Origin of the sequence: Albirhodobacter sp. R86504 (assembly GCF_042466415.1) — a bacterium.
Taxonomy (GTDB): domain Bacteria; phylum Pseudomonadota; class Alphaproteobacteria; order Rhodobacterales; family Rhodobacteraceae; genus Albirhodobacter.
This window is the reverse complement of record NZ_JAXHCH010000002.1, coordinates 2783211-2827969: the sequence shown is the minus strand read 5'-3', so window position 1 is coordinate 2827969 and position 44759 is coordinate 2783211. Positions and strand designations below refer to the sequence as shown.

Sequence of the window (44759 nt, the reverse complement as noted above, 5' to 3'; positions counted from 1 at the left end):
GATGACGCCGCCGATCTGACGCACCGCTATAACGTCGCCGTGACCACTCACGAGTTCGATGTGTTGGACTTTGAGGGTTTCGGCGCGCTGATCGATGCGCTGCCAAGCTTGCCTCAAATCGCGGTGATCGCGGTGGGGCTGATGGGCGAACAAGCCGCCAATGAAGCCGATCCGGTGAAGGCGTCTCTCGTGCTGCGCTCCAATTTTGAGGGTCCGGCGTTGATTTTTGCCGAACTGGCCAACCGGATGGAGGCACGCGGCTCGGGCGTTCTTGTTGGTATCTCGTCGGTGGCGGGTCTGCGCGGACGCGCGACGAACTATGTTTATGGATCTGCAAAGGCAGGCTTCACCGCGTTTCTCTCGGGCCTGCGTAACCGTCTGGCGAAGAAGGGCGTGCATGTTGTCACCGTCCTGCCGGGCTTCGTGAACACCGCCATGACCGCAGGCATGGACCTGCCCGCAAAGCTCACAGCCGAGCCGGAAGAAGTCGGGACGGCCATCGTCAAGGCAACGCAATCGGGGCGCAATGTGATTTATGTCCGGCCCATCTGGCAGGTCGTGATGACGATTATCCGCGCCATCCCCGAGCCAATTTTCAAGAAGCTTAGCCTCTAACCGGCCTCAGGCCCCCTCACCCGTCGCGCTTGGGGCCGGATGCCATCCGGCCCTTGCAAGGCGCGCCGTGACCGCTTCGAGATCCTCGGGCAAGGTCATGGCGGCGCTTGCGCGGATATGGGCCGCACGGGCGACATCCCTCCCTGCACCCTGATAAGCGTCCGGCGCCATTCTCGCGAGCGCGTCCGCCGCCATGATGACATGCAAAACGACCTCGCGGCACGCAGCCCCCTCGCGCGCGATCGGCCCCAACGATTGCCGCAGCATCGCCCCACGATCCAAAGGCGGCACCCAAACGCGGGCAAAGCGCAAATCCGCATCGGCACGCGCGCTCCCACCGGATAAAATCCGCAACAGCCGCCCGATCACATCAATCGCGGTTCCAGGATCATTCACCGCGGGCGACAGCGCGCGCTGCGCAACCTCCGCCAAGGTAATTGCGCCGAACTCCGGATCTTGATCATAGGTACGGCGCTGCGCAACGGTGAAGGCTTCGTGGACCGCCGCCTCGACCTCCCTCAAAGCCTCGCGCGGTAAGTGCGGCGGGCCGTCCAATCCCGCGATCCGCACCAAAGCGGCCGCAGGATGCACAAACTTACCCGGCATCGCGATCAACCAAACCCGTAAATTCGCGGCCACTGCCATGCCGTTCAATCGCGCGATATCGACATGCTGAACGTAGCCCACTTCCAATGCGCAAACCTCTAGCGCCTCGGAAGGCACCTCGCCCGCACGATGCGCGCCGAGGTAGGGATCTTTCATCCGCGTCTCAAGCGCGGCGACGGCCGCGTTTTCCATGCGTTCGACCGTATCGCCAAGCCGCCCGAAGGTTGTGAGATGCGACACCCAGCGCACGAGATTGACGATGATCAGCGTGAGAACCAGAATGGTCGCAATGAAGAGAATAAAATGTCCTTCGTCGCCGTAAACAGTTGTTTGCAGGCCGATAATCCCGACGAGCGCAAAGATGAAAGCACCGATAAAACTGGCGAGGACGCGCTGGGTTGTGCGATCCTTGAGCAAGAGTTCCAAAGCGCGCGGCGTCGCAGTCACCGCCGCCGCACTGTAAGCGGCGACCATAATCGACAGAGAAAACGTCGTTACGGTCAGCATCGATGATGCAACAATTTCGAGGATCGGCTCAACCGCATCTGCGCCGAGCTTGTAGGAGGCCCCGTCTGGCACGAAGCGCCCGGCCAACGGCCCGATCAACGCCACGAAAACGCCAAGCACACCGTAAGCGACCACTGTCACCCAAATCTCGTCAAACAGACGGCGCAGCGCCCAGATAAATTTCGATGGCATATCCTGTTCCCCCGCAGACTGTTGACCGACGCGCACCCGACGCGCACCCTCCGGCGTTGCCGCGTTTTTAGAGGCGCAACAATCTAAAGTTGCCGCTGGATTAAAACCTAGCGCGATCGGGGCGCGATGCAATCTGCATGCTCAGCGCTCGCTCTTAACTGCGCCTAGCTTTCGGCACCGCTGCGCAAGCGCGCCACCGTTTCGCGCACCACACTGAGACGCCGCGCGTTTCCGGGGTGCGTACCAAGGAATGTGTCCCCCGGATCGCCCAGCCGCTCAAAGAACAAGGCGCCACGTTCGGGATCAAAGCCTGCATTCCATGTCAAAATCGTCCCGAGGCGATCCGCCTCCAGCTCGAAATCTTGCGAATACGCCCGCGCGCCCACGGATGCGCCGTATTCCTGCGCGGTGCGGATCGATGTCTCGTCACCGCCCGCCGCCGCGACCAAAGTCCCCAAAATCAATGCGCCCGTCAGGGCCGTGTTCTCGGTGCGCGGGATATGCGCCGCGATGTGATGCGCCGCCTCATGGCCCATGACGAAGGCGAGTTCATCCATATTCTGAGCGGTCGCGATCAACGCAAGATTGAAAGCGACGATCGGATCTCCCTCATCGTTCAATGTCTGGAACGCGTTTGGCGCTTGATCCGGTCGGTCATCCACAACGATCTGATAATCACAGCTCCGCCCCTGCCCCGCCGTGCGCTCCTCGCATTCGGCCTCGATTTGCGGTTCCATCCGTTGCGCAACGGTGATGAAATTGCGGGCGGCCATTTGCGGCGTGAGTTGCGTCGGCAGATCAGATGCCTGCACGACAGGCGCAGACGGGCCATCCGCGCGCGGCAAAGTCGCGCCGGATTGCGGCACATCACACCCCGCAACCCCCATCGCCAAACCCGCAGCCATCAGCCATCTGAACATCCGCATCTTTTGCCGTTTCCCTTGGCCCTTTCGCCGCCGCCCTCGTAAAGAGATCGTGGCGCGTCCCGTATCAGATATCTTTCAATACCTGTTGCTCTCCATCCCTCATACGCACAGCCGCGTGAGCGCGAAAGAGGTCGCGCGCGCGTGATGCGCGGTTTTCTGCGCTTGCAGAAACATCTGCGTGAGATACCATTGCATTATGTTTACCATCGAACACGAATTTGACGCGACCGTCATCACCCTTGTCGACGAGGGGGATAACCCCGCCGATTACCTGCAAGAAGATATCACGATCAATTCTTTCGAGGATTGCGTGACGATCGAACAGCTCAACGATCAGACTGGCGAGGTGGTTCAAGTCACGTTCTCGCATGCGCAGTTGCGCGAGCTTGCCGCCGCGCTCGATCTTCCTGAAGGGGTCTACCGGTTGCGCAGCGTCCCTGCGAATGAGGCGCAAGAATAGGGATGGTCCGTTTCGTTAGCGCTTGGCGCTAGAAATTGACGCGAAACACCTTGTCACGCGATGTTTGCCCGCGGATCAACGTCAGGTTCGATTTCGCAACCCCCAAGGCCTTTGCCAAGAGCTTTTGCACCTCGGCATTCGCCTTCCCCCCCTCGGGCACGCAGGTGACATAGACGCGCAATTGTCCGTCCCGCGCTTCAACCGCATTGCTTGAAGCTTTCGGCGTGACCCGCACTTTGATTTCGGCGGCCTCCATGGCGAGGTGAGCGATATTCATACCCAAGGCTTAGCGCCGCCGCATATCGGCGTAAAGTCGCCCCGGAACTGGCGCCGGCCAGAACCCCGCCGCCCCGCGCATCTAAACCGCGGCCAGCCCTTGCAAAATACGCACCGAGGCCCGACATCTTCCCCGTCACAGACCGGAGGCCGATATGACCATAAATCCCGCCCGTCCCAACCCCGCCGCAATGGAATTCCTTGCGACGCGGCGTTCGCGACCGGCGAAAACCCTGACGGGCCCGGCGCCAGACCGCGCCGCGCTCACATCCCTGCTCACCTCCGCCGTCCGCGCCCCCGACCACGGAAAATTGGAGCCATGGCGCCTCATCGTGCTGGAACGTGCCGCCCTCGACCGGCTAGCAAGGTTGGCTGCGGACAAGGGTGCGGCGCTTGGCATTGCGCCCGACAAACTGCCCAAAGGGGTCGCGCAATTTGCCGATAGCCCGCTGTGCGTTGCGGTGGTCTATGTCCCCCGCAGCACGGAAAAAGTTCCGGAAATCGAACAGATCCTCTCCGCAGGGTCGGTATGTTTGGGGCTGGTAAACGCCGCATTGGCCGCAGGCTGGGGCGCGAGCTGGTTGACGGGTTGGGTCGCGCATGAGCGCGGGTTCGCACAAGACGCCTTTGGCCTTGGTAAGGGCGAATGGGTCGCAGGGCTGATCCATATCGGCACGGAAGGCTCGCCCCCCCCTGAGCGCCCGCGCCCAGACATTGACGCGATTACAACATGGGTCAGCGCATGATCTTCACTTCATTTTTCCGCGCTCTTGGCGATCTATTCACCCCCGGCGCTCTTAAAATCCTGCTTAAAGGGGTCGGCCTCGCGCTCGCGCTGCTGATCGCTTTTTATATTGTCGTGGCAAAGCTGGTGAGCTGGCTCATCCCCGATCAGCTGACGTTGCCGTTTGTCGGTGAGGTCACTTGGGTCGACAGCCTCGCCTCGGGCGGATCGGTGTTGTTGATGATGGGGCTTTCGGTGTTTTTGATGGCGCCTGTAGCCTCCGCTTTCATCGGGCTCTTTTTGGAGGAGGTCGCGGATGACGTCGAGGCCCGCCACTATCCCGGTCTGCCAGATCTCGCGCCCAAGCCGTTTGCCCAAAGCGTCGAGGAAACTTTGCGGTTCTTCGGAACGATAATCGCCGCCAACCTCATAGCTTTGGCGCTATTGCCGTTCTTTTTCTTCATCGCACCGCTCATTTTTTGGGGTATGAACGGCTATTTGCTGAGCCGTGAGTTCTTCCAGATGGTCGCAACGCGGCGGATGCATCCTGATGCTGCGAAGGCGCTTTATACGCAAAATCGGGTGATGATCTGGACGGCAGGCGTCTTGATGGCGATCCCGCTCTCCATCCCGTTCGTCAACCTCGTGATCCCCGTTTTGGGGGCTGCGAGTTTTACGCACCTTTTCCACCAGATGACCGGGCGCAAGTAACGCAGCCCCCGTCACCGCGCAAAACAAAGCCCGCCTATCTCACGATAAGGCGGGCATTTTCATCGGCCAGATCAGCGCGCCATCCGGCCAAACACATCCAGATCTTCCAGCGTGATAAACCCGCCAAGAATGATAAACGCGGCAATCGCCCAAATCGCCGCGGCGATTCCGGTCGTAATTTTTGCCTTCCGCCCAAGATCGTCAACATTCGCGGGGGCCGAGCGATGCGTGCCGGGCACCACTTCGCCCGCGTCCGCCTGGCTGACAAACCGCACCGGCAGAACACAGAAAAACACCATGAACCACGTCACAGCATAAAGAATGATCCCGCCAGTGATACTCATCAGACTTGCTCCAATTCGACCAGACAGCCGTTAAAGTCTTTCGGGTGCAGGAACAACACCGGTTTTCCGTGCGCTCCAATTTTCGGCTCGCCCGTGCCTAAGATGCGCGCGCCCGACGCCACAAGCGTATCGCGCGCGACGGCGATATCTTCCACCTCATAGCAGATATGATGAATGCCTCCGGCAGGGTTCTTGTCGAGGAAGCCTTGGATCGGAGAATTCTCACCTAGCGGGTAAAGCAATTCGATCTTGGTATTGGGCAGGTCGATAAACACAACCGTGACGCCGTGATCAGGCTCGTCCTGCGGCGGATTCACCTTGGCCCCCAACACATTGGCATATTGCGCCGATGCCGCTTCCAAATCAGGCACCGCAATGGCGACGTGATTCAACCGTCCAATCATATCTTTCTCCCTGTATTAACCAAGCGCCACTCCCATAGCGCCCCCGACATCCGCCGCGTTAAGCGGATGAAGCATCCCAGCCGCCTGCGCCAGCTGGCATATTGTCACGCCAAAACGTCACGGCCCGCAGGATGCATGGCAAGCGCCTTGCCGCGTTTACCAAACGTTATCCATTCTTCCGCCTAATATAACAAGCGAGTCGCTCCCGTGTGGCGGCGCGCTGACGATCCCGCGCCGATACGGCCTACCCCAAACGCACTCGCCCAGGAGACTTTTTATGTCAACCGACCTCCAAGCCTATCTCTCGCGCGCACAAGCGACGACCAACCGACCGCTGCTCGGCGTGACTGTTCTTGTCGTTGAAGACAGCCGGTTTGCGTCGGAGGCAATGCGACTGCTCTGCTTGCGATCTGGCGCGCGGATTCGGCGGGCAGATTGCCTGCGCTCGGCGCATCGCCATCTCTCAACTTACCGTCCGGGGGTTGTGATCATCGACATGGGTCTTCCCGACGGTTGCGGCGCAGATCTGATCCGCGAAATCCGGCAGCACGCTGTCGCGATGCCTGTGATTCTGGGCACCTCTGGTGATCCGGAAGGCGAAGCGATGGCGCGCGCGGCCGGGGCGCACGGGTTTCTGGCCAAGCCGATCGAAAGCCTGTCAACGTTCCAAAATGTGGTTCTCGCGGGGCTACCAGCGGACATGCGCCCCCAAGGTCTGCGGCTCCTACCTGACGAGCGGGTCGAACCCGATCCTATTGCCCTGCGCGATGACCTCACACATGCGGCTGAGGTGCTGTCCGATACACCCACCGACGCGGCCCTCGATTATATCTCGCAATTTCTGGGGGGCGTGGCGCGGTCCGCACATGACACCGATCTCGCGCGTGCCGCATTGGCATTGAGCAAGAGAACTGAACGCTCCGAGGCCCGCGAACTCCACTTGTTGTCCGGCCTTGTGCGCGAACGTCTCGCTTCTGGATCTACGTTCTAAGCTGGTCGGCAGAGAAACGACCCTTAGCGCGCCAGTGCCGGATCGGATGACACTCTCACGAGACGTGTCAAATCAGAGAGGCGTTCTATCTGTTGGCCCGCGTCATCGAAATTCTCGGGACGCAGCCATGCCTCATAGGCGACTTGCAACGCGGACCAGTCCTGATCCGTCGCTGCGAACCAGGCCGTGTCGCGGTTGCGCCCCTTGTAATGTGCGGCTTGGCGAAAGACGCCCTCATAGCTCAAGCCCAGCCGCTGCGCCGCACGACGTGACGGCAGGTTGAGCGCGTCACATTTCCACTCGAAACGCCGATAACCGCTCGAGAACGCCCAAGTGATTAAAAGGATCATCGCCTCCGATGCGGTTGTCGTCCCCTGCAAAGAGGGCGCAAGATTGATATGGCCGAGCTCAACGACACCGCCTGCGGTATCGATCCGCAGCAAGCCCATGACACCGCCAACCATATCTGTCGCGATATCACGCACCGCGAGCAGATATGGATCGGTTTGTGTCGCGCGTTCTCCGACCCAGCGGATGTAGCCCGATTCGGACGAAAACGGCCCGTAGGGCAGGTAATCAAATACCTCATCCGCACCGGAATAGGCGCGATACAGCTCATGCGCGTGACGGGTATCAAGCCGCTCGAGCGTCGCAAACCGCCCTTGCAACTCGGTAAACTCCGGCGCTGCAGGGGCATTCCAATCGCCCAACGGGGCTCCAAACTGTTTCATATCAACCCCCAACTGCGTGCAACCGCGAAACCCTCAACCTGAGGACGTAGCCTAGCGCAGCCCTTGAGGCGCAGCAATTGCCTGAACGTATCCAACCCGTAAGCTAATGCATCGAGAAAGCCCTGATATCGGTCCGAACGCGCCCGAGTTTCGCCCCAATCCAGAAGGAGTTTAGACGTCGCTGCAACAGGAGACGGCCATGAAAGATATTTTGCAATCCGCGCTTGCCAACGATGCTCTCGCGCGCGCTACGCATTGGACTGTTTTTGGTATAGGCCTGATTTCGTTGTCGGTTTCGATCGCGGCGACATTGGCCAATGCGCTCGGTCTTTAAACACTCACAGCATAAACTTCGGGTCGTCACCCATATCCAGCCCCGGGAAAATTGAGCGTTCCAGCGTCGAGCGTTCAATTCCAAATTGGGCACGCATCGTCCATGCCGCCCATGAGCGCACGTCAGTCAATGGCATCAGATCCCGACCATCATAAAGATCACCTTCGCCAAGACCTGGCCACCCACCGTAAATTTTCTGACCGCGAATGGCACCGCCCGCCATCAGCATCGCCCCGCCCGTTCCGTGGTCGGTGCCTTGTGTCCCATTCTCGCGAACCGTGCGCCCGAACTCGGTCATTGCCAGCACAGTCGTCTTCGACCAGTTCGCGCCAAGACGCTCTTTCAGGCCAAGAATCGCCTCGGCCAAGCGGTTCAAGGAGCCGCCCAATCCTGCGGGTTGGCCTCGATGCGTATCCCAACCGTTCAGGGAGAACGTCGCGATCCGGGTGTCCCCGTTCAGGCGATCCGCCGCGAAATACGCCATCTCGCGCGTCGGGGATATTTTGCCTTCAGCCTCCGGCGTAGCCGTCGGCCCCGCCATCATGTCACCCGCCTCATCCAGCGCAGCCGCATCCATCGTCGCGGGGTCAGCGCCCGCGCTTGAAATGGCCATCGCCTCCTCCGCCGCATCGCGGAACAGGTCGTCGTCATGGTATATGTGACTGAGCAAAAGCTCCGCTTGCGACGAGATGCGCAATTTGGCCTCAGGCGCCCATGACATCGCTGCCGCAGGCCCCGCGAGAATGCGCATTTCGTCCAATCCGACAGCAAAGGCCGTATCCGCGCGCGCATCCGGCAGCTCTTGCAACAGGCGATTCAACCAACCGACTTTCATCAAGCTGGGGTCGACATCGCCGCCCGTTCCGGCCTCCAAAAGATCCTGCCCGTCGAAATGCGAACGCTTGTCGCGATAGGGTGTGGAGGTCGCATGAACGAACCCTAGCTCGCCCTCCGCCCATAACGGCATGAGCGGCCCCAGCGCCTTATGCGCGGCGAAAAAGCCAGTCAGGTCATGCGCACCCGCCGCCTCGCCCCCCGAAAGTACCTTACGGTGGAGGGCGAGCGCCTTGTCTCCCAAGGGCTGGACCACGTCCAACCCGTCCATCGCGCCGCGTAAAATGATGACAACCAAACGCCCCTCACCGGGCGCCGAGGCGAACGTCATGGAGTTCATGAACGGGTGCGCCGCCGCGGAGCACCCTAAAACGGACGCACTCTTCAAAAATAAACGTCGCGATAAGCCTTTGTTATTCATCATTTATCTCCGGTTAAACTCGGATGACGCAAGTACGAGGCCGATCGCCTCGGCGCGGCTTTCCGCGCGCGGCACGGCAAATTTCAAAGCAGGTGAGGCCCGTTCCCCCAACGCGCTCAGCATGAAGGTTTCCGCATCGCTATCAGGCAGCGTGAACCACTTGGCGAAGTGTTGCGGTGCACGCATCGACCATTCGATCCGCGCGGCAAGCTCTTGCGGCGAAATCCAAGCGTCCGCCTCCTCGGGCCAGCCATCGGGCCCGGCAGGCTGGATCCATTTTTGTCCCATCCATTGCATCGGCGCACGGATGATCGGGCGGAAATCCTTGTAAGGCATCGCAACGAGGTCCTCGCCGCGAACCCCCAACGTCCGCAGGGCAGTCGCGATGAAGTCGAGAGGCTGACGGATTTTCTGGCCAAAGCTTCCAGTCACATCGGGGTGCGTCAAGAGCACCTCGTATACCGGCATCAAGGCGCCGTCATGATCCATATAGGCTTCTCGCAACGCAGCAATCAAAGCCTCGGACGGCGCATCTGAAGTGAAGTGCACCGCCAATTTCCGCGCGATATGGGCGGCTGTGTCAGGGTGAACGGCAAGATCGTCAAGGACAGCATGGATATCGGCCATGCCAGCAGTGCCGCCGCCGTAAAGCTTGCCCAGAACCGTCTCCGCTCCGGGTTCGGCCCACCCCGGACGGAAATCAAAACCGTTGGTGTTGGAATGGGTCATCCCCGTGAACAGTTCCGCCAGCTGACGCACGTCGTCCTGCGAATAGCCCCCCTCGACCCCCAAACTGTGCAGCTCCATCACCTCGCGCGCGAGATTTTCGTTCAGCCCGCGATTTTTTTGCGGGCGTTTTTTGGCAATGGCCGAGTTGGGACCGATCGACAGATGCTGATCAAGATAGGTTAGCATCGCCGAATGGGTTGCCGCGGCTTTCAAAAGATCGCCAAACCGCCCTGTCATATGCGGGCGCACGGCGAATTCCTGATGTTCCAAAGTCATAGGATGATCGCGTAAGGAGCGACCAACGACCGTGAAATGATCCGTCCAGAATTGGTGAAGACGCTCGCGGAGGCCCGTCGGGTCTTCGATCGCACGCGCAATCCGCGCGCGCAGACCCGCGACGATGATATCATTGATCTCGTCACGAAGTGCTTTGAAGTTTTCTTTACCGTTGGGCTGCCCCTCGCGCTCTGCACGTGAAAGCGGGGCATATTGGGCCAACATTCTGGCACCATCGCCTTCGTTAAAAATCGGGAAACGCTCGGCCATCGCATCCCCGCCACGCAGGGCGGTAAGATAGTCGGCCGCATTGGCGGGAGTGGGCATGTAGGGGGACGGACCATATCCGAACCGCGCCGCGGCAATGGTTGAAAACTCCATCAACATCTCCAATCAGACCTGCGCCCCAAAATACTTAGCCATGGGTCATGACAAATGGAAAGGGCGCGCAGGTTTCCCCGCGCGCCCAACGGCAACACTTCGCCGTGAGGCAGGTTTAGTCGCGCGGAATCACGCGCAGGTTCAATTCGCGAAGCTGCTCGTTCATCGGCTCGGACGGCGCGCCCATCATCAAATCTTCGGCGCGTTGGTTCATCGGGAACATGATGACTTCGCGGATATTCGCCTCATCGGCCAGCAACATCACGATCCGGTCGATCCCGGCGGCGCAACCACCGTGCGGCGGGGCGCCGTATTTGAACGCTTTCACCATGCCACCGAAGCGTTTTTCCACTTCCGAGGCTGGATAGCCCGCGATCTCAAACGCTTTAAACATGATTTCCGGTTTGTGGTTCCGGATGCCGCCCGAAATCAATTCATAGCCGTTGCAAGCGAGATCATATTGATAGGCGTAAACCTGAAGCGGATCGCCTTGCAGCGCCTCCATCCCGCCTTGCGGCATCGAGAACGGGTTGTGCGAGAAGTCAATTTTGCCGTCGTCGGTTTTCTCGAACATCGGGAAATCAACGATCCACGCGAATTTGAAGCAATTCTTTTCGGCGATGCCGAGTTCTTCGCCGATCACATTGCGCGCGCGCCCTGCAACCCCTTCAAACGCTTCGGCTTTTCCGCCCAAGAAGAAGGCCGCATCGCCCTCGCCAAGGCCAAGCTGTACGCGGATCGCTTCGGTGCGCTCCGGCCCGATGTTTTTAGCGAGCGGACCAGCCGCCTCGGTCGTGCCATCCTCGGCCTTGCGCCAGAAGATATAGCCCATGCCCGGCAGGCCTTGTTCTTGCGCGAACTTGTTCATCCGATCACAGAATTTGCGCGAACCGCCCGTGGGCGCTGGAATGGCGCGGATTTCCGTACCTTCCTGCTCCAGAAGCTTGGCAAAGATGGCAAAACCGGAACCGGCGAAATGCTCGGACACTTCCTGCATTTTGATCGGGTTACGCAAATCCGGCTTGTCCGAACCATACCACTTCAACGCGTCTTTATATGCGATCAATGGCCAATGCGTGTCGACCGACTTGCCCTCACCGAAAGCTTCAAACACGCCTTGGATCACGGGCTGAACGGTCGCGAAGATGTCTTCTTGCTTCACGAAGCTCATCTCGACATCCAACTGGTAGAAATCGGTCGGCGACCGGTCCGCGCGCGGATCCTCGTCGCGGAAGCAAGGCGCGATCTGGAAGTAACGGTCAAAACCGGCAACTTGGATCAGCTGCTTGAACTGCTGTGGGGCTTGCGGCAGAGCGTAGAATTTGCCCGGATGCAGGCGCGAAGGCACGAGGAAGTCACGCGCGCCTTCCGGCGAGGACGCGGTGATGATCGGCGTTTGGAATTCATTGAACCCCTGATCCCACATCGCATTGCGCAAGTGACGCACGACATTCGAACGCAACATCATGTTGTTATGCAGCTTTTCGCGGCGCAGATCGAGGAATTGGTAGGTCAGACGGGTTTCTTCGGGGTACTCTTGCTCGCCGAAAACGGGCAAAGGCAATTCGCCCTCAACCGCGCCCAGAACTTCCAGATCACGAACGTAAACTTCGATCTCACCGGTCGGGATTTTCGCGTTCACAAGGCTCGCGTCGCGCAGCTTGACCGTGCCATCGATACGGATCACCCATTCCGAGCGCACTTTTTCGAGGGCCTTGAACGCAGGGCTATCCGCGTCACAAAGCACCTGCGTCATGCCGTAATGATCGCGCAGATCGATGAACAAAACGCCACCGTGATCTCGCACGCGGTGCACCCAGCCGGAAAGACGAACAGTGTCACCAGCGTTTTTCGCGGTGAGATCGGCGCAGGTATGGCTGCGGTAGGCGTGCATGAGGCTCCCCTTTCAACGGGCATGTCGGACAGTGCGCCCGATCAACCGTGTCGACGCGGTAAAGTCAAGCGCGTTGGCCCGAATTCGCTTGCGAAGGCGCTCGCGACGGCGGGACGAGGCCCAAATACTGGTTTCCAGAAAAGCGACAATCGCCCCAATTCTGCCAGAAAGCGGCAGTAACCATTCCCAAACGAATTTTGAGGCACAGATGCTGACATCTTATCTTACGCCCCGCGCGGACCGCATGACCACACCGTTCGCTGCCCCGCGCCGCGAAACCCTGATCGCGTTTATTATTGTCTGTGCCTTCGGTATCTTGATCCTCCCGCAATTTTTGGGCCACTGGGCGTCAGATCTCGCGGCGGTCTATATCGCAGGGCATATGATCGCGACCGGTCAGGATGCGCTGGTCTACGCGGCCGATCTCGGCTTTTTCGGCGGAACGCCCGCAAGCTGGGCTACTTTGGTCGCACAGATGAACGACCAAGGTCTTCCCGCGTTTCCGTATATCTACCCACCGCTCTGGGCCGAGCTTCTCTCGCCGCTCACCCAGCGGCTGACCCCACAGCAGTTCTTTGATCTCTTTGGCCTTGTTCACACGGCCGCTTTTTGTGGGTCTGCATGGCTCGCCGCGAAAATTGCGCGGCCCAGTCACATGCGCTTTGATCTGTTCATCTGCATCGTTTGCATGTTGGCCTATTTCACGACACCTCTCCAAGCCGCAGGTCTGTTCAATCAACCGACCATGATCACCACGTTCCTGACCTTGCTCGCGGTTGAGCGGCTTCAAGCAGGTCGCGCGGCAAGCGCGGGCGTTGCCCTCGCGCTCGCGGCGGCGATCAAGCTCACCCCTGCGGCCTTCGCCTTGGTCTTTTTGATCGACCGGAACTGGCGGGCGCTAGCCGCTTTTGCCGTGGCGGGAAGCCTCCTCGCGCTGATCTGTTTTGTGGCGTCACCGGCTCTGAGCCTGCAATTCCTGCAGCAGCTACCCGATGTGTCGCAATATTCGATGGTGGCGAAGGTGAATGTGTCGCTCATTCCGGCGCTGACGTCTCTTTCCTCTATCCTAGGGCTGACCCCAACTCTGGATATGTCGCGAAATGCCGTTCTTTTGGGGCCGGGTCTTTATGAGCTTCCGCGCTGGATCACATACGCGCCGAAGCTTATGCTGTTGGTCTCGTTGATCCTCACATGGCGCATTATGGCCCCCGCCCCGCCCGCATTGCGCCGTGCTGGTGCGACGCTGCTGATCGCTTTGATCCTCCCGCTATTTGGGCCGCTTGGATGGTTGCATTACTACGTCTTGCCGCTCCTCATGTTACCGATGTTAAGCGCCGCGCTAACGCCACAAAGGGCAATCGTCGCGCTGGGGATGTTCGGGTTCGCAAATACGTTGACGGCGATGGAAATGGTCTCATCGCTGGATAAGACGCTCGCGCTCTACAACATGTTTTCGGTTTCCGTCTGGTTGGTGGTGCTGGGGTTGGCGGTATGGTGCCTTCGACGACTTGCGGGGCAAAGCGCGGCCTGATCCGGCCGCGCCGATCAGATATCGCGGCTCGCCCCCCCCTGACGGCGCGTTGAGCCGTTCCGCGCAACCAACTTGCCGAGCGGGATCACAAACCTTGCCTGAAACCCGCTAAATTCCCCGATTCAACTCTTGCACCGCCCGTCCCTCGGGCTATAACCGCCCAAATTTGGACGCCTCCAAGCGGGGTGATCCACCATGCCTGCACGTTGCCATATATAAGGGGCCCCCCATGCCGAAGAGAACCGACATCAAGTCCATCCTCATCATCGGTGCCGGGCCTATTGTGATTGGCCAGGCCTGCGAGTTTGATTACTCGGGCGCCCAAGCTTGCAAAGCCCTCCGTGAAGAAGGCTACCGCGTCATTCTCGTGAACTCGAACCCTGCGACCATCATGACCGATCCGGAAATGGCGGACGCGACTTACATCGAGCCGATCACCCCGGAAGTCGTTGCCAAAATCATCGAGAAAGAGCGCCCCGATGCGCTGTTGCCGACGATGGGCGGGCAGACTGGCCTGAACACCTCGCTGGCGCTGGCCGATATGGGCGTGCTGGAAAAATATGGCGTTGAGATGATCGGTGCGAAACGCGAAGCCATTGAAATGGCCGAAGATCGTAAGCTGTTCCGCGAAGCGATGGACCGGTTGGGGATTGAAAACCCGAAGGCGACGATTGTCGCCGCGCCGAAGTTGCCGAATGGCAAATATGACATCAACGCAGGCGTAGCCGCCGCGATGCGCGACCTTGAAGAAATCGGCCTGCCGGCGATCATCCGCCCCGCCTTCACCCTTGGCGGCACAGGCGGCGGCGTCGCGTATAACCGCGATGATTACGAGCGGATCTGCCGCTCCGGCCTCGATGCCTCGCCGATGGCACAAATCCTCGTCGACGAATCCCTGCTCGGCTGGAAAGAATTCGAGATGGAGGTTGTCCGCGACAAAGCCGACAACGCGATCATCGTTTGCGCGATTGAGAATATCGATCCGATGGGCGTGCACACCGGCAATTCCATCACCGTGGCGCCTGCGCTGACGCTGACGGATAAAGAATACCAAGTGATGCGGAACCAATCGATCGCTGTGCTGCGCGAAATCGGCGTGGAAACCGGCGGATCGAACGTGCAATGGGCAATCAACCCCGTAGATGGCCGGATGGTCGTGATCGAGATGAACCCGCGCGTGTCGCGCTCCTCGGCGCTGGCGTCCAAGGCGACGGGCTTCCCGATTGCAAAAATCGCCGCCAAACTCGCCATCGGTTACACGCTCGACGAGCTGGACAATGACATCACTGGCGTTACGCCCGCGTCCTTTGAGCCAAGCATCGATTACGTCGTCACCAAGATCCCGCGCTTCGCGTTCGAGAAATTCGCAGGATCCAAGCCGGAGCTGACCACCGCGATGAAATCGGTGGGCGAAGTTATGGCGATTGGCCGTACCTTCCACGAATCGGTGCAAAAAGCGCTCGCCTCGATGGAAACCGGACTGAGCGGTTTCGACGAAATCGAGATCGAAGGCGCACCGGAAAAGTCGGCCGTTGTAAAAGCGCTCTCGATGCAAACACCAGACCGTCTGCGCGTGATCGCACAGGCGATGCGCCATGGCCTCACCAATGACGAGATCATCGCCGCGACCTCGTTCGACCCGTGGTTCTTGGCCCGTATCCGCGAGATCATTGAAGCCGAAGCAGAGATCCGCAAAACAGGCCTGCCAGTCACCGAAAGCGGTCTTCGTAGCCTGAAGATGATGGGCTTCACCGATGCGCGTCTGGCGATGTTGACGGGCCGCGACGAGGCGCAAGTCCGCCGTGCGCGCCGCAACCTTGGCGTGGTTGCCGCCTTCAAACGGATTGATACCTGTGCTGCCGAGTTCGAGGCGCAAACCCCTTATATGTATTCCACCTACGAGGCCCCTGCGATGGGCGATGTGGAATGCGAGGCGCGCCCGTCCGACCGTAAGAAGGTCGTGATTCTGGGCGGTGGCCCGAACCGGATCGGCCAAGGGATCGAGTTTGACTATTGCTGCTGCCATGCGTGCTTCTCGCTGACCAAAGCCGGTTACGAGACGATCATGATCAACTGCAACCCCGAAACAGTTTCCACCGATTACGATACATCTGATCGCCTCTACTTCGAGCCGCTCACGATGGAACACGTGATGGAAATCCTGCGGGTGGAGCAAGAAAACGGCACTTTGCACGGCGTTATTGTCCAATTCGGCGGCCAAACCCCGTTGAAACTCGCGAATGCCCTGCAAGATGAAGGCATCCCAATTCTGGGAACCACGCCGGACGCGATCGACCTTGCAGAAGACCGCGAGCGCTTCCAAGACTTGTTGAACCGTCTCGAACTCAAGCAGCCGATCAACGGCATCGCTTCCACCGATGCCCAAGCCATCGCGATCGCCGAGCGCGTGGGCTTCCCGTTGGTGATCCGCCCGTCGTATGTTTTGGGTGGCCGTGCGATGGAAATCGTTCGCGATATGGATCATTTGAAACGCTACATCACCTCCGCCGTGAAGGTGTCCGGCGATAGCCCCGTGCTGCTCGACAGCTACCTGTCGGGCGCGATTGAGGTCGATGTTGATGCGCTCTCGGACGGCAAGACCGTCCATGTCGCGGGCATCATGCAGCATATCGAGGAAGCGGGCGTCCATTCCGGCGATTCCGCCTGCTCGCTGCCGCCCTATTCGCTCTCGAAAGAGATCATCGCGGAGCTGAAAGTTCAGACCGAGAAGATGGCGCTTGCGCTTGGCGTTGTTGGCCTGATGAACGTTCAATTCGCGATCAAAGATGGCGTGATTTACGTTCTCGAAGTAAACCCGCGCGCCTCGCGGACCGTGCCGTTTGTTGCAAAAGCAACCGATAGCGCGATTGCGTCTATCGCTGCGCGTCTGATGGCGGGCGAGCCGATGGCGAACTTCCCGCACCGCGCGCCCTACCCTGCCGATGTGACGCCGGAGACAGATCTGCCCTTCGCAGACCCGATGACTTTGGCCGATCCGAACACGCCTTGGTATTCGGTGAAAGAAGCGGTTCTGCCCTTCGCGCGCTTCCCCGGCGTTGATACGCTGCTTGGGCCGGAAATGCGCTCAACAGGTGAGGTTATGGGCTGGGATCGGAACTTCCCGCGCGCCTTCCTCAAGGCACAACTCGGCGCGGGAACGATCCTGCCCGACGAGGGCAACGTGTTCTTGTCGATCAAAGATAGCGATAAGTCGGCCGAGCTCGCCGAAGCTGCGCGTGACTTGATCGCGATGGGCTTTAAACTCATCGCAACACGCGGAACGGGCGCATGGCTCAAAACGCAAGGCGTTGAGGCTGAGATCGTGAACAAGGTCTATGAGGGCCGCCCGAACATCGTCGATCGACTGAAAAATGGCGATATTCAGCTTGTTTTGAATACGACAGACGGTCAGCAATCGATCTCCGACAGCCGCGATATCCGCGCGGTCGCACTCTATGACAAAATCCCGTATTTCACCACCGCCGCGGCCAGCATCGCGGCCATCGCGGCCATGCGGTCGCGTGGCGAGGGCGAGATGTCTGTCCGCTCGTTGCAAGCGTAAGGCAAAGCAGCTTGAAGAAATGAATGCGAGAGCCGCCCTTCGGGGCGGCTTTTTGCTAATCGACCGCGCTGCGTCACGCGCCCTGCCAGAGAGCGCGTTTCCCCCCGTGACATAGGCGCCATTTTCAGCGACTCTAGGGCGGGATCAAAAGGGAAAAGCGTGCATGGCTTTGTGGAACAAATTTCTGACGATGGGCGTGCTTGTCGCGGCGCTGACAAGCTGCGGAGGCGGCGGAAACCTACCCGTTAAGGGGCAGCTGATGCGGCCAGACGCGATTAACGCCGCGAACTACCGAGCAACTGGCCTGCCTGCGCAATTCGGAGATACCAAGCCACACCCGTGGGAGGGCCGCACGCCCGCGACCTATGCCGTGCACGGTATTGACGCCGCGCGATATCAGGGCGTGATTGATTTTGACGCGGCCAGACGCGCCGGCATCTCTTTTGCGTGGCTGAAAGGAACCGAGGGCGGCGACCGCGTCGACCCCGCATTTGAGGCGAACCTCGCAGGCGCAAGACGCGCAGGGGTGCCAGTCAGTGCCTATCATTTCTATTATTTCTGCCGTTCGGCAGAGGAGCAGGCCCGCTGGTTCATCCGAAATTACCCGCGCAAAGCAGGGGATTTGCCGCCAGTTCTCGACATTGAATGGAACCACACCTCCCCGAGCTGCAAGAAGCGGCCCGATGCGTCCACAGTGCGGCAGGAAATGCACGTCTTTATCGACGCGGTGACGGCCTATTACGGAACGCGGCCGGTGATTTACACGACCGTTGATTTTTGGCGCGAGAACCAGCTCGGGAAGCTTGGGAATTACGATTTCTGGCTGCGTTCCGTTGCCGCGCACCCGCAGGTCACCTATCCCGGCGCACGTTGGGTGTTCTGGCAATATACCGGGTCCGGCGTCGTACCGGGGGTCGGCGGGGAGGTCGATATCAACGCGTTCAATGGCTCGCCCGAGGGCTGGGAAAACTGGTTAAAAGCACGCCAGCAGTAAAATGAAAAAGGGGGCATCATTGCCCCCTTCCCTTATCCGTCGATGCGGATCCGCGCGTTGGTCGGATCGAACGGGCTGTCTTCCACCACCACCGCATCCCATTCTTGCAGCAGCATTTTCACCTTCAACTTGGTGCCGACCTCGGCCAGATCGGGGCGCACATAGCCCATGCCGATCTGCTTGCCAAAGGCCACCGAATAGCCGCCCGAGGTCAGCCGCCCGATCTTTTTGCCGTCCAAAAGCAGCGCCTCTTTGCCCCACGGATCGGTGTCCGTCGGCCCATCAATCAACAGCGTCACACATTTGGACCGGATGCCGGTCTCGATCATCTTCGCCTTGCCAAGGAAGTCTTTCGAGAGGTCCACGAACCGGTCCAACCCCGCCTCCAACGGCGTTGCATCGCGGCCAAGCTCGGTGCCAAACGCACGGTAGGATTTCTCCTGCCGCAGCCAGTTTTGCGCCCGCGCGCCGACCGGTTTCAGCCCGTGCTTCGCCCCCGCTTTCATCAGCAAATCCCAAAGATAGCGGCCAAATTCGATCGGGTAATGCAATTCCCACCCAAGCTCGCCGGTATAGGCCACGCGGATCGCGCGCACGGGGCACATGCCGAGTTCGATCTTGCGCATGGAAAGCCACGGGAACCGCTTGTTCGACAGCACCGTCTCGGGGTTTGCATCCTTGACGATCTCTTGCAAAATCGCGCGGGAATTGGGGCCTGCGAGCGCAAAGACGCCCCATTGCGTGGTCACATCATGGATCTCGATGGCGCCAAATTCGGGGGCCTTATCCTCGGCGCGCTGGCGCAGGTAATCGGCATCATAATCGGTCCAAGCCCCTGCGGAGATGAGATAATATTCATCCTGCGCGATCCGGACGATGGTATATTCGGTCCGCGTGGTGCCCGCGTCCGTCAACGCATAGGTCAGATTGATCCTGCCCAAGTTTGGCAGTTTATTGGTGGTGAACCAATCGAGGAACGCCGTCGCCCCCGCCCCGCGCACGAGGTGTTTGGTGAAGGCCGAGGCATCAATCACGCCCGCGGTCTCTCGGATCGCTGATGCCTCCGCCTTCGCGAACTCCCACCATGCGCCGCGCCGGAAGCTGCGGGAATTGTGATCGAAATCGACAGGCGCGCCCACCGGCCCGTAGTAATTCGGCCGCTCCCACCCGTTCACTTGCCCCATCTGCGCGCCCAGCGCCAATTGCCGATCATAGGCGGGCGCGGTGCGCAGCGGGCGGCAGGCTTCGCGCTCCTCATCTGGGTGGTGCAGGATGAAGACATGCTCGTAGCATTCCTCATTCTTGCGCGCGGCGTACTCAGTGGTCATCCAATTGCCGTAGCGTTTGGGATCGAGCGAGGCCATATCGATCTCCGCCTCGCCCTCAACCATCATCTGCGCGAGGTAATAGCCGGTGCCGCCCGCCGCGGTGATCCCGAAGGAGAAGCCCTCCGCCAGCCACATATTGCGCAGCCCCGGCGCGGGGCCGACGAGCGGATTTCCATCGGGCGTGTAGCAAATCGGGCCGTTGAAATCATCCTTCAGACCCACCTCCTCCGATGACGGAAGGCGGTGGATCATCGCCATATATTCTTCCTCAATCCGTTCCAGATTGAGCGGGAACAGATCGGCGCGGAACGATTCCGGCACATCGTAGAGGAACCGCGCTGGCGCCCCGCGCTCATAAGGGCCCAAAATCCAGCCGCCGCGTTCCTCGCGGACATACCATTTCGCATCCGCATCGCGCAGTACGGGATGTTCGGGATTGCCCGCCGCGCGCCATGCGACCAGTGCCGGATCGGGCTCGGTGACGATGAACTGATGCTCGACCGGAATCGCCGGGATTTTGATGCCCAAAAGCTTCGCCGTGCGCTGCGCGTGGTTGCCGGTGCAGGTCACAACATGCTCGGCGCGGACCTCGATCAACTCGCCAGAGCCGACCAGATTGCCGCCCTTTTCCACCATTTTCTCCAGCGTCACGATCCATTCCGACCCCGTCCACTGATACGCGTTCACCTGCAATTTACGAACGATATCAACGCCGTGTTGCCGCGCGCCCTTGGCCATCGCCTGCGTCACATCGGCGGGGTTGATATAGCCGTCTTGCGGATGGAACAGCGCGCCTTTGAGATCCTCGGTGCGCAGCAAAGGCCAGCGGTCCTTCATCTGCGCAGGCGTCAGGAATTCGTGATACACATCCGCCGTCTCGGCCACGGAGGAATAGAGCATATACTCATCCATCCGCTCCTGCGTTTGCGCCATCCGCAGGTTGCCGCAGACCGAGAAGCCCGCATTGAGGCCCGTCTCCGCCTCCAAAGATTTGTAAAAATCAACGGAGTATTTGTGGATGTGAGTCGTCGCGTAGCCCATGTTGAACAGCGGCAAAAGCCCCGCCGCATGCCAAGTGGAACCGGATGTGAGCTCGTCGCGCTCGACCAGCATCGTCTCCCAACCGGCCTTCGCGAGATGATAGGCAACGCCACAGCCAACAGCACCGCCGCCGACAACAAGAGCTTTGACGTGAGTTTTCATTGAGGGCGACTCCTGTGCCGAAACGTTTCCCCCACTTTTGCCCGAGACATCACAGCGAGAGCAATCACCCCCGACCAATGGCGGCGGAAAACGACATCGCCCGATTTTCCCCGCGCCCGATATCAACAAAGAGAACTTTCAATTTGACCGCGGGCGACAGTGGGTCAGGAGATTCATCTTGAATCAAGAAAACTGCAGAAAATCGGATCGATTCGGGTTAGTTTGAGACGTGCCGCGATGGGCGGCGATCCCTCTAGAAGCGAGGAAGATATGCTTTCGAGACCTATGATCTCGGGCATCCTCAACCTGTTGTCCAACACCAACCAGAGGATGCTATCGGGACAAACGACGACAACGCAAACCGCCGCGGCGGCATCGGCGCAGATGGTGGCGCAGGGCTTTGGCGCGGAGATGAAGCTGACGCAGGTCGTGCCGGCGGTGCCGAAGTCGACGGCGGCGGTCACGACAGGCGAGTCGACACAATCAGGTGGCGGCGCCGCGCGAACACCGTTGCCCGCGACGGCAACACCGGAGGAAGCCGCAGCACTTGCGGTAATAGCCCCCGAGGGAGGGGAAAGCGGCCATCAGGACGCGGGTTCGAGCTTGACGGGTGCATATGACGGGCGATTGCGCACTGTGCTCGCCGCGCAGGCCTTCGGCCAAGGCGCGATGGCAATACTCGCCCCCGCAGGAGCTTCCGCGCTTTCCGCGGCGCCTGAGACGACAGCAGACGAGCCCCGCGAAGCCCTATCGCAACCGCAAATCAGCGCGAGCCTAGGGCGATCGACCTCATCGTTGGCGGTGCAAGAGCGTTTGATCCGTGCCGATCTTGCGGCGGAGCTGACCCAAATCGCGAAGACCCGCGATATTGGCCCCGCCGATGCGTTGCGATTGATGGCGGGGCATGTGCCGCAATTCCCGCTGGAAGATCCTGACGCAGCGACAGGCTAGCCCGCCGTCAAAACATGCCGGGCAAAACAAGATCAGGCGGACGATGTCCATCGGAGAAGGTTTTGATATTTAACAAGACCTTCTCTCCCATCTCAATCCGCCCCTCAAGCGTCGCCGAGCCCATATGCGGCAGCAAGACGACATTTGGCAATTCGCGCAAACGCGGGTTGATTTCATGCCCGTGCTCAAACACATCGAGCCCCGCGCCGCCGATCTCGCCCGCCCGCAACCCACGCGTGAGGGCGTTTTCGTCGATCACCTCCCCGCGTGAGGTGTTGACGATGACCGCTTCAGGTTTCAACAGTTTGAGGCGGCGCGCATTCATCAAATGGAAGGTCGATGGGGTGTGCGGGCAGTTGATTGAAATCACATCCATCCGGCTCACCATCTGGTCGAGGCTCTCCCAATAGGTTGCCTCAAACGCCGCCTCGATTTCGGGGCGCAACCGTTTACGGTTGTGGTAATGCACCTGCATCCCGAAGGCCCGCGCGCGTTTCGCAAGCGCTTGGCCGATGCGTCCCATGCCCAGAATGCCGATCCGCTTGCCGCTGATCCGCCCGCCGAGCAACGTGAGCGGCGACCACCCCTCCCAACGACCATCCTGCATCATGGCCTGCCCTTCGGGAATCCGGCGCAGCACCGCGAGCATCAACGCCATCGCCATATCCGCGGTATCTTCCGTCATCACACCGGGCGTATTGCTCACAAGAACGGCGCGTTTTCGGGCCGTCTCGACATCGATATGATCGATCCCCGCGCCGAAATTAGCAATGAGTTTAAGGCGTTCGCCCGCCGCCGCCAACATAGCCGCGTCAATCTGATCAGTGACGCAGGGCACGAGCACATCCGCCCGCGCCATCGCCGCGATCAACTCCTCTCGCGTCATTTTTGTATCTCTATCGCGCAATTCGACGTCGAAAAGTTCTTTCATTCGCGTCTCGACCGGGGCGGGCAACCGTCGCGTGACAACAACACTCAGCTTTTGAGCAGCCATAAGCAGGCCTCCTCTCTTTGCAGTCGTCTCCATTTCATGCAAAATGACCCCGAAAGCGGGCCACATACAAGGCCCCACACGATGAGGCGCTGACGGAAACGTGCGAAACGGGAAAGCTCGCGGCATATTTGCGTGGCTTGATCGATAATGCGCAGCAGCTTTGATATGGAAACCTTCGGTTTAAACAGGCGGAACGGCAGGATGAAACGGGCGTTACGGGCGATTTGCCTTTTGGCTTCGATTGGCGCGATCCTCGCGGCGGTGATCTCCACCGCATCACCCGAGGGCGAGGGTGTGCAGGAGGTGACGCAACGCGCAACGCAAGACGGCGCGGCACCGGCGCCCAACGATGAGACGACGCAAACCGATGTGACGGGCGGCAACCCAGAACTCATTGGCCTGCGGCCCGCATCCAAACCCAACACTCTCCCCGAGGCCGCGAGCGCGGATGAGCCGACGGATCAGGCAACGCAGACCGCATCGCCCCCCTCGCAAACCGAGGATACCCAAATCCGCGGCCCCGTCACCAACTTGCCCCTTCCTCGATTCGTGTCGTTGAAGGGCACCACGGGCAACGCGCGGCGCGGCCCGTCGCTGTCGCACCGGATTGACTGGGTTTTCCGCCACGCAGGGATGCCATTGCGCGTCACAGCAGAATACGGTCACTGGCGCCGGATTGAAGATCGTGACGGCGCGGGCGGCTGGGTGCATTATGCGCTTTTGTCGGGTGTGCGCACCGCGATCATCGAGGATGATAACACGGCCCTGAAAGCCCGCCCTGATGCGGCTTCCGGCACGGTCGCCTTGGCGTCGATGGGGGCGATTGTCCGGCTTGGGGCCTGCACGATCGACTGGTGTGACGTGGCGGCGGGGTCGGAAGACGGCTGGGTGCCCAAAGAGGCAATCTGGGGCGTCGACGCGAACGAGCTGCGCGAATAGGTTTGGCGCGCTGCGGCATTCAGACCGCGCAAGCCAATCGTCAAATACCTCGTGGAGCCAGCCTCCACGCCCAAACTGCATGAGTTGAGCCAATGTCTAACAAACACTTTTCCCTCAACCTCTCAGCAGGTTTCGCCTCGGTCGCGGTGGCCATGGCTTTGGTGTTAATGAAACTCTGGGCGTTCTCTGAAACGGGCGCGCTCTCAATTGCCGCCTCCTTGGCCGATAGCGCGATGGATATGATGGTCTCGGGCCTCGGCCTCTTTGCCATCTTTTACGCCGCGCGACCCGCCGATGATGATCACGCCTTCGGTCACAGTTCGGTCGAAGATTTGATCTCGCTGGCGCAGGCGCTGTTTATCGCGCTCTCGGCAAGCGCTATCGGGCTGGCCGCGATCAAACGCCTCCTGACGCCCAGCGCCCCTGCCCTACAGGCCCATCAGTCCGGTATCACGGTCATGATTGCGTCGATCCTGTTAACGGGTGCGTTGGTCGCTTGGCAGCGCCATGTCGCCAAACGGACGCGCAACAAGGTGATCGCGGCCGACTCCCTTCATTACGTCGGCGATTTGATGCCTGCGCTCGGGGCGATCCTTGCCTTGGGACTTTCGGCGCGCTTTGACATCACCTGGGTCGACAGCGTCATCGCATTGATCGGCGTTGCGGTCATGCTTGGCGGCGCCATGAAAATCGGCATCGCTTCGTGGCACGCGCTGATGGACCGGCAGGCGGACACCGAAATCATTCGCGGTATCGAGACGATCGCCCTCAATTGGCCCGGTGTTCACGGTTTTCATGATCTGAAAACCCGCACCGCGGGATCGAAGGTGTTTGTGCACCTGCATATTGAGCTCGACGGCGATCAGACATTGCGCGAGGCGCATGAAATCGGCGCGGCACTGAAAGCGGCGATCCGGCTCGCCTATCCGCAGACGGATGTGATCATCCACAAGGATGTGGCCGATCTGTAAACAGGCGGAGATCTTGCGATGCGTCTGCGCAATGGAAAACCCCGCGAGGTTAATCTCGCGGGGTAAAGTCCTTGGGTCGTGTGCGGCTAGTTCGCCTCGATCAAACCACGCCCCTTCAGCAGCGGCTCAACGCCGGGCATACGGCCTCTAAAAGCGGTGTAAAGCTCCTCAGGGGGGCGCGAACCACCGGCGGATAGGATGTATTTTTCCAACCGCGCGGCCGTCGCCGGATCAAACGGATCGCCCGCCTCTTCAAACGCGGCAAAGGCGTCCGCATCCATCACCTCGGACCACATATAGCTGTAGTAGCCCGCCGAATATCCGTCGCCAGAGAAAATATGCGCGAAATGGGGTGTTGAATGGCGCATCCCAACCGCTTTCGGCATCCCGATATCGGTCAGAACCTCGGCCTGTTTGGCCATCGGATCTTGCGGTGCCGCGCCCTCATGGAACGCAAGGTCCACAAGTGCCGATCCGAGGAATTCGACCGTTGCAAAGCCCTGATCATAGGTGCCCGCCGCGAGCAGCCGCTCCAGCATCGCTTTCGGCATTGGCTCGCCAGTTTCGAAATGCTTGGCATGCTTTTCCAGAACTTGCGGCACTTCCAGCCAGTGCTCATAAAGCTGGCTCGGGAGCTCGACGAAGTCACGCGCCACGGACGTACCAGAGATAAAGCCATAGGTCACATTCGACAGCATTTGATGCAGCGCATGGCCGAATTCGTGGAACAATGTGCGTGCATCATCATAGGACAGCAGCGACGGGTCCCCCTTCGCGAAATTGCACACATTGACGACGATTGGCCGAGTGTCGACGCCAAGCTTTTTCTGGCTGCGCATCGCCGAGCACCACGCGCCCGACCGTTTCGAGCCGCGTGCAAAGTAATCGCCCAGGAACACCGCAATATGCTCGCCCTTGCGTGTCACCTCCCACCCGCGCACGTCAGGGTGATAGAAGGGCCCGTCGATCTCGCGGAATTCCAAACCAAACAACCGGCTCGCGCAATCAAACATCGCCCCCAGCATCGCATCAAGCGACAGGTAAGGTTTGAGCGCGGCCTCATCCAGATCATGTTCCGCTTTGCGACGACGTTCGGAGTAGAACCGCCAATCCCAAGGCTCTAAGTCGCCGTTGACGCCATCCGCATGCATCATATCCGCCAAAATCTTGCCGTCAGCCTCAGCCGCGGCTTTGGCAGGGGCCCAAACACGCATCAGCAAGTCGCGCACGCGGGCCGGCGTTTTCGCCATTTCCGGCTCGAGCTTGAAATCTGCAAAGCTTTTGAAGCCCAGCAATTTGGCCCGCTCGTCCCGCAGAGATAAAATTTCCGCCGCCAAACCGCGGTTATCCGTGGCGCCGCCATTGGCGCCCCGCGCCGACCAGGCCGCATAGGCTTGCGCGCGCAAATCGCGGCGCGTCGAGAATTGCAAGAACGGCACGATGATAGAGCGCGACAAGGTAATCACAGGCCCGGCTTCGCCCCGTTCCTGACCCGCAGCAGTTGCCGCTTTCACGACGAAATCAGGCAGCCCCGCCGCATCTTCTAACGGCATCGACCACGCACGTTCGTCGGCAAGAAGGTTTTGCGAGAATTCCGTGCAAATCACCGCCAGCCGCGCCTTGATGGCCTTCATCCGCGTCGCGTCAGCACCTTCCAGCGCCGCACCCGCGCGGATGAACATCTGGCGATACAGCTCCAACACCCGCGTATCTTCGAGATTGAGGCCCTCACGCGCCTCCCATACCGCGTTGACGCGCGCAAATAGCGCCGCATTCATCGTCACTTCTGAGGAGAACGCCGCCATTTTCGGTGCGAGATCCCGCTGCAACGCTTCGCGCGCCGGTGTGCTGTCGGCACCCGCAAGGTTGTAAAATACGCCCGCAACACGATCTAGCTTTCCCTCTGCAAGCTCTAACGCCATGATCGTATTGTCAAACGTCGGCGCCTCATCTGCGTTCGCGATGGCCTCGATATTGGTGCGCGCCTCGGTCAGCGCGGCGTCAAAGGCAGGTGCGAAATCGTCGTCGGAAATCCGCGCGAAGGGAGGAAGCGCGAAGGGGCCGGTCCAGTCGGACAGGAGGGGATTTGTCATGAGAGGTCTCCTTTGCGCCGAAGCTAGGACGGCCGCGCGGGATATGCCAGCCCCGATTGACGGGACGGTTGGCTTGGTGGCGGCGGTGATCGGTTCGGGGCTGGCTTTCGGGTATCTGCCCTTTAAACGCGCCCCGCGCATACCGCGCAATCATCAGCGCGCTTGATCGCGATCGTGCGACTTTCGCCCCAGAGCGCGTCATGAACGTAAAGACGCCCGCTGAGCGATTGCCCCGCGCCGGTAAGGAATTTAATCGCCTCGCTCGCCATCATCGCCCCCAACACCCCCGGCAAGGCGCCCATCACGCCCGCCTGTGCGCAATCCGGCGCGAGACCCTCAGCAGGTGGTGCGGGGAACAAACACGCGTAGCAGGGCCCCGGCGAGTGAAAGAGCGAAATCTGCCCTTCCCATTGCGAGATCGCCGCCGAGATCAACGGTTTGCCCGCGGTTACGCAGGCGGAATTCACCAAATAACGCGTGTCAAAATTGTCGGTGCCATCCAAGACAAGATCGTACTCCGCGATAAGATCTGCCGCGATTTCTGGCGTCAGGCGTTGGGCGTAGGGACGAACCTCGACAAACGGATTGAGCGCCCGTAACGCCGCCGCCGCCGCGTGAACCTTCGGCATGCCGATGTCGGCATCGCGGAACAAAACCTGACGCTGCAAATTGGAATTCGAAACCGCGTCATCGTCAATCACGCCGATCACCCCCACCCCCGCCGCGGCGAGATATAAGAGTGCGGGCGACCCAAGTCCTCCGGCGCCAACGACCAAAACCTTGGCTTGTTTGAGGCGCTTTTGCCCCTGCCCGCCAATTTCACGCAAGATGATGTGGCGCGCGTAGCGATCCAGTTCCGTGGATGAGAACGCCGCGTTCGCCGGCGCCGCGCTCACCGCCCCCTTCTCGGCCTTGCGGCGCAGGCGGCTCAGTAGCGACCGATACCCGTACGCCACCAACCCGACGACCCCGATCGCAAGCCAACTCTCGATCGAGCCCCCGAAGGCACGCGTGAGCGGGCTTTGTTCAGGCAAAAGCAAATGCGCGAGCGTCACCGCCAGCCAAAGGCATCCGATCAGAAATAAGCTCAGGCGCGGCGGCACCCGCATCAAGGCGCCTAACAGCAGAAGTCCGCCCGATAAAACGACAAACAGCATTATCCGCGCCCTGTCGATCCGAAGCCACCCGCCCCGCGAGCGCTCTCGGTCAAAGTCGCCGCCGTCTCGAAACGCGCTTGTACCACGGGCGCGATAACAGCTTGGGCGATGCGGTCACCATGCGCCACAGTGAATGCGATATTTGAAAAGTTGATGAGCAACACGCCCAGTGGCCCACGATAATCGCTATCGATCGTCCCCGGCGTATTAGGCAGGGAAATCCCGTGCTTCAGCGCCAATCCCGATCGCGGTCGGATCTGCATCTCGTATCCCTCCGGTATCTCGACGATCAGCCCCGTCGGGATCACCACCCGCGCCATCGGTGCCAGTTGCAGCCCCGCAGCACGATCCTGCTCGGGTAAATTCGCCCGCAGATCCGCTCCCGCTGCGCCGGGCGTCGCGTAGGCAGGCAAGTCGATCGCGGGATCGGCCCAGTCTTCGCGCAAGATTTTGAGTGTCACCGTCATGCCAAAGCCACCGCAATTTTATCTGCCAAACGTTTCGCAACAGCCTCTTTACCCATCCGCGGCCAGCTTTGAGCCCCCGCATCGGAAATTACGATGACCGCGTTCTCCGCGCCGCCCATGATGCCCGTCTCAGGCGAGACGTCATTGGCCACAATCCAGTCACAGCCCTTGCGCGCGCGTTTCGCCGTCGCATGCTCAATCACCTTCTCGGTTTCCGCCGCAAAACCAATCACAAGCTTGGGCCGCCGCGCGCGATCTTGCGAAACGGTGGCCAGAATGTCGGGATTTTCGGTGAACTCCAGATGTGGCAGCGCGCCCGTCGCATCTTTCTTGATCTTTTGGCCCGTTGCATTTGCCACGCGCCAATCCGCCACTGCGGCGGCAAATATCGCAACATCCGCGGGCAAAGCGGCCTCGACCGCCTGCGCCATTTCACGCGCCGTCTCCACCTTGATCACTCGCACCCCCTCGGGTGGCGGGATTAAGGCAGGGCCGGTGATAAAACTTACTTCCGCCCCCAAATCGCGCAACGCCGCCGCAATCGCCGTGCCTTGGGCCCCAGAGGATCGGTTGGCGATATAACGCACAGGGTCGATGGGCTCATGGGTTGGCCCCGAGGTCACAAGAACATGCCGGCCCGCAAGCGGCCCCGTCGCAAGAGTGCCCTCAATCGCCGCCAGAATTTCGGAAGGCTCGATCATTCGCCCCTCGCCAAATTCGCCACAAGCCATATCCCCCGATGTGGGGCCCGCGAACAAGATACCGTCTTGTTTCAACTGGCGAATATTTCGTTGGGTCGCAGGGTGATCCCACATCCGCACGTTCATTGCGGGCGCGATCAAGACACGCTTGTCGGTGGCAAGGAGGAGCGTAGAGGCAAGATCATTCGCCAGACCCGCCGCCATCTTTGCCATCAGATCGGCCGTCGCGGCCACCACAACAACCAGATCAGCGCTGCGCGACAATTGGATGTGACCGATCTCAGTTTCGGACGTCAGATCAAATAGGTCTTGATGCACGGCCTCTCCGGCGAGCGATGCAAGTGTTAAGGGCGTCACAAACTGTGATCCGGCCGAGGTCAGAACAGGCGTCACGCCCGCGCCGCGCGCCCGCAAAAGGCGGATCAACTCTGGCGCTTTAAACGCAGCGATCCCCCCTCCGATGATCAGGAGGACACGTCGCCCGCCCAGCGTCTTTTGCCCAATCATATCGCCCACCCCTCACTCGCAGTCAGTGGAATTTGTAGGCGTGCGCGGGGCGAGGTGCAAGCGCGATGCCCGCCCCCCGCCAACGCCGTTCTTTAGAGAAGAGCTTGTAGCTCACCCTCGTGGCGCTCCAAGTTTTTGCGCATTTTGCCAAACGCCTGTGCCTCCAACTGGCGCACGCGCTCTTTCGAGAGGTTCAATTCAACGCCCAGGCTCTCCAAAGTGCGCGGCTCGTCAACCAAACGGCGTTGCGCGACAATGTAGCGCTCGCGCTCGGTCAACTGACCCATCGCGGACGACAGCCATGTTCGCATCATCTTACGGTCATGGCGCTCGGTCGCGACAGCCTCGCCCGCTGGCGCATCATCTTCAAGCGCATCTATCCACTCGCGGCCTTCTTCCTCACCCGATTGCATCGCATTGAGGGAGTAATCAGACCCTGCCATCCGGCCGGACATCATCTCGACATCCCCCAAAGGAACGCCGAGCGTCTCCGCAATCGCACGGTCGAGCGCCGCGCCGCGCAATGGATCGCCTTCGGTCATGGAGCTGCGCTCAAGCTCTGCACGAACGCGCGCGAGATTGAAGAACAAGGATTTTTGTGACGAAGTGGAGCCGGTGCGAACCATCGACCAGTTCCGCATGACGAATTCCTGAATTGACGCCTTGATCCACCAAACCGCATAGGTCGAGAACCTAACTCCACGTTCAGGATCGAACTTATCCGCCGCTTTCATCAGGCCGAGGGAAGCCTCTTGAATGAGATCGGGCATCGATGCGCCGTAGCGCCGGAATTTTGACGCCATCGAAACCGCAAGGCGCATGTAAGCCGTCACGAGTCGGTGGAGCGCTTGCTCGTCGCGCTCGTCGCGCCACGCGCGGGCAAGCTCGGCTTCGACTTCTGCGCTGAGAAGTTCCGCCTTCATTGCGGCGCGCGGCAAAGTGTCATCCGTCATGCCGTCCCGTGCTGCCTGCCGGCTCGTCGGCTTGGTCGCGTTACGCGCTTTTGAGGCAACGGCCTCGGCGCGCGAAACGGCCTGTGCTGCGGCGCTTTGTTCGGAAGCGGCGATTTGCGAATTTATCAACATTGTCTCAATCCCTTCCACTTTTTACGATCCGCCATCCCGATCCTCCCGCACAAGATACCGCTGGGGGGTATCAAAATCTGTGATGGGCCTTCGCACGATATTTCTCGCGCTTTTCGGCTGCGGCTCTGGTTATCTTGTTAAGGGAACGAGCCCCGCGCTCGCAAAGTTGCACGATCACCTGAAAATAATTGAAATTTTGAGAAAAGGACTAAGCATGGGCTACGAATTGGCGATTGGCGACCGGAGCTACTCGAGCTGGTCTTTGCGCGGCTGGTTGTTATTTGCCAAGACCGGAATCGATGTGAAGACCTGCAAAGGCAGGATGTATAGCGCTGATTTTGCTAGACTTTTAGAGGAATTCGCTCCGGCAGGGCTTGTGCCTGCGCTGCGTCTTCCCGAGGGGATTGTGATCGCGGAAACCATGGCAATCGCCGAAACGCTCGCCGAGCGGCATCCGGAAATAAATTTATGGCCTGCGGATGCAACAGACCGCGCATTGGCGCGCTGGATGAGCGCGGAGATGCATGCGGGTTTCACTGCTTTGCGCGGTCATTGCGCGATGAATCTCCGCGTGGCTTATGCGGATTGTGCGCCCGATCAGGCGGTTCTGCGCGATCTGGAACGGATCGAGATGCTTTGGTCGCAGGCGTTGGGAAAGCACAGCGATCGCGGACCTTGGCTGTTTGGCGAATGGTCGATTGTGGATGCGTTTTTTGCCCCTGTGGCGGCGCGGATTGCGGGGCATTCTCTACCGGTCGGCGATTTGGCGCAGCGCTACGTCGAGACGCAAATCGCGGATCTGGCGTTCCGGCGCTGGCGTGCCATGGGCGCCGCCGAGGGCGCGGATCAGCCCGCCTATGCGCGCGACTGGCCGCAAAAAGCGTGGCCGGTGCCAACTCCCCTGCCTGCGCGCGCCCTCGATGATGCCGATCCAAGCGCGGCCCTGAACATGACCTGTCCCTATTCCGGTGATCAGGTGACGCATTTCTTGGAACTCAACGGACAGATTTGGGGCTTTTGCAATGCGTTTTGCCGCGACAAAACCATAGTAGATGCCGCCGCATGGCCTGCCTTCACGCAAATGGTTGCCCGCTTGGGTTGAATTCCTGTTGCCCCGCGCCCGTTTTACGCCAAACTTGGCTAAGCCCTGATGCAGGCTGAACAACGGGAAGCGGAATGGTCACGAGAACCTACACGGTTGCATTTGAAGGGATGGAAGGCCGCCTCGTCGAGGTGCAATGCTCGGTCAGCGAGGGCTTACCCGCTTTCTCGGTGGTCGGCTTGCCCGATAAGGCGGTCTCTGAGGCGCGCGACCGTGTGCGCGCGGCATTCGAGTCGATCGGCATCATGCTGCCGGCCAAAAAGGTGACATTGAACCTCTCGCCGGCCGATTTGCCCAAACAGGGCTCGCATTACGACCTCCCCATCGCGCTCGCGCTTTTGGGGGAGTTAGGGGTGCTCGCGCGCGATGATCTGGGGCGATACGTCTCAATGGGCGAGCTTTCTCTCGATGGGCGCTTGATCGCCATTCCGGGCGCGCTGCCCGGTGCGATGGCCGCGGCCGGTGAGGGCATGATGATGATTTGCCCTATGAAAGTGGGGGCGGAGGCGGCATGGGTGGGCGCGGCGGAGATCTTCGCCCTTAAGACCCTGTCACAGGCGGTTGATCACATCAGCGGCCGAAAGATCCATGGCCGCGCCGTTGCGGGCGAGATCACCGAGCCCCTGCGGGGCCGCGACCTCGCTGAAGTAAAGGGCCAAACACGCGCCAAGCGCGCCTTGGAGATCGCCGCCGCAGGCCGCCACCACCTATTGATGACGGGCGCGCCGGGTGCGGGAAAGTCGATGCTCGCGTCCTGTCTTCCGAGTATTTTGCCGGACATGACCGCGGCAGAGGCGCTTGAGACGGCGATGATACGGTCGCTTGCGGGCCTCTTGCCCGAGGGCGGAATTTCGCGGAACCGGCCGTTTCAGGAGCCGCATCACACCGCCTCGATGGCCGCGATCATCGGGGGGGGACGCAACGCGCAGCCTGGCGAGGTCAGCCTCGCGCACAATGGTGTGCTATTCCTTGACGAGCTGCCCGAATTCGCGCGCAACGTGTTGGAAACTCTACGCCAACCCATTGAGACTGGGGAGGTCGTGATCGCGCGCGCCAATGCGCACATGCGCTACCCCTGCCGGTTTCTATTAGTCGCGGCGGCGAACCCTTGCCGCTGCGGATATCTGACCAATCCCACACGAGCCTGTACCAAAGCGCCGCAATGCGGGGCGGATTATTTGGGCCGAATCTCGGGCCCCCTGCTGGACCGCTTCGATCTTCGTATCGAAGTCCCCGAACTGAGTTGGCGCGAGCTGGAGCAGCCCGCACATGGCGAAGGGTCCGCCGTCGTGGCCGAGCGGGTGCTGCGGGCGCGTCGTATTCAAGAAAAGCGGTTCGCGGCGCATCCCTCGGTTCGGGTGAATGCGGATGCGGAAGGCAGGCTGTTAGAAGAGATCGCGCCCCTTGATGCCGATGGTCGTGCCGTTCTCGCGAAAGCTGCCGAACGATTTGGTTTCTCGGCACGCGGCTATCACAGGATTTTACGCGTGGCGCGCACGCTTGCGGATTTGGACGACGCTGACAGGATCGAGAAACGGCACGTATTAGAGGCGGTCGGCTACCGGATTGCGTATCATGCGGGTTGATCCCCACAAGCATGAGGATCAACCCAGTATCATTTTCACAGAAGATTAACTCGTGCGACGCCCTTCAATCGCGAGCCAAATCTTCTCTGCGATATTCGTGCCATCGAAGCGTTCCAACTCCTGAATACCTGTCGGAGATGTCACGTTGATTTCAGTGAGCCAGTCGCCGATGACGTCGATGCCGACGAAGACTTGGCCCTTCTCACGCAAAAGCGGCCCGATCCGCGCGCAAATCTCACGATCACGATCCGTCAGCCCAACCTTCTCGGGTCGGCCACCCACATGCATGTTCGACCGCGTTTCACCCTCGGCCGGCACACGGTTGATCGCCCCGACAGGCTCGCCATCAACAAGGATGATTCGCTTGTCGCCTTTGGACACCGCAGGCAGGAATTTCTGCGCGATGAGCGGCTCACGGTTGATCCCAGAGAACAACTCGTGCAGCGACGCAAGGTTGCGGTCATCCGGTCCAAGCCGGAAGACACCAGCGCCGCCGTTGCCGTAAAGCGGTTTCAAGATGATATCGCCATGTTTCGCTTTAAACGCCCTGATCGTCTCAAGGTCACGCGCGATCAGCGTTGGCGGCGTAAGATCGGGGAAATCCAGCACCAGAAGTTTCTCAGGATAGTTCCGCACCCAGAACGGATCGTTCACGACAAGCGTCTTCGGATGAATCCGGTCAAGGATATGCGTCGTCGTGATATAGCCCATATCGAATGGCGGGTCTTGGCGTAGCCAGACCACGTCAAAGGTCGCGAGATCAACCTCCGCCTCGGCGCCCAGGGTAAAGTGATCGCCCTTCTCGCGCCGAACCGTAAGCGGCCAGCCGCGCGCATAGACATGGCCTTCGCGGTACGAGAGCCGATCTGGGGTGTAGTAGAAAAGCTCATGCCCGCGCTTCTGGGCCTCCTCCGCGATACGGAATGTGCTGTCAGCCTCGATATTGATCGGGCCGATCGGGTCCATCTGAATAGCGACTTTCACGTCAGGTCTCCTGCCAAGATGGCCCTTGATGACGCAGCCCGCGCGCGGATGCAATCGTCACTTACCATCCCGATTGCTCGAGGCCGAAGGCATTCTCGATCACTTTTATACATCCGGATCGATCGACAAGCGCGACATCAAATCTCGCTGAATTCGCGTGGCCCGCCCGCGTTTTCGCCAAAAACTCCTGCGCCGCGGCGTAGAGTCGGCTGCGCTGGCGAGGCGAGACGCGTTGCACGGCAAGATCATGCGTTGACGCGCTTTTGACTTCGACGAAGACAAACCCGCCCATGCCTTGGGCGATAAAGTCGATCTCTCCCGATCGTCCGCGCCATCGGCTTGCTGCGATTTCGTAGCCTTGGCGGCGATAGAGCTCAGCCACCTGATTTTCCGCGCTCACCCCCGAAGCATATGCCATCGCGCCTCGGTGCCTGCGCGCGTTTGAGTGACCTTCGCCCATCTATCCCCTTTCGCAGGTTCAGGAATTTTCATCCTCATCATCTTGATCACCAAGTGTCAGCGCCAATTGGTATACATCGCGCCGCGGCAAACCCATTGCGTCCGAGACTTCCTTTGCGGCGTCTTTCACACGCATTGTCGCAAGTTTCTCGCGCAAGAGTGCCTCGATTTCGTCTTGCCCGAACTGCACCCCCCGCGCTCGATCGATGAGCACGACAAGTTCGCCCTTTACGGATTGTTCCGCAAACCCATCGGCCAAGTCCTTTAACGTGCCGCGCCGAATTTCTTCAAATCGCTTGGTCAACTCACGGCATACCGCTGCCTGCCGATCTTCGCCAAAGACTGTCACGAGGTCGGTTAACATTGCGTTAAGCCGCTTGGGAGATTCGTAAAATACCAATGTCGCAGGCACGCCAGAGAACTCGGTCAGCCATTTCCGCCGCGCACTGGCGGTGTTGGGCGGAAAGCCTGCGAACAAGAACCGGTCGGAGGGCAATCCGGATACCGTCAACGCGGCCAGAACGGCCGAGGGGCCGGGCGCCGCAAACACCGGATAGCCGTTATCAATCGCCAAGCGCCCCAATTGGTACCCGGGATCGGCGACCAAAGGCGTGCCCGCTTCGGATGCGTACACCACCGATTTCCCCGCCGCCAACGCCGCCAGAATCCGGGGCCGTGCCTCCGCGCCGTTGTGATCGTGGTAGGCAATAACGTATCTGCCGTTCAGACGGACACCGTGGATTTCCATAAGATGCCGCAACGTCCGCGTATCCTCCGCCGCGATAACATCCGCCCCCGCCAGCAAATCCAACGCCCGCAATGTGATATCGCGGGCCGCACCAATCGGCGTGGCGATAAAATGTAACCCCGCGACAATTGCGCGGGGGTTTGCCTGCCAGAGTGTCGCATCAGGCGATGTTTCGCCTGCGTCGGTTGCATCTTGCATAGTGATCCCGTCTGGTCCGAACTGGCGGCAAGCGCCGCGTTTACTTTGCACCACGGACCGCATAGGGTCCGAGGCCTAGCCCCCTGTTTCAATCACCAAGAGGCCCCGTTCATGTTTGCTGTTTTACGCAATGCCCGCAAGCCTTTGCTTCGAATCACCGCAGCACTTTCGACAATGGCCCTCGTCGCATGCGCGCCCGGCGCCATGTCGAGTTCCGGCGGATCAGGGCAAAAGACTGACCCTTCGACGCCCGTGCAAGTCGCCCTCCTCGTTCCTGGCGGAACCGCCAATCCGGGCGAAGCGCTGCTGGCGCGTCAGCTCCGCCTTGCCGCGGAACTCGCCGTTGCCGACCAGAAAGGCGTAAACATCGATCTGCGCGTCTATAACACCGGCGGCAGCTCTGCGCAGGCGGCACAAGTCGCCAATCAAGCCGTCGATGAGGGCGCGAAAATCATCCTTGGGCCGCTGCATGGCGAGGCCGCGAATGCGGCAGGCGTGGCGGTTGCGCCGCGCGGCGTGAATGTGCTCGCCTTCTCGAACAACACGGATATCGCGGGCGGAAACGTCTTCGTGCTCGGGCCGACCTTTGCCAATACCGCGACACGTCTCGCGAGCTACGCGGCAAAACAAGGCAAGCGTCGCATTCATGTCGTGAGCGAACAAACACCTGCCGGTGAGGCAGGTGCACGCGCGATCGAGGCGGCCGTATCACGCGCGGGCGCAAGCCTCGCTGGGCGCACATCCTTCCCGCGCTCGCAAGACGGTGTCAGCACCGCCGCGCCGAAAATCGCGACTGCGGCCTCTGCCGGGGCGGATGCGGTGTTCATCACCTCAAACACCGATGACGTGCTCCCGTTCCTTGCGGATGCACTCAATGCGAAGGGAGTCACATCGCCCAATCCGCAGCTGATCGGCCTGACGCGCTGGGATATTCCTGCGGCTGCAATGCAACTCCCTGGCCTTCAGGGCGGTTGGTTCGCAATGCCCGATCGGAACTTGACGCAGGCCTATGAGGCGCGCTTCCAAGCCGCCTACGGCGAAAGCCCGCATGCGCTTTCGGGCCTCGCCTATGACGGTATCTCCGCCATCGCAGCGCTTGCAAAAACCCGCGGAAGTGATGCCTTCACGCAAGGTTCCCTGACCCAGAACGCCGGTTTTGTTGGCGTGAGCGGCGTGTTCCGCTTCCGCTCGGATGGCAGCAACGAGCGCGGGCTGGCGATTGCCGAGATCCGCAACGGCCAAGCCGTGATTGTTGAGGCAGCGCCGCGTTCGTTTGGTGGCGCGGGGTTCTAACACGCCGATTTACACGCTATTGAGAGGGCGGGCCTTGGGCCCGCCCTTTTTCATTGAGGTAGGCGTTCCGTGACTGACACCACTCCCAAAGCCGCAAATATCCCCGCAGCCGCGCGTGAAGGGGACGACCTGAGCGCACAGCTCGCCAGCAGGCAAGGTGACAGCCTCCCTCCCCCGCCGCAGCACCCGGACGCGCATGCGATCTTCGGCCCGAACTTCGCGCAGATCATCCGCGCCGCGATCCCAGATGGCGCCGACGCACGCGAGATCAGGGCGTTGAGCGTGAAGATGCTGGGTGAGGCCCGCGCTGAGGCCATGATCGGGATCGAGGCGCATTTTGCCTCGCATCCGCGCGCCGCCCGCGAGACGGTGCGCGCCTATTCCCAGCTGACAGATGGCACGGTTCTCGCGATTTTGGACATCGCAACGCAAGTGATCCACCCCCTCCCCAACCCAACCGAGACCGAACGGCTCGCGGTGCTGGCGGTTGGCGGATACGGACGCGCAGAGATGGCGCCCTCCTCGGATGTCGATTTGCTATTCCTCATTCCGTGGAAGCTCACACCTTGGGCTGAAAGCGTGATCGAGACGATGCTGTATATGATGTGGGATCTTAAACTGAAGGTCGGGCACAGCTCGCGCACGGTTGCGGAATGTGTTCGCCTCGGCCGCGAGGATTACACCATCCGCACCGCCCTGTTGGAGCATCGTTTCATCGGCGGCTACGCCCCGCTTGCGCAAACGCTGCGCGAGACCTTGTGGACCGAGCTCTTTGCAAACACGGCCCGCGAATTCATCGAGGCGAAGCTTAACGAGCGCGCCGAGCGTCACAAGCGCCAAGGCGGCCAGCGCTACGTTCTGGAACCCAATGTCAAAGAAGGCAAAGGCGGTCTTCGGGATCTGCAAACGCTCTACTGGATCGCGAAATACCTGCACCGCGTCGACCGCGCCGTTGAGCTTGTCGATGTCGGGGTGTTTACCGCGGAAGAACACGCCGCCTTCTATCACGCCGAAGATTTCCTATGGGCCGTGCGCAGCCATCTGCACCTGATCACGGGGCGCGCAACCGATACGTTGACCTTCGATCAACAGCCGGAAGTCGCGCGGCGCATGGGCTATCAGGATCGGGCCGGACGGCGCGATGTCGAGATTTTCATGCAAGATTATTTCCGCGAGGCCACCAAAGTTGGCGAATTGACGCGCATCTTCCTCGCGGGGCTGGAATCGCGGCACGTCAAGCAGGCCCCGCTCTTGCAACGCCTGCTGCGCCGCAAGAAAAAGCTCCGCGCGCCTTATGTCGAGGACATTGGCCGGATCAACGTGACCTCAGAGGCCGATTTTCTTGCGGACCGGATCAACTTCCTCCGTATTTTTGAAGAAGCCCTGCGCACGGGCATGCTGATCCATCCCGATGCGATGCGTATGATGGCCGCCAACCTCGACCGGATCGACGACGAAATGCGCGACGACCGCGAGGCCCAACGCATCTTCCTCGATCTGATGCTCAAACATGGAAACCCCGAGCGCGCCCTTCGACGGATGAACGAACTTGGCGTGCTGGCGGCGTTTATGCCCGAGTTCGAGCCGATTGTGGCGATGATGCAATTCAACGTCTATCACCATTACACGGTCGATGAGCACACGATTCAGGTGGTCTCGACGCTCGCACAGATCGAGCGCGAAGAGCTGGTCGAGGAGCTTCCGCTTTCCTCCGAAATCCTCAAGAACGGAATTAACCGCAAAGTCCTGTATGTCGCGCTGCTCCTGCACGATATCGGCAAGGGGCGGCCCGAAGATCACGCAATTCTGGGCGCGCAAATCGCACGCAAAGTGGCACCGCGACTTGGCCTTTCTGCCGAAGAAAGCGAGACCGTGGAATGGCTGGTGCGGTATCACCTGTTGATGTCGGACGTGGCGCAAAAACGCGATTTGTCTGACCCCCGCACGATCCGCGATTTCGCCAAGCTCGTGAAGACCAAAAAGCGCCTCGATTTGCTGACGGTGTTGACGGTTTGCGATATTCGCGGCGTCGGGCCGGGAACTTGGAACAATTGGAAGGCCGTTTTGCTCCGCCAGCTTTATTCCGAGACGACGATGGTGCTCGAACGCGGTGCGGAGGCCGTCAATCGCGAGTTGCGCACGGATGAGGCGAAAAAGGCGCTGCGCGCTGCGCTTAAGGATTGGGAGCAAAAAGATCGTCGGGCCGAGCTTGCGCGCCACTATCCGACCTACTGGCAGGGGCTTCCCTCCGAGACCCATGTCACCTTTGCCAAACTCGTGCGCGGCTTGAAAGATGACGAGATCCGCATCGATCTTCATCCCGATGTCGACCGCGATGCCACCCGCGCCGCCTTCGCGCTTGTCGACCATCCGGGTATTTTCTCGCGCTTGGCGGGGGCGCTTGCGCTGGTCGGCGCCAATATTGTTGACGCAAGAACCTATACGTCAAAAGACGGCTACGCGACGGCGGTGTTTTGGATTCAAGATGCCGAAGGTCATCCCTACGAGGTCAGCAAACTCACGCGCCTGCGCGGGATGATCGAAAAAACACTGCGCGGCGAGGTTGTCGCACGGGACGCTCTGAAAGATCGCGATAAGGTGAAGAAGCGCGAACGCGAATTCCGCTTCCCCACGCATATCATGATCGATAACGAGGGCTCCGAGATTTATACAATCGTCGAGGTTGATACCCGTGATCGTCCCGGTCTGCTCTATGATCTGACGCGAACGCTTGCGAGCAACAACATCTACATTGCCTCCGCTGTAATCGCGACCTTTGGCGCACAGGTGGTGGATACGTTCTACGTCAAAGACATGTTCGGCCTCAAACTGCACGCGAAAGCGAAACGCGAGATGCTGGAAAAGAAACTGCGCGAGGCGATTGACGCGGGCGCACAAAGAGCAGGACGGTAAATGCAGCCGATACGGTTGGTTAAAGGGTTTCTGACGGTTGGCGGATGGACATTCGCTAGCCGCATCCTCGGATTTGTTCGTGACGTGATGATTGCGTCCTATCTCGGCTCGGGCGCAGTTGCGGAAGCATTTCTCGTCGCTTTTTCTCTGCCAAACATGTTCCGCCGCTTCTTTGCGGAAGGCGCCTTCAACATGGCCTTCGTGCCGATTTTCTCGAAGAAACTGGAGGGTGGCGAAGATCCGCAAGTGTTTGCGCGTGATGCGATGGCGGGCTTGGCGACGATCCTGATCGCGCTGACGCTGATCGCACAGCTCGCGATGCCGTGGCTGGTTTACGCGATGGCGTCAGGCTTCGCGGCCGATGAACGCTTCACACTCGCCGTCGACTTCGGTCGGATTGCTTTCCCCTACATTCTATTCATTTCGATCGCGGCTTTGCTGTCGGGCGTGCTCAACGCGGCGGGTCGTTTTGCCGCCGCCGCGGCTGCGCCACTTTTGCTCAACATTACCTTTGTCGCCGCGATGCTGATCGCAGAGCGAAACGGATGGGCCATTGGCGATGCGCTGGCATGGGCGGTGCCGATCGCGGGCATCGCGCAAATGACGCTGGTTTGGATCGCTGCGCGCCGCGCCGGATTTAACCTCACGCCACGCCTGCCACGGATCACACCCGACATCCGCCGCCTTGCGCGGGTCGCGGGGCCTGCGATGCTGGCGGGGGGCGTGGTACAGGTAAACCTGCTCGTTGGTCGGCAAGTGGCGTCGCATTTCGAGGGCGCAATCGCGTGGATCAACTACGCGGACCGCCTCTATCAATTGCCGCTCGGGGTTGTGGGGATCGCGATTGGCGTTGTTCTTCTACCAGACCTTTCGCGCAAACTTCGCGCGGATGACGTCAGCGGCGGGCAATATTCCTTCTCGCGCGCGGGTGAGTTTGCCTTGGCGCTCACTGTGCCTTCGGCGGTCGCCTTGGTGGCCATTGCATTGCCGCTTTGCTCCGTTCTTTATGAGCGTGGCCGGTTTGACCATGCCGATACCGTTGCAACAGCGGCGGCGGTGGCGATTTACGGCCTCGGCCTGCCAGCGTTCGTGATGCAAAAAGTGTTACAACCGCTGTTCTTCGCCCGTGAGAATACGCGCTCTCCGTTCAACTATGCGCTGGTGGCTCTGGTGGTGAACGCGGTGCTTGCGATCGGGCTCGCCCCCGTGATCGGATATCTCGCGGCGCCTGTGGCGACGACCGTTGCGGCTTGGGCGATGGTCTGGCAGCTACGGCGCGGCTCGCGGCAGATGGGCCCAGCGGCGGCCTTTGATACGCGCTTTGCCAAGCGGCTTTGGCGCATCATCGCGGCCAGCCTTGTAATGGGTGCGGTCAGCTATGCGCTGGCTTGGGGGATGGGCGATTGGCTGAAAATGTCGGGCATCCGATATCTCGCGCTGCTCGGTTTGATTGTCGTGGCCATCGTGACCTATTTCGGCTTCGGTACCAAAATCGGCGCGTTCGCCCTGTCGGATTTCAAAACGGCAATGAAACGGAGCCGCTGATGCGGCGGCTCGCATAAGTTGGATGAGGGGCGCCGCGGCGCCCTTTTTCATGCCTTGATTACAGCGCCAATGCCGCTTTCAACTCGGCAAAGCTCGGGATGACATGATCAGGCCGCGCCGCATTCGGATAAAGCACCTGTCCCTTTCGCGCGACGAACACCGTTCGCAGCCCCACCTTCTTCGCGCCCGCGAGGTCCCAAGCATGGGCGGCAACCATCGCCACCTCCTCGGCCCGCAAATCAAGTGTTTTCAGTGCGTGAAGATAGGGGCGAGGGTCAGGCTTGAAGGCTTTGACCTCCTCGACGCTGATCACGCGCTCGAAATAGGGCGCGATCTGCGCGAACTCAAACTGTGCCGCCAACACATCGGCCGCGCTATTGGCCAAAACGACGAGACGCACGCCGCTTGCGCGCAATTCTTGTAACGCGGGGATCACATCGGGATGCGCAGGCATTTTGGTGAAGGGGTCGCGCACCGCGTCCTCGGCCTGCGCCCGCGTCAACGCCACATCGTATTTCTGCGCGATCATCTGCAAGGTCGCGACCCCCACATCCGCAAAATCGCGGTAGGTTTGGGTTAGCGTGTCGACGAGGGAATATTGAAGCAGCGTCGTGAACCAAAGCGGCAAGAGATCCTCGCGCCCGCCCAGCGCCGCCCCAATCGAGGCTTTGAGCGGCGCAAGATCCAGTGTCGTCTCGTTCACATCAAAGAAGATCGCCTTGATCGCCATCCGTGCCTCCTTGTTCGTGTTTAGGATCGTTGACGCAACCGCTCCAGCGCGCGGGCAAACCCGCCCGGGGCAACAAAGAACGACAGGCCAAACCCCGTGGCGAAACCTGCGAGTTCCGCGATCCAGTCCCATCCGCCGCCGAAGATAACGCCGAAAATCAACTGGATGCCCAAGAGCATACCAATCAACGAAAATGCGCGCATCCGGTTCGCATGCGCCATCCCAAGCCGCGTCCACAACAGCCAAGTGAAGGCGCCGACCAAGCCGTAAACCGCAGGATAGCCGCCGATCAACGGCATGTTCGACGCAGGCACCAAGGTATAAACAATGGCCCCCACAATCGCAGACGCAACGAACACCGCTGCCACCGCCCAGCCGGCAAACACCTCACCGACCATCTTCCCCAACGCGAGAATGAACACGCCGACCATCATAGCATGGGTGAAGCTCGCGTGGACGAAGGGATAGGTCGCGCCCCGCATGATGTAATCGAACGGCCATTGCCCGACCTCCATCATCGCGCGCCCCATATCAGGCGCATAGGCGAACTTCGCCAACATCTCCTGACGAAACGCAATTCCATTACCGCCCCCGACCAGCCCCACGCCCGCGAGCGCCGCGACGACCTCGATCGCGACAATCGGCAAAAGCAAAAGCCACACCACCGGAGGCAGCGGGTTCACTGGCGAAACATCGAAACCTTCACGCATCATTAGCCCTTCAAACCTGTTCCGCGCGCATCTCGGGCGGCGCGGCGATCCGCATTCTATGTCAGTTGACGCGGTCTTCTCCCACAGCGATAAGCGAGCCCGTATGAAAATTCCACCCCACCGGTCCAACGGTGGGTAGATCGGAGCATAAAATGACGGATACCACCCCAACCAGCGCCCTTCCCAACGCCAATTTTACACGGCGGGTTTTTTCGGGAATCCAGCCTTCTGGCAATCTTACGCTGGGAAATTATCTCGGCGCGCTCAAGCGGTTCGCGCAAAAGCAGGACGAGGGGATCGAGACGATCTATTGCCTCGTCGATATGCATGCGATCACCGTTTGGCAAGATCCGGAGAAGCTGCGCCGCGCCACGCGCGAAGCCGCGGCGGCGTTCATCGCATCCGGGGTAGATCCATCGAAATCGATCCTGTTCAACCAAAGTCAGGTCGGCGCCCATGCTGAACTGGGGTGGTTGCTCAATTGCGTCGCGCGACTTGGCTGGATGAACCGCATGACGCAGTTCAAAGACAAGGCCGGCAAGAACGCGGAGAAAGCGAGCCTCGGGCTCTATGCCTATCCCGCACTCATGGCCGCCGATATTTTGCTCTATCACACGACAGAAGTGCCTGTGGGCGATGATCAAAAACAGCATGTCGAATTGACGCGCGATATCGCCGCCAAATTCAACCATGACTACGGCGTCGAATTCTTCCCGGCGCCAGAGCCGGTGATTGAGGGCGCCGCCACCCGCGTGATGAGCTTGCGCGACGGGTCCAAGAAGATGTCCAAATCCGATCCCTCCGATGCGAGCCGGATCAATCTGACGGATGACGCCGATACGATTGCCAAGAAAATCCGCAAAGCGACCACCGATGCAGAGCCCCTGCCCGAGACCATCGACGGCCTTAAAGACCGCGCAGAGGCGAAGAACCTCGTGAACATTTACGCCGCCTTGTCGGATCGCACGGCGGCGGATGTGGTTGCGGAATATGCTGGCCAAGGTTTTGGCACGTTCAAGCCCGCCCTCGCGGATTTGGCTGTGGCGCAACTTGCCCCGATTTCGGGCGAGATGAACCGCTTGATGCAAGATCCTGCCGAGATCGACCGCATCTTGGGGAAGGGCGCTGCGCAAGCTGACGCAATTGCCCGCCCGATTTTGGAAAAGACCTACGAAATCATGGGGATGGTCCGCTCACGGTGAGTGCGGCTTCAATTTTATAGATCTGGGGCGCGGGGGCAATCCCGCGCCTTTTTCATGGCGAGCCTTGCGCTTTGCGCAGCGCGCGCGGGAACAGGGCAAACATCGTAGCCCCGCGAACCGCGTTCAGGACCATAAGCGCCGCCCAGAGCCCGTGATTGCCAAATGGTTCAAGAACGATCACCGCCATCGCATAGACAAGCGCGGAGACGACCATCGCATTGCGCATCTCTCGCGTCAGCGTTGCCCCGATAAACACGCCGTCCAGCATCCAGCTCGTCACCCCGATCAAGGGCGCAACCACAAGCCAGGGTAAAAACTCGCGGGCGGTTTCCCGAACCAAAGGCGCGGTCGTCATCAGATCAATAATCCACGGCCCCGCGATGAAAAACGAGACGCCCAGACCCGCCGCGCCGATCACACCCCACGCTCCCGTGACCTTCACCGCGCGCA

The 44759-nt window shown here is 60.2% G+C and carries 40 protein-coding genes (1 of these 40 only partly in view); 18 read left to right on the top strand and 22 right to left on the bottom strand.

Features of this window, described 5'->3' with window-relative positions; all coding sequences use genetic code 11:
* The coding region (locus SJY32_RS15640; RefSeq protein ID WP_376877513.1) for an SDR family oxidoreductase at positions 1-615 on the top strand (615 nt) is incomplete at its 5' end.
* Positions 616-621: 6 nt separating this feature from the next.
* Here the strand turns inward: SJY32_RS15640 and SJY32_RS15635 are convergent.
* Together SJY32_RS15635 and SJY32_RS15630 are read right to left on the bottom strand one after the other, a co-directional pair.
* Complete coding sequence (locus SJY32_RS15635; protein WP_376877510.1) at positions 622-1920, bottom strand: DUF2254 domain-containing protein; 1299 nt, start codon at positions 1918-1920, stop codon at positions 622-624.
* A gap of 164 nt (positions 1921-2084) precedes the next feature.
* Positions 2085-2840, bottom strand: a complete 756-nt coding sequence (locus SJY32_RS15630; protein ID WP_376877801.1) for a M48 family metalloprotease — start codon at positions 2838-2840, stop codon at positions 2085-2087.
* 202 nt (positions 2841-3042) lie between these two features.
* Between SJY32_RS15630 and SJY32_RS15625 the strand changes: the two genes are divergently transcribed.
* Positions 3043-3306 carry a hypothetical protein gene (locus SJY32_RS15625; RefSeq protein WP_376877508.1) on the top strand — a complete coding sequence of 88 codons (264 nt, stop codon included), beginning with the start codon at positions 3043-3045 and terminating at the stop codon, positions 3304-3306.
* Between the two features lie 28 nt (positions 3307-3334).
* On the opposite strand, the gene SJY32_RS15620 is transcribed toward SJY32_RS15625, so the two are convergent.
* Positions 3335-3583: a DUF167 domain-containing protein gene (locus SJY32_RS15620; RefSeq protein ID WP_376877505.1), complete on the bottom strand. Its 249-nt coding sequence runs from the start codon at positions 3581-3583 to the stop codon at positions 3335-3337.
* Between the two features lie 154 nt (positions 3584-3737).
* Here SJY32_RS15620 and SJY32_RS15615 point away from each other — a divergent pair, with 154 nt between their 5' ends.
* Together SJY32_RS15615 and SJY32_RS15610 are read left to right on the top strand one after the other, a co-directional pair.
* On the top strand, positions 3738-4328 hold the full coding sequence (locus SJY32_RS15615) for a nitroreductase (protein ID WP_376877502.1): 591 nt from the start codon (positions 3738-3740) through the stop codon (positions 4326-4328).
* On the top strand, positions 4325-5017 hold the full coding sequence (locus SJY32_RS15610; protein ID WP_376877499.1) for an EI24 domain-containing protein: 693 nt from the start codon (positions 4325-4327) through the stop codon (positions 5015-5017). Before SJY32_RS15615 ends, SJY32_RS15610 begins: the two co-directional genes overlap by 4 nt.
* 71 nt (positions 5018-5088) lie before the next feature.
* On the opposite strand, the gene SJY32_RS15605 is transcribed toward SJY32_RS15610, so the two are convergent.
* Together SJY32_RS15605 and mce are read right to left on the bottom strand one after the other, a co-directional pair.
* Positions 5089-5361 (bottom strand): DUF1467 family protein, encoded by a 273-nt coding sequence (locus SJY32_RS15605; protein ID WP_376877496.1) that lies wholly within the window; start codon positions 5359-5361, stop codon positions 5089-5091.
* Positions 5361-5765, bottom strand: coding sequence for a methylmalonyl-CoA epimerase (gene mce, locus SJY32_RS15600; protein ID WP_376877493.1), 405 nt, complete (start codon positions 5763-5765; stop codon positions 5361-5363). Before mce ends, SJY32_RS15605 begins: the two co-directional genes overlap by 1 nt.
* A gap of 277 nt (positions 5766-6042) precedes the next feature.
* Here mce and SJY32_RS15595 point away from each other — a divergent pair, with 277 nt between their 5' ends.
* Complete coding sequence (locus SJY32_RS15595) at positions 6043-6756, top strand: response regulator (RefSeq protein ID WP_376877490.1); 714 nt, start codon at positions 6043-6045, stop codon at positions 6754-6756.
* Positions 6757-6779: 23 nt separating this feature from the next.
* Here SJY32_RS15595 and SJY32_RS15590 read toward each other — a convergent pair whose 3' ends face one another.
* Positions 6780-7487: a GNAT family N-acetyltransferase gene (locus SJY32_RS15590; RefSeq protein ID WP_376877487.1), complete on the bottom strand. Its 708-nt coding sequence runs from the start codon at positions 7485-7487 to the stop codon at positions 6780-6782.
* A 199-nt stretch (positions 7488-7686) separates the two neighbouring features.
* Between SJY32_RS15590 and SJY32_RS15585 the strand changes: the two genes are divergently transcribed.
* Positions 7687-7821 (top strand): hypothetical protein, encoded by a 135-nt coding sequence (locus SJY32_RS15585; protein ID WP_376877484.1) that lies wholly within the window; start codon positions 7687-7689, stop codon positions 7819-7821.
* A gap of 4 nt (positions 7822-7825) precedes the next feature.
* Here SJY32_RS15585 and SJY32_RS15580 read toward each other — a convergent pair whose 3' ends face one another.
* The 3 genes from SJY32_RS15580 to aspS all read right to left on the bottom strand — a co-directional run bounded on the left by SJY32_RS15580 (position 7826) and on the right by aspS (position 12356).
* Positions 7826-8995 carry a DUF1501 domain-containing protein gene (locus tag SJY32_RS15580; RefSeq protein WP_376877481.1) on the bottom strand — a complete coding sequence of 390 codons (1170 nt, stop codon included), beginning with the start codon at positions 8993-8995 and terminating at the stop codon, positions 7826-7828.
* 84 nt (positions 8996-9079) lie between these two features.
* Positions 9080-10462, bottom strand: a complete 1383-nt coding sequence (locus SJY32_RS15575; RefSeq protein ID WP_376877478.1) for a DUF1800 family protein — start codon at positions 10460-10462, stop codon at positions 9080-9082.
* A 115-nt stretch (positions 10463-10577) separates the two neighbouring features.
* A complete protein-coding gene (gene aspS / locus SJY32_RS15570; protein WP_376877475.1) occupies positions 10578-12356 on the bottom strand; it encodes an aspartate--tRNA ligase in 1779 nt (592 codons plus the stop codon).
* A 208-nt stretch (positions 12357-12564) separates the two neighbouring features.
* Between aspS and SJY32_RS15565 the strand changes: the two genes are divergently transcribed.
* The 3 genes from SJY32_RS15565 (at position 12565) to SJY32_RS15555 (ending at position 18443) form a co-directional block, all read left to right on the top strand.
* Positions 12565-13887, top strand: a complete 1323-nt coding sequence (locus SJY32_RS15565) for a glycosyltransferase family 87 protein (RefSeq protein ID WP_376877472.1) — start codon at positions 12565-12567, stop codon at positions 13885-13887.
* A gap of 229 nt (positions 13888-14116) precedes the next feature.
* Complete coding sequence (gene carB / locus SJY32_RS15560; RefSeq protein WP_376877469.1) at positions 14117-17449, top strand: carbamoyl-phosphate synthase large subunit; 3333 nt, start codon at positions 14117-14119, stop codon at positions 17447-17449.
* A 163-nt stretch (positions 17450-17612) separates the two neighbouring features.
* A complete protein-coding gene (locus tag SJY32_RS15555) occupies positions 17613-18443 on the top strand; it encodes a GH25 family lysozyme (RefSeq protein ID WP_376877466.1) in 831 nt (276 codons plus the stop codon).
* A gap of 32 nt (positions 18444-18475) precedes the next feature.
* Here SJY32_RS15555 and SJY32_RS15550 read toward each other — a convergent pair whose 3' ends face one another.
* Positions 18476-20974 (bottom strand): FAD-dependent oxidoreductase, encoded by a 2499-nt coding sequence (locus tag SJY32_RS15550; protein WP_376877463.1) that lies wholly within the window; start codon positions 20972-20974, stop codon positions 18476-18478.
* Between the two features lie 270 nt (positions 20975-21244).
* Between SJY32_RS15550 and SJY32_RS15545 the strand changes: the two genes are divergently transcribed.
* Entirely contained in the window at positions 21245-21925 is a 681-nt protein-coding gene (locus SJY32_RS15545; protein ID WP_376877460.1) for a hypothetical protein, read from the top strand.
* Positions 21926-21932: 7 nt separating this feature from the next.
* On the opposite strand, the gene SJY32_RS15540 is transcribed toward SJY32_RS15545, so the two are convergent.
* Positions 21933-22919, bottom strand: a complete 987-nt coding sequence (locus tag SJY32_RS15540) for a 2-hydroxyacid dehydrogenase (protein ID WP_376877457.1) — start codon at positions 22917-22919, stop codon at positions 21933-21935.
* Between the two features lie 201 nt (positions 22920-23120).
* Here SJY32_RS15540 and SJY32_RS15535 point away from each other — a divergent pair, with 201 nt between their 5' ends.
* Both SJY32_RS15535 and SJY32_RS15530 read left to right on the top strand, forming a co-directional pair.
* The gene (locus SJY32_RS15535; protein WP_376877454.1) at positions 23121-23858 is read left to right on the top strand and encodes an SH3 domain-containing protein; all 738 of its coding nucleotides are present in this window, start codon (positions 23121-23123) and stop codon (positions 23856-23858) included.
* A 92-nt stretch (positions 23859-23950) separates the two neighbouring features.
* Positions 23951-24829 (top strand): cation diffusion facilitator family transporter, encoded by an 879-nt coding sequence (locus tag SJY32_RS15530; RefSeq protein ID WP_376877451.1) that lies wholly within the window; start codon positions 23951-23953, stop codon positions 24827-24829.
* 86 nt (positions 24830-24915) lie between these two features.
* Here the strand turns inward: SJY32_RS15530 and SJY32_RS15525 are convergent, their stop codons facing one another.
* The 5 genes from SJY32_RS15525 to SJY32_RS15505 form a co-directional block, all read right to left on the bottom strand.
* Complete coding sequence (locus tag SJY32_RS15525) at positions 24916-26922, bottom strand: M3 family metallopeptidase (RefSeq protein WP_376877448.1); 2007 nt, start codon at positions 26920-26922, stop codon at positions 24916-24918.
* A gap of 122 nt (positions 26923-27044) precedes the next feature.
* Complete coding sequence (locus SJY32_RS15520) at positions 27045-28079, bottom strand: HesA/MoeB/ThiF family protein (RefSeq protein ID WP_376877445.1); 1035 nt, start codon at positions 28077-28079, stop codon at positions 27045-27047.
* Positions 28079-28546 carry a dUTP diphosphatase gene (gene dut / locus SJY32_RS15515; protein WP_376877442.1) on the bottom strand — a complete coding sequence of 156 codons (468 nt, stop codon included), beginning with the start codon at positions 28544-28546 and terminating at the stop codon, positions 28079-28081. Before dut ends, SJY32_RS15520 begins: the two co-directional genes overlap by 1 nt.
* Positions 28543-29754 carry a bifunctional phosphopantothenoylcysteine decarboxylase/phosphopantothenate--cysteine ligase CoaBC gene (gene coaBC, locus SJY32_RS15510; RefSeq protein ID WP_376877439.1) on the bottom strand — a complete coding sequence of 404 codons (1212 nt, stop codon included), beginning with the start codon at positions 29752-29754 and terminating at the stop codon, positions 28543-28545. The genes dut and coaBC overlap by 4 nt, the downstream gene beginning before the upstream one ends.
* A gap of 92 nt (positions 29755-29846) precedes the next feature.
* The gene (locus tag SJY32_RS15505) at positions 29847-30707 is read right to left on the bottom strand and encodes an RNA polymerase factor sigma-32 (protein ID WP_376877798.1); all 861 of its coding nucleotides are present in this window, start codon (positions 30705-30707) and stop codon (positions 29847-29849) included.
* A 346-nt stretch (positions 30708-31053) separates the two neighbouring features.
* Here SJY32_RS15505 and SJY32_RS15500 point away from each other — a divergent pair, with 346 nt between their 5' ends.
* Positions 31054-31941: a glutathione S-transferase gene (locus SJY32_RS15500; RefSeq protein ID WP_376877436.1), complete on the top strand. Its 888-nt coding sequence runs from the start codon at positions 31054-31056 to the stop codon at positions 31939-31941.
* Positions 31942-32015: 74 nt separating this feature from the next.
* The gene (locus SJY32_RS15495) at positions 32016-33527 is read left to right on the top strand and encodes a YifB family Mg chelatase-like AAA ATPase (RefSeq protein ID WP_376877433.1); all 1512 of its coding nucleotides are present in this window, start codon (positions 32016-32018) and stop codon (positions 33525-33527) included.
* 45 nt (positions 33528-33572) lie between these two features.
* On the opposite strand, the gene gshB is transcribed toward SJY32_RS15495, so the two are convergent.
* From gshB to rsmI, 3 genes are all read right to left on the bottom strand, one after another.
* Positions 33573-34511 carry a glutathione synthase gene (gene gshB / locus SJY32_RS15490; protein WP_376877430.1) on the bottom strand — a complete coding sequence of 313 codons (939 nt, stop codon included), beginning with the start codon at positions 34509-34511 and terminating at the stop codon, positions 33573-33575.
* A 61-nt stretch (positions 34512-34572) separates the two neighbouring features.
* Complete coding sequence (locus tag SJY32_RS15485) at positions 34573-34893, bottom strand: YraN family protein (protein ID WP_376877427.1); 321 nt, start codon at positions 34891-34893, stop codon at positions 34573-34575.
* A gap of 96 nt (positions 34894-34989) precedes the next feature.
* Positions 34990-35916, bottom strand: a complete 927-nt coding sequence (rsmI, locus tag SJY32_RS15480) for a 16S rRNA (cytidine(1402)-2'-O)-methyltransferase (protein WP_376877424.1) — start codon at positions 35914-35916, stop codon at positions 34990-34992.
* Between the two features lie 111 nt (positions 35917-36027).
* Between rsmI and SJY32_RS15475 the strand changes: the two genes are divergently transcribed.
* From SJY32_RS15475 to murJ, 3 genes are all read left to right on the top strand, one after another.
* Positions 36028-37209 carry a penicillin-binding protein activator gene (locus tag SJY32_RS15475; protein ID WP_376877421.1) on the top strand — a complete coding sequence of 394 codons (1182 nt, stop codon included), beginning with the start codon at positions 36028-36030 and terminating at the stop codon, positions 37207-37209.
* A gap of 129 nt (positions 37210-37338) precedes the next feature.
* Complete coding sequence (locus tag SJY32_RS15470; protein ID WP_376877795.1) at positions 37339-40122, top strand: [protein-PII] uridylyltransferase; 2784 nt, start codon at positions 37339-37341, stop codon at positions 40120-40122.
* Entirely contained in the window at positions 40123-41667 is a 1545-nt protein-coding gene (murJ, locus tag SJY32_RS15465; RefSeq protein ID WP_376877418.1) for a murein biosynthesis integral membrane protein MurJ, read from the top strand.
* Between the two features lie 58 nt (positions 41668-41725).
* On the opposite strand, the gene SJY32_RS15460 is transcribed toward murJ, so the two are convergent.
* Together SJY32_RS15460 and SJY32_RS15455 are read right to left on the bottom strand one after the other, a co-directional pair.
* A complete protein-coding gene (locus tag SJY32_RS15460) occupies positions 41726-42397 on the bottom strand; it encodes a haloacid dehalogenase type II (protein ID WP_376877415.1) in 672 nt (223 codons plus the stop codon).
* A 20-nt stretch (positions 42398-42417) separates the two neighbouring features.
* A complete protein-coding gene (locus SJY32_RS15455) occupies positions 42418-43107 on the bottom strand; it encodes a rhomboid family intramembrane serine protease (protein WP_376877412.1) in 690 nt (229 codons plus the stop codon).
* Between the two features lie 152 nt (positions 43108-43259).
* Here SJY32_RS15455 and trpS point away from each other — a divergent pair, with 152 nt between their 5' ends.
* On the top strand, positions 43260-44309 hold the full coding sequence (gene trpS / locus SJY32_RS15450) for a tryptophan--tRNA ligase (protein ID WP_376877409.1): 1050 nt from the start codon (positions 43260-43262) through the stop codon (positions 44307-44309).
* A gap of 52 nt (positions 44310-44361) precedes the next feature.
* Here the strand turns inward: trpS and SJY32_RS15445 are convergent, their stop codons facing one another.
* On the bottom strand, positions 44362-44759 hold the final stretch of the coding sequence (locus SJY32_RS15445; RefSeq protein WP_376877406.1) for an MATE family efflux transporter. It continues 943 nt past the right edge of the window; the window shows 398 of its 1341 coding nt (coding positions 944-1341); its start codon lies beyond the right edge, outside the window — the gene reads right to left on this strand; it ends in the stop codon at positions 44362-44364.

Coding starts and splice junctions, on each gene's coding strand:
- SJY32_RS15545 (WP_376877460.1), top strand. CDS start 21,245: ATGCTTTCGAGACCTATGATCTCGGGCATCCTCAACCTGTTGTCCAAC.
- SJY32_RS15585 (WP_376877484.1), top strand. CDS start 7,687: ATGAAAGATATTTTGCAATCCGCGCTTGCCAACGATGCTCTCGCGCGC.
- SJY32_RS15615 (WP_376877502.1), top strand. CDS start 3,738: ATGACCATAAATCCCGCCCGTCCCAACCCCGCCGCAATGGAATTCCTT.
- SJY32_RS15590 (WP_376877487.1), bottom strand. CDS start 7,487: ATGAAACAGTTTGGAGCCCCGTTGGGCGATTGGAATGCCCCTGCAGCG.
- SJY32_RS15555 (WP_376877466.1), top strand. CDS start 17,613: ATGGCTTTGTGGAACAAATTTCTGACGATGGGCGTGCTTGTCGCGGCG.
- mce (WP_376877493.1), bottom strand. CDS start 5,765: ATGATTGGACGGTTGAATCACGTCGCCATTGCGGTGCCTGATTTGGAA.
- SJY32_RS15635 (WP_376877510.1), bottom strand. CDS start 1,920: ATGCCATCGAAATTTATCTGGGCGCTGCGCCGTCTGTTTGACGAGATT.
- trpS (WP_376877409.1), top strand. CDS start 43,260: ATGACGGATACCACCCCAACCAGCGCCCTTCCCAACGCCAATTTTACA.
- SJY32_RS15605 (WP_376877496.1), bottom strand. CDS start 5,361: ATGAGTATCACTGGCGGGATCATTCTTTATGCTGTGACGTGGTTCATG.
- carB (WP_376877469.1), top strand. CDS start 14,117: ATGCCGAAGAGAACCGACATCAAGTCCATCCTCATCATCGGTGCCGGG.
- SJY32_RS15610 (WP_376877499.1), top strand. CDS start 4,325: ATGATCTTCACTTCATTTTTCCGCGCTCTTGGCGATCTATTCACCCCC.
- SJY32_RS15575 (WP_376877478.1), bottom strand. CDS start 10,462: ATGGAGTTTTCAACCATTGCCGCGGCGCGGTTCGGATATGGTCCGTCC.
- SJY32_RS15500 (WP_376877436.1), top strand. CDS start 31,054: ATGGGCTACGAATTGGCGATTGGCGACCGGAGCTACTCGAGCTGGTCT.
- murJ (WP_376877418.1), top strand. CDS start 40,123: ATGCAGCCGATACGGTTGGTTAAAGGGTTTCTGACGGTTGGCGGATGG.
- SJY32_RS15455 (WP_376877412.1), bottom strand. CDS start 43,107: ATGCGTGAAGGTTTCGATGTTTCGCCAGTGAACCCGCTGCCTCCGGTG.
- SJY32_RS15540 (WP_376877457.1), bottom strand. CDS start 22,919: ATGGCTGCTCAAAAGCTGAGTGTTGTTGTCACGCGACGGTTGCCCGCC.
- SJY32_RS15565 (WP_376877472.1), top strand. CDS start 12,565: ATGCTGACATCTTATCTTACGCCCCGCGCGGACCGCATGACCACACCG.
- SJY32_RS15475 (WP_376877421.1), top strand. CDS start 36,028: ATGTTTGCTGTTTTACGCAATGCCCGCAAGCCTTTGCTTCGAATCACC.
- SJY32_RS15495 (WP_376877433.1), top strand. CDS start 32,016: ATGGTCACGAGAACCTACACGGTTGCATTTGAAGGGATGGAAGGCCGC.
- SJY32_RS15460 (WP_376877415.1), bottom strand. CDS start 42,397: ATGGCGATCAAGGCGATCTTCTTTGATGTGAACGAGACGACACTGGAT.
- SJY32_RS15530 (WP_376877451.1), top strand. CDS start 23,951: ATGTCTAACAAACACTTTTCCCTCAACCTCTCAGCAGGTTTCGCCTCG.
- SJY32_RS15580 (WP_376877481.1), bottom strand. CDS start 8,995: ATGAACTCCATGACGTTCGCCTCGGCGCCCGGTGAGGGGCGTTTGGTT.
- SJY32_RS15625 (WP_376877508.1), top strand. CDS start 3,043: ATGTTTACCATCGAACACGAATTTGACGCGACCGTCATCACCCTTGTC.
- dut (WP_376877442.1), bottom strand. CDS start 28,546: ATGACGGTGACACTCAAAATCTTGCGCGAAGACTGGGCCGATCCCGCG.
- SJY32_RS15505 (WP_376877798.1), bottom strand. CDS start 30,707: ATGACGGATGACACTTTGCCGCGCGCCGCAATGAAGGCGGAACTTCTC.
- aspS (WP_376877475.1), bottom strand. CDS start 12,356: ATGCACGCCTACCGCAGCCATACCTGCGCCGATCTCACCGCGAAAAAC.
- SJY32_RS15535 (WP_376877454.1), top strand. CDS start 23,121: ATGAAACGGGCGTTACGGGCGATTTGCCTTTTGGCTTCGATTGGCGCG.
- SJY32_RS15595 (WP_376877490.1), top strand. CDS start 6,043: ATGTCAACCGACCTCCAAGCCTATCTCTCGCGCGCACAAGCGACGACC.
- SJY32_RS15520 (WP_376877445.1), bottom strand. CDS start 28,079: ATGCTGTTTGTCGTTTTATCGGGCGGACTTCTGCTGTTAGGCGCCTTG.
- SJY32_RS15525 (WP_376877448.1), bottom strand. CDS start 26,922: ATGACAAATCCCCTCCTGTCCGACTGGACCGGCCCCTTCGCGCTTCCT.
- rsmI (WP_376877424.1), bottom strand. CDS start 35,916: ATGCAAGATGCAACCGACGCAGGCGAAACATCGCCTGATGCGACACTC.
- SJY32_RS15550 (WP_376877463.1), bottom strand. CDS start 20,974: ATGAAAACTCACGTCAAAGCTCTTGTTGTCGGCGGCGGTGCTGTTGGC.
- coaBC (WP_376877439.1), bottom strand. CDS start 29,754: ATGATTGGGCAAAAGACGCTGGGCGGGCGACGTGTCCTCCTGATCATC.
- SJY32_RS15620 (WP_376877505.1), bottom strand. CDS start 3,583: ATGAATATCGCTCACCTCGCCATGGAGGCCGCCGAAATCAAAGTGCGG.
- SJY32_RS15630 (WP_376877801.1), bottom strand. CDS start 2,840: ATGTTCAGATGGCTGATGGCTGCGGGTTTGGCGATGGGGGTTGCGGGG.